Origin of the sequence: Variovorax sp. GrIS 2.14, assembly GCF_046115955.1 — a bacterium.
GTDB lineage: Bacteria > Pseudomonadota > Gammaproteobacteria > Burkholderiales > Burkholderiaceae_C > Variovorax.
In genome coordinates, this window is record NZ_JBJXIA010000003.1 from 1 (window position 1) to 56,577 (window position 56,577).

The 56,577-nt window shown below is 65.2% G+C and carries 51 protein-coding genes, 1 other RNA gene and 2 pseudogenes (1 of these 54 only partly in view); 37 read left to right on the top strand and 17 right to left on the bottom strand.

What is annotated here, in order from left to right:
- Positions 1-124: 124 nt before the first annotated feature.
- The 21 genes and pseudogenes from RCH10_RS06130 (at position 125) to RCH10_RS06230 (ending at position 23,501) form a co-directional block, all read left to right on the top strand.
- Positions 125-1,339: an ABC transporter substrate-binding protein gene (locus RCH10_RS06130; protein ID WP_323500088.1), complete on the top strand. Its 1,215-nt coding sequence runs from the start codon at positions 125-127 to the stop codon at positions 1,337-1,339.
- Positions 1,340-1,361: 22 nt separating this feature from the next.
- Positions 1,362-2,234, top strand: coding sequence for a branched-chain amino acid ABC transporter permease (locus RCH10_RS06135; protein ID WP_323494935.1), 873 nt, complete (start codon positions 1,362-1,364; stop codon positions 2,232-2,234).
- Positions 2,231-3,277: a branched-chain amino acid ABC transporter permease gene (locus RCH10_RS06140; protein ID WP_409051709.1), complete on the top strand. Its 1,047-nt coding sequence runs from the start codon at positions 2,231-2,233 to the stop codon at positions 3,275-3,277. The genes RCH10_RS06135 and RCH10_RS06140 overlap by 4 nt, the downstream gene beginning before the upstream one ends.
- Entirely contained in the window at positions 3,270-4,070 is an 801-nt protein-coding gene (locus RCH10_RS06145; RefSeq protein WP_409051710.1) for an ABC transporter ATP-binding protein, read from the top strand. Before RCH10_RS06140 ends, RCH10_RS06145 begins: the two co-directional genes overlap by 8 nt.
- A pseudogene (locus tag RCH10_RS06150) lies at positions 4,067-4,779 on the top strand (ABC transporter ATP-binding protein). Before RCH10_RS06145 ends, RCH10_RS06150 begins: the two are co-directional and overlap by 4 nt.
- Before the next feature lie 15 nt (positions 4,780-4,794).
- Positions 4,795-5,748, top strand: coding sequence for a tripartite tricarboxylate transporter substrate binding protein (locus RCH10_RS06155; RefSeq protein WP_409051711.1), 954 nt, complete (start codon positions 4,795-4,797; stop codon positions 5,746-5,748).
- Positions 5,745-7,052 carry a 3-isopropylmalate dehydratase large subunit gene (locus RCH10_RS06160; protein WP_409051712.1) on the top strand — a complete coding sequence of 436 codons (1,308 nt, stop codon included), beginning with the start codon at positions 5,745-5,747 and terminating at the stop codon, positions 7,050-7,052. Before RCH10_RS06155 ends, RCH10_RS06160 begins: the two co-directional genes overlap by 4 nt.
- Positions 7,049-7,582 (top strand): 3-isopropylmalate dehydratase, encoded by a 534-nt coding sequence (locus RCH10_RS06165; protein ID WP_409051713.1) that lies wholly within the window; start codon positions 7,049-7,051, stop codon positions 7,580-7,582. Before RCH10_RS06160 ends, RCH10_RS06165 begins: the two co-directional genes overlap by 4 nt.
- Entirely contained in the window at positions 7,575-9,254 is a 1,680-nt protein-coding gene (locus RCH10_RS06170; protein ID WP_409051714.1) for a hydantoinase B/oxoprolinase family protein, read from the top strand. The genes RCH10_RS06165 and RCH10_RS06170 overlap by 8 nt, the downstream gene beginning before the upstream one ends.
- A pseudogene (locus tag RCH10_RS06175) lies at positions 9,251-11,341 on the top strand (hydantoinase/oxoprolinase family protein). Before RCH10_RS06170 ends, RCH10_RS06175 begins: the two are co-directional and overlap by 4 nt.
- Positions 11,338-11,964, top strand: a complete 627-nt coding sequence (locus RCH10_RS06180; protein WP_409051715.1) for a cysteine hydrolase family protein — start codon at positions 11,338-11,340, stop codon at positions 11,962-11,964. The pseudogene RCH10_RS06175 and the gene RCH10_RS06180 overlap by 4 nt, the downstream one beginning before the upstream one ends.
- The gene (locus RCH10_RS06185) at positions 11,961-13,451 is read left to right on the top strand and encodes an FAD-dependent oxidoreductase (protein WP_409051716.1); all 1,491 of its coding nucleotides are present in this window, start codon (positions 11,961-11,963) and stop codon (positions 13,449-13,451) included. The genes RCH10_RS06180 and RCH10_RS06185 overlap by 4 nt, the downstream gene beginning before the upstream one ends.
- The gene (locus tag RCH10_RS06190; protein ID WP_187054289.1) at positions 13,441-14,304 is read left to right on the top strand and encodes an oxaloacetate decarboxylase; all 864 of its coding nucleotides are present in this window, start codon (positions 13,441-13,443) and stop codon (positions 14,302-14,304) included. Before RCH10_RS06185 ends, RCH10_RS06190 begins: the two co-directional genes overlap by 11 nt.
- A 120-nt stretch (positions 14,305-14,424) precedes the next feature.
- Positions 14,425-15,102 (top strand): TetR/AcrR family transcriptional regulator, encoded by a 678-nt coding sequence (locus RCH10_RS06195; RefSeq protein ID WP_323494924.1) that lies wholly within the window; start codon positions 14,425-14,427, stop codon positions 15,100-15,102.
- Between the two features lie 61 nt (positions 15,103-15,163).
- Entirely contained in the window at positions 15,164-16,960 is a 1,797-nt protein-coding gene (locus RCH10_RS06200) for an acyl-CoA dehydrogenase C-terminal domain-containing protein (RefSeq protein ID WP_409051717.1), read from the top strand.
- The gene (locus tag RCH10_RS06205; protein ID WP_323494922.1) at positions 16,957-17,391 is read left to right on the top strand and encodes a DUF2147 domain-containing protein; all 435 of its coding nucleotides are present in this window, start codon (positions 16,957-16,959) and stop codon (positions 17,389-17,391) included. Before RCH10_RS06200 ends, RCH10_RS06205 begins: the two co-directional genes overlap by 4 nt.
- A 17-nt stretch (positions 17,392-17,408) precedes the next feature.
- Positions 17,409-19,820 (top strand): 3-hydroxyacyl-CoA dehydrogenase/enoyl-CoA hydratase family protein, encoded by a 2,412-nt coding sequence (locus RCH10_RS06210; protein ID WP_409051718.1) that lies wholly within the window; start codon positions 17,409-17,411, stop codon positions 19,818-19,820.
- A gap of 122 nt (positions 19,821-19,942) precedes the next feature.
- Entirely contained in the window at positions 19,943-21,139 is a 1,197-nt protein-coding gene (locus RCH10_RS06215) for an acetyl-CoA C-acyltransferase (RefSeq protein WP_409051719.1), read from the top strand.
- A 73-nt stretch (positions 21,140-21,212) separates the two neighbouring features.
- On the top strand, positions 21,213-22,046 hold the full coding sequence (locus RCH10_RS06220) for an acyl-CoA thioesterase (RefSeq protein WP_409051720.1): 834 nt from the start codon (positions 21,213-21,215) through the stop codon (positions 22,044-22,046).
- A gap of 51 nt (positions 22,047-22,097) precedes the next feature.
- Positions 22,098-22,691, top strand: a complete 594-nt coding sequence (locus tag RCH10_RS06225) for a 2-hydroxychromene-2-carboxylate isomerase (protein ID WP_409051721.1) — start codon at positions 22,098-22,100, stop codon at positions 22,689-22,691.
- Positions 22,692-22,721: 30 nt separating this feature from the next.
- Positions 22,722-23,501 carry an enoyl-CoA hydratase gene (locus RCH10_RS06230; RefSeq protein WP_187054299.1) on the top strand — a complete coding sequence of 260 codons (780 nt, stop codon included), beginning with the start codon at positions 22,722-22,724 and terminating at the stop codon, positions 23,499-23,501.
- Between the two features lie 34 nt (positions 23,502-23,535).
- Here the strand turns inward: RCH10_RS06230 and RCH10_RS06235 are convergent, their stop codons facing one another.
- Genes RCH10_RS06235 through RCH10_RS06245 form a run of 3 tightly spaced genes read right to left on the bottom strand, consistent with a single transcriptional unit; the run spans position 23,536 to position 26,117 of the window.
- Positions 23,536-24,603, bottom strand: a complete 1,068-nt coding sequence (locus RCH10_RS06235) for a dihydrodipicolinate synthase family protein (RefSeq protein ID WP_409051722.1) — start codon at positions 24,601-24,603, stop codon at positions 23,536-23,538.
- Between the two features lie 24 nt (positions 24,604-24,627).
- A complete protein-coding gene (locus tag RCH10_RS06240; protein ID WP_409051723.1) occupies positions 24,628-25,692 on the bottom strand; it encodes an NAD-dependent epimerase/dehydratase family protein in 1,065 nt (354 codons plus the stop codon).
- Positions 25,689-26,117, bottom strand: a complete 429-nt coding sequence (locus tag RCH10_RS06245) for an acyl-CoA thioesterase (protein WP_323494914.1) — start codon at positions 26,115-26,117, stop codon at positions 25,689-25,691. The genes RCH10_RS06240 and RCH10_RS06245 overlap by 4 nt, the downstream gene beginning before the upstream one ends.
- Before the next feature lie 43 nt (positions 26,118-26,160).
- On the opposite strand from RCH10_RS06245, the gene RCH10_RS06250 reads away from it, so the two are divergent.
- The 9 genes from RCH10_RS06250 (at position 26,161) to RCH10_RS06290 (ending at position 35,495) form a co-directional block, all read left to right on the top strand.
- Positions 26,161-28,017, top strand: a complete 1,857-nt coding sequence (locus RCH10_RS06250; protein WP_409051724.1) for an ABCB family ABC transporter ATP-binding protein/permease — start codon at positions 26,161-26,163, stop codon at positions 28,015-28,017.
- Between the two features lie 36 nt (positions 28,018-28,053).
- Positions 28,054-28,992, top strand: a complete 939-nt coding sequence (locus RCH10_RS06255; RefSeq protein ID WP_409051725.1) for a 2-hydroxyacid dehydrogenase — start codon at positions 28,054-28,056, stop codon at positions 28,990-28,992.
- 49 nt (positions 28,993-29,041) lie between these two features.
- Positions 29,042-30,019 (top strand): LysR substrate-binding domain-containing protein, encoded by a 978-nt coding sequence (locus tag RCH10_RS06260; RefSeq protein ID WP_409051726.1) that lies wholly within the window; start codon positions 29,042-29,044, stop codon positions 30,017-30,019.
- A 301-nt stretch (positions 30,020-30,320) separates the two neighbouring features.
- Positions 30,321-31,217 (top strand): amino acid ABC transporter substrate-binding protein, encoded by an 897-nt coding sequence (locus tag RCH10_RS06265; RefSeq protein WP_409051727.1) that lies wholly within the window; start codon positions 30,321-30,323, stop codon positions 31,215-31,217.
- A gap of 99 nt (positions 31,218-31,316) precedes the next feature.
- On the top strand, positions 31,317-32,045 hold the full coding sequence (locus RCH10_RS06270) for an amino acid ABC transporter permease (RefSeq protein WP_409051728.1): 729 nt from the start codon (positions 31,317-31,319) through the stop codon (positions 32,043-32,045).
- Positions 32,046-32,047: 2 nt separating this feature from the next.
- Entirely contained in the window at positions 32,048-32,737 is a 690-nt protein-coding gene (locus tag RCH10_RS06275) for an amino acid ABC transporter permease (protein WP_409051729.1), read from the top strand.
- Between the two features lie 26 nt (positions 32,738-32,763).
- Positions 32,764-33,501: an amino acid ABC transporter ATP-binding protein gene (locus tag RCH10_RS06280; protein WP_187054872.1), complete on the top strand. Its 738-nt coding sequence runs from the start codon at positions 32,764-32,766 to the stop codon at positions 33,499-33,501.
- A 192-nt stretch (positions 33,502-33,693) separates the two neighbouring features.
- Entirely contained in the window at positions 33,694-34,998 is a 1,305-nt protein-coding gene (locus tag RCH10_RS06285) for a Zn-dependent hydrolase (protein ID WP_409051730.1), read from the top strand.
- Entirely contained in the window at positions 34,995-35,495 is a 501-nt protein-coding gene (locus RCH10_RS06290) for an ureidoglycolate lyase (protein WP_409051731.1), read from the top strand. The genes RCH10_RS06285 and RCH10_RS06290 overlap by 4 nt, the downstream gene beginning before the upstream one ends.
- 46 nt (positions 35,496-35,541) lie before the next feature.
- Here RCH10_RS06290 and RCH10_RS06295 read toward each other — a convergent pair whose 3' ends face one another.
- The 7 genes from RCH10_RS06295 to RCH10_RS06325 form a co-directional block, all read right to left on the bottom strand.
- Complete coding sequence (locus RCH10_RS06295; RefSeq protein WP_409051732.1) at positions 35,542-36,720, bottom strand: amidase; 1,179 nt, start codon at positions 36,718-36,720, stop codon at positions 35,542-35,544.
- A gap of 20 nt (positions 36,721-36,740) precedes the next feature.
- On the bottom strand, positions 36,741-37,778 hold the full coding sequence (locus RCH10_RS06300; RefSeq protein WP_409051733.1) for an ABC transporter ATP-binding protein: 1,038 nt from the start codon (positions 37,776-37,778) through the stop codon (positions 36,741-36,743).
- Positions 37,771-38,829 (bottom strand): ABC transporter ATP-binding protein, encoded by a 1,059-nt coding sequence (locus RCH10_RS06305; RefSeq protein WP_409051982.1) that lies wholly within the window; start codon positions 38,827-38,829, stop codon positions 37,771-37,773. The genes RCH10_RS06300 and RCH10_RS06305 overlap by 8 nt, the downstream gene beginning before the upstream one ends.
- Positions 38,830-38,876: 47 nt before the next feature.
- The gene (locus RCH10_RS06310; protein ID WP_409051734.1) at positions 38,877-39,785 is read right to left on the bottom strand and encodes an ABC transporter permease; all 909 of its coding nucleotides are present in this window, start codon (positions 39,783-39,785) and stop codon (positions 38,877-38,879) included.
- A 4-nt stretch (positions 39,786-39,789) separates the two neighbouring features.
- Positions 39,790-40,743 (bottom strand): ABC transporter permease, encoded by a 954-nt coding sequence (locus tag RCH10_RS06315; RefSeq protein ID WP_409051735.1) that lies wholly within the window; start codon positions 40,741-40,743, stop codon positions 39,790-39,792.
- 25 nt (positions 40,744-40,768) lie between these two features.
- The gene (locus RCH10_RS06320) at positions 40,769-42,469 is read right to left on the bottom strand and encodes an ABC transporter substrate-binding protein (protein ID WP_409051736.1); all 1,701 of its coding nucleotides are present in this window, start codon (positions 42,467-42,469) and stop codon (positions 40,769-40,771) included.
- A 134-nt stretch (positions 42,470-42,603) separates the two neighbouring features.
- Positions 42,604-43,437, bottom strand: coding sequence for an IclR family transcriptional regulator (locus tag RCH10_RS06325; RefSeq protein ID WP_409051737.1), 834 nt, complete (start codon positions 43,435-43,437; stop codon positions 42,604-42,606).
- Positions 43,438-43,547: 110 nt separating this feature from the next.
- Here RCH10_RS06325 and pyrC point away from each other — a divergent pair, with 110 nt between their 5' ends.
- The 4 genes from pyrC to htpX all read left to right on the top strand — a co-directional run bounded on the left by pyrC (position 43,548) and on the right by htpX (position 47,284).
- Positions 43,548-44,585, top strand: coding sequence for a dihydroorotase (gene pyrC, locus RCH10_RS06330; RefSeq protein ID WP_409051738.1), 1,038 nt, complete (start codon positions 43,548-43,550; stop codon positions 44,583-44,585).
- Entirely contained in the window at positions 44,582-45,490 is a 909-nt protein-coding gene (locus RCH10_RS06335; RefSeq protein ID WP_409051739.1) for an NYN domain-containing protein, read from the top strand. The genes pyrC and RCH10_RS06335 overlap by 4 nt, the downstream gene beginning before the upstream one ends.
- Entirely contained in the window at positions 45,466-46,299 is an 834-nt protein-coding gene (locus RCH10_RS06340; protein ID WP_409051740.1) for a DUF3025 domain-containing protein, read from the top strand. Before RCH10_RS06335 ends, RCH10_RS06340 begins: the two co-directional genes overlap by 25 nt.
- Positions 46,300-46,408: 109 nt before the next feature.
- Positions 46,409-47,284 carry a protease HtpX gene (gene htpX / locus RCH10_RS06345; RefSeq protein WP_409051741.1) on the top strand — a complete coding sequence of 292 codons (876 nt, stop codon included), beginning with the start codon at positions 46,409-46,411 and terminating at the stop codon, positions 47,282-47,284.
- 132 nt (positions 47,285-47,416) lie between these two features.
- On the opposite strand, the gene RCH10_RS06350 is transcribed toward htpX, so the two are convergent.
- The 4 genes from RCH10_RS06350 to cysK all read right to left on the bottom strand — a co-directional run bounded on the left by RCH10_RS06350 (position 47,417) and on the right by cysK (position 51,809).
- The gene (locus tag RCH10_RS06350; RefSeq protein WP_409051742.1) at positions 47,417-48,427 is read right to left on the bottom strand and encodes a ProQ/FINO family protein; all 1,011 of its coding nucleotides are present in this window, start codon (positions 48,425-48,427) and stop codon (positions 47,417-47,419) included.
- A gap of 34 nt (positions 48,428-48,461) precedes the next feature.
- Positions 48,462-49,085, bottom strand: a complete 624-nt coding sequence (locus RCH10_RS06355) for a flavin reductase family protein (protein WP_222620449.1) — start codon at positions 49,083-49,085, stop codon at positions 48,462-48,464.
- Positions 49,086-49,155: 70 nt separating this feature from the next.
- A complete protein-coding gene (locus RCH10_RS06360; protein ID WP_409051743.1) occupies positions 49,156-50,805 on the bottom strand; it encodes an NAD(P)/FAD-dependent oxidoreductase in 1,650 nt (549 codons plus the stop codon).
- Positions 50,806-50,870: 65 nt separating this feature from the next.
- Positions 50,871-51,809 carry a cysteine synthase A gene (cysK, locus tag RCH10_RS06365; RefSeq protein WP_187054325.1) on the bottom strand — a complete coding sequence of 313 codons (939 nt, stop codon included), beginning with the start codon at positions 51,807-51,809 and terminating at the stop codon, positions 50,871-50,873.
- A 64-nt stretch (positions 51,810-51,873) separates the two neighbouring features.
- On the opposite strand from cysK, the gene rnpB reads away from it, so the two are divergent.
- Positions 51,874-52,210: RNase P RNA component class A (rnpB, locus tag RCH10_RS06370), an RNA gene on the top strand.
- A 22-nt stretch (positions 52,211-52,232) separates the two neighbouring features.
- Here rnpB and RCH10_RS06375 read toward each other — a convergent pair.
- From RCH10_RS06375 to RCH10_RS06385, 3 genes are read right to left on the bottom strand one after another with little or no spacing between them, the layout of a single operon-like run.
- Entirely contained in the window at positions 52,233-52,982 is a 750-nt protein-coding gene (locus RCH10_RS06375) for an RNA pseudouridine synthase (RefSeq protein WP_409051744.1), read from the bottom strand.
- Positions 52,979-54,655, bottom strand: coding sequence for an MBL fold metallo-hydrolase (locus RCH10_RS06380; protein ID WP_409051745.1), 1,677 nt, complete (start codon positions 54,653-54,655; stop codon positions 52,979-52,981). Before RCH10_RS06380 ends, RCH10_RS06375 begins: the two co-directional genes overlap by 4 nt.
- Before the next feature lie 24 nt (positions 54,656-54,679).
- A complete protein-coding gene (locus RCH10_RS06385; RefSeq protein WP_409051746.1) occupies positions 54,680-54,997 on the bottom strand; it encodes a cell envelope biogenesis protein TolA in 318 nt (105 codons plus the stop codon).
- Positions 54,998-55,202: 205 nt separating this feature from the next.
- Between RCH10_RS06385 and dapF the strand changes: the two genes are divergently transcribed.
- Together dapF and RCH10_RS06395 are read left to right on the top strand one after the other, a co-directional pair.
- On the top strand, positions 55,203-56,078 hold the full coding sequence (gene dapF, locus RCH10_RS06390; RefSeq protein WP_409051747.1) for a diaminopimelate epimerase: 876 nt from the start codon (positions 55,203-55,205) through the stop codon (positions 56,076-56,078).
- 39 nt (positions 56,079-56,117) lie between these two features.
- Positions 56,118-56,577, top strand: partial view of a DUF484 family protein gene (locus RCH10_RS06395; protein WP_409051748.1) — the 5' portion only. It continues 236 nt past the right edge of the window; only the first 460 of its 696 coding nucleotides appear in the window; it begins with the start codon at positions 56,118-56,120; its stop codon lies off the right edge, out of view.

Sequence of the window (56,577 nt, forward strand, 5' to 3'; positions counted from 1 at the left end):
ATTGGCGCAAAACTCGGCACGCATGCGTCAATCGTTTCATATCGACATCAACTCGTGTCCGAACTTCGCCTCGCGACGGGTTGTGCAGACCATCCTTAGCCCGATTCACTAGACCGGAACCACCATGCAAAACCGTCGCCGCTTCATCTCGCATTCCGCCGCCGTAGCCTCTGCCGTGGCTTCCACCGTGGCCTTTCCGCTTGTCGCCGGCGCGCAGCCGAAGACGGTGAAGGTCGGCGTGCTGCACCCGGTGACAGGTGCGCTGGCCTATTCGGGCCAGCAATGCCGGCTCGGCGCGCAACTCGCGATCGAAGACATCAACAAGGCCGGCGGCATCAAATCGCTCGGCGGTGCGCAGCTCGAAGCCTTGCTCGGTGATGCGCAGTCGCAGCCGCAGGCCGGCGCGGCCGAGGTCGAGAAGATGAACGAGGCGGGTGTGTCGGCCATCGTCGGCGCCTTCGCGTCGGCCATCTGCCTGGCGACCACCCAGGCCGCGGCCAAGTACAACCTGCCGCACGTGGTGGACGTCGGCGTGGCCGACCAGATCGTCGAGCGAGGCTTGAAGAACACCTTCCGCTTCGGTCCCGGCTACAAGAAGTCGACCGAGGTCGCGATGGCCAACCTGCTGGTGCTCAACCGCGCCGCCGGCAACCCTGCCAAGACGGTGATGATCATTCACGAGGAGTCGCTGTTCGGCTCCGGCACCGCCGCCTTGCTGGCGCGCGAGCTGCCGGGCTACGGCTTCGACGTCAAGGAAGTGGTGAAGCACGCCAACCCCACGCGCGACTTCAACAACATCGTGCTGCGCATGAAGTCGATCAACCCCGACATCGTGATCCCGGCCAACTACTACAACGAATACGCGCTGCTGGTGCGCACGATGCAGCAGCAGAAGGTGCAGCCCAAGGCCATCTTCTCCGTGCTGGGCGGTGCGGCGTCGAGCTACAAGTTCGTGAAGGAATTTCCGGAAGCGGCCAACGGCATCATCGACTGCAATCATTGGTTCAACCCCAAGGACAAGCGCGCGCAAGAGCTGCGCAAACGGGTCGAGGCCAAGGGGCAGTTCTTCAGCTACGAGGTCTTCATGACCTACACCGCGATGGGCCTGCTGGCCGATGCGCTGGAGCGTGCCAAATCGACCGATCGTGCTGCGCTCATCGATGCGCTCGCATCGAGCACCTTCTCCAACCATGTGATGCCGTACGGCCCGACCAAATTCGTCAACGGCCAGAACGAAGGCGCGCAGCCGTTGATGACGCAGGTGGTCAAGAACGACATCAAGGTCATCATTCCGCGCGACTACCGTGAGGTCGAGCCGGTGTTTCCGATGAAGGCCTGATCGCGTTCTTCACTTCAGCCGCATGTTCGATCCCGGGATTCTCTTTTCGTCGACGCTGAACGGCCTGACGACCGGTGCGGTGTACGCACTCATCGCACTCGGCCTGACGCTGATCTACGGCGTCTTGCACATCATCAACTTCGCCCACGGTGCCTGCCTGATGGTGGCGCTGTACGCGGTGTACTTCATGAAAGAGCGGCTGGGCGTCGATCCGTACATGGCGCTGCCGATCGTGATGGCGGGCATGTTCGTCTTCGGCTACGGCCTGCAACGCATCGTGATCAACCGGGCAGGGCACGGCAAGGACGAGAACATCCTGCTGGCCACGCTCGGTATCTCGATCGTGCTGGAGAACCTCGCGTTGCTGTTCTTCAAGTCGGACACGCGCAGCATCGACACGGCCTATTCGTTGAGCACGGTCGCGATCGGGCCGGCGATGATCGCGGTGCCCAAGCTGGTGGCCTTCGCGGGGGCGCTGGTGGCGTCGGCGTTGTTGTTCTGGGTGATCGGCCGTACCGACCTCGGCCGTGCCATCCGCGCCGTCGCCAAGGAGCAGGAGGGCGCCAAGCTCATGGGCATCGATGTCGAGCATGTCTACGCGATGAGCTTCGGCATCGGCCTGGCTTGCCTCGGCGCAGCAGCCTGCTTCCTGCTGCCGGCCTATTACGTGAATCCACAGGTCGGCGGCGGCTTCGTGCTGGTGGCCTTCACCATCGTCGTGCTCGGCGGCATGGGGAGCTTCGTCGGCGCCCTGATCGGCGGCTTTCTGGTGGGCATCGTCGAGTCGCTCGGCGGTCTGTACCTGGGTGAATCGCTCGGGCAGATCGGCATTTTCGCGATCTTCATCGGCGTGGTGCTGTTCCGGCCGCAAGGCATGTTCGGGAGCAAGGCGTGAGTCGGTTCGCCTCGCAGGGGCAGGGCGTTCGGCAGCTGGCCGGCATCGCGCTGTTCGCGGTGGTGGTGGCTTGCCCGCCGCTGGTCACGAGCTCCGGTGCATCGCTCAACTTCGTGATGATGGCGCTCTATGCGACGCTGATCGCGCAGGCGTGGAACATCCTCGGCGGCTTCGGCGGACAGTTCTCCTTCGGTCATGCACTGTTCTTTGGAACCGGTGCCTACATCCAGGCCATCGCCCAGCTGCAGGGCGGCATCAACCCGTGGCTCGCGTTGCCGCTCGCGGTGGCGGGCAGCGCGGCGGTCGGGCTGTTCGTCGGGGGCCTGAGCTTTCGCTACGGGCTCAAGGGCTCTTACTTCGCTCTGGTCACGCTGGCCTTTGCGGAAGTGTTTCGCATCGTCGCGCTCTCGGTGCCTTTCACCGGTGGCGGCGTCGGGCTTATGGTGCCGCTGCGCGAGTCCGTCGCCAACATGCAGTTCGCGACGCGCGCAGGCTCGCTGTGGCTGGTGCTCGGCTTCGTCGTCATGGCGTTGCTGGTGACCTGGTGGCTGCGCAACGGCCGCTTCGGCGCCTACCTGCAAGCGGTGCGCGACAACGAAGACGCGGCGCGTGCGGTCGGCGTCAACCCGTTCCGCGTCAAGCTCGCGGCCATCGGCATCTCGGGCGCGTTCATGGGCGCGGCCGGTGCGTTCTATGTGCAGGTGTTCCAGTACATCGACCCGGCCATCGCCTATGGCTCGGTCACGTCGGTGGAAGCGCTGGTCGCGGCCATCGTCGGCGGCATGGGCACGCTGTGGGGGCCGGTGCTCGGCGCGGTGGTGCTGCATGTGCTGGCCGACCTCACGCGCAACCTGTTCGGCGAGCTGCCGGGCATCAACATGGTGATCTACGGCGTGGTGCTGGTGGCGATCGTGATCTTCCTGCCGCGCGGCATCGCGGGCATCGGGTTGTCGGTGCGGCAGCTGTGGGCGGGTAGCGCTGGCGGTAGATGGGGCGGTAAGTCGGACGACAAAGAGATCGGCGAAGGGAGACGAAATGACTGAGCCGTTGCTCGCCATCGCCGGCCTGTCGCGATCCTTCGGCGGCCTGAAGGCGGTGCAGAACGTCAGCCTGTCGGTGCGCGAAGGCAGTCTCACCGCGTTGATCGGGCCGAATGGTGCCGGCAAGACCACGCTGTTCGCCCTGATGTCCGGCTTTCTCAAGCCCGACAGCGGCACGGTGCATTTCGCCGGCCAGGACATCACCGGCCGCGAGCCGCACCGCAACGCGCTGCTCGGCATGACGCGGACCTTCCAGATCGTGAAGCCTTTCGCTGCGCAGACCGTGCGCGAGAACATCGCCGTGGGTGTGCATCTGCACGAGCGCAGCCGCAGCGCGGCGCTGAGTCGTGCGGAACAGGTGGCGCAGCAGGTCGGTCTGGCGCCGCAGCTCGACAAGCCGGCGTCCGATCTCACGGTGGCCGGGCGCAAGCGGCTTGAACTGGCGCGTGCGCTGGCCACCCGACCCCGGCTGTTGCTGCTCGACGAAGTGCTCGCCGGCCTCAACCCGCAGGAGATCGCCGAGATGATGCCGGTGGTGCGCGGCATCGCCGACAGCGGCGTGACGGTGCTGATGATCGAGCACGTGATGCAGGCCGTGATGCATCTGGCCGAACACGTGTGGGTGCTGGCCCAGGGACAGCTGATCGCGCAGGGCGATCCTGCGGCCGTGACTTCGGACGATCGGGTGGTCGAGGCCTACCTCGGCCATGGCACGGCGGCGCGTTTGCGCAAGGCGGCCGCAGCGGCAGCGGCAGCGGCATCAGCAGCACCGACAGCGACGGGAGCAGGGACATGACGGCGCTGCTGGAGATCTCCGCACTGCGCGGCGGCTACGGTCGCGTCGAGGTGCTGCGCGCGGCGTCGACCTGCAAGTGAACGCCGGTGAGATGGTCGCGCTGCTCGGCAGCAACGGTGCCGGCAAGTCGACCCTCAACAAGGTGGTGTGCGGCCTGGTGCCGGCATGGAGCGGCCAAGTGCGCTTCGACGGTCACGACCTGAGCGGCGCGCACTACCGCGACGTGGTGAAGGCCGGCTTGATCCAGGTGCCCGAAGGCCGCAAGGTGTTCCCCAACCTCAGCGTGCTGGAGAACCTCGAACTCGGCTCGTTCACCCGCGCCCGCGAGCGCCGCGCCGCCAACCTCGAGAAGGTGTTCGGCATCTTTCCGCGGTTGAAGGAACGCATCAAGCAACACGCCGGCACCATGAGCGGCGGCGAGCAGCAGATGCTGGCGATCGGCCGCGGCCTCATGGCCGAGCCGGTGCTGCTGATCCTCGACGAACCCTCGCTCGGCCTGTCGCCCTTGCTGGTCGAAGAGATGTTCGCGCTGATCCGCCGTCTGCGCGACGAAGGGCTGGCCGTGCTGCTGGTCGAGCAGAACGTGGGTCAGTCGCTGGAGATCGCCGACCGCGCCTATGTGCTGGAGAACGGCAGCGTGCGCTTCTCTGGGCTGCCGCAAGAGCTGCTCGGCAGCGACGAACTGCGTCGGGCCTATCTGGGCCTTTAAGAAAGAGACAGCCCCATGAAACGTCGTGACCTTCTCTTGGCTGCTGCCGTGGTGGCTGCCGGCACGGCCCGCGCCCAGATCAGTGGTGCGCCCATTCGCATTCTCGTCGGCGCCCCCGCAGGCGGCTCGACCGACACGCTCGCGCGCTCGCTGGCCGTCAGCATGGGACCGCTGCTGGGCCGCGTGGTGGTGGTCGAGAACAAGCCGGGGGCCGGCGGCAACATCGCGGCCGACGCGGTGGCCAAGTCGCCGCCCGATGGCAACACGCTGCTGATGAGCTTCACCAGCCACGCGATCAACGCGACGCTCTATCCGAGCCTGCCGTTCGACCCGGTCAAGGACTTCACGCCGCTCACCTGCGTCGCGACTTCGCCGTCGATCCTGGTCGCGCATCCGTCAGTGCCGGCCAAAGATGTGCGCGAGCTGATCGCGCTGGCCAAGGCCAAACCCGGCCAGCTCAACTTCGCGATCGGTGCGCTGGGCTCGTCGCTGCACATGGCGGGCGAGGCTTTCAAGATGCAGTCGGGTGTGTTCATCGTGAACATCCCTTACCGCGGCACCGCACCGGCCGTGCAGGACGTGCTGGCCGGCCAGGTGCAGCTGATGTTCGCTGCCATCGGCAACGTGCAGGCGCACATCAAGGCCGGCAAGCTGAAGGCGCTGGGTGTCACCAGCGCCAAGCGGTTGCCCGAGTTTCCCGAAGTTCCCGCGATTGCCGAGGTGCTGCCGGGTTACGAGTCGAGTGCCTGGTTCGGCCTGTTCGGCCCCGGCCGCATGCCGCCCGAGTTGGCCGGCCGTCTCAGCGACGCGGCGCGCAAGGCCATCGTCCAGCCCGAGATGCGCAAGCGCCTCGACGCCGAAGGTGCGACGGCCGTCGGCAATTCGCCCGCGCAGTTCTCGGCCTTCGTCGACAGCGAGATCGCGCGCTGGGCCAAGGTTGTGAAGTTCTCCGGAGCCAAGCCCGAATGACGAGCATTGCACCCACTGCCGCCGCCACCGCCACCAGTACGGCGGCCGGCCAGACGCTGGCCCAGAAACTGATCGCACACGCCTGCGGTCGCGAGCGCGTGGCGGTCGGTGAGATCGTCACCTGCAAGGTCGACATGGCGATGTTCCACGACTCCTCAGGTCCGCGCAGGTTGCAGCCGATGCTGGAAGAACTGGGCGCGCAGATCTGGGACAAGTCGCGCGTCGTATTGGTGATGGACCACTACGTGCCCGAGCGCGACGACGACGCGCGCCGCATCGTGCGCATCGCGCGCGACTGGGCGCGTGAGCAAGACCTGCCGCACGTCTACGACAGCATGGGCATCTGCCACGTCGTGGTGCCGCAGCACGGCCACATCCGCCCCGGCATGCTGTGCGTCGGCGGCGATTCGCACTCGCCGACGGGCGGCGCTTTCGGCGCCTACATGTTCGGTGTCGGCAGCACGGAGATGTTGGGCGTGGTGGTCATGGGCGAGATCTGGCTGCGCGTGCCCGAGACCATCCGCATGTGGTGGGACCACACGCTGCCGCGCGGCGTGACCGCCAAGGACATGATGCTGCACATGCTCGGCCGCTTCGGCATGAACGGCGGCCGCTACCAGGCGGTCGAGTTCGCCGGGCCGGCGGTCGCGGCGTTGTCGATGCAGGAACGGATGACGCTTTCCAACATGAGTGCCGAGCTCGGTGCGCAAGCCGGCCTGATCGCGCCCGACGCGACCACCACCGCGTTCCTTGCAGACGCCGGCGCGCCACCGGTCGACCCGACGCCGTGGTTCACCGACGCAGACGCGGAACTCACACAGCACCGCTTCGATGCCGCGACGCTCGAGCCGCATGTCGCCGCGCCGCACAGCCCGGCCAACTCGCTGGGCGTGAGCCACTACGCGGACACGCCGATCGACGTCGCCTACATCGGCGCCTGCACTGGCGCCAAGCTGGAAGACCTGCGTGCCGCAGCCGAGATATTGCGCGGCCACAAGGTGGCCACGGGCGTTCGGCTGATCGTGGCGCCCGCCAGTCTTCGCGACCAGGAACTGGCGCGCGACGAAGGCGTGCTGCAAGCCTTGATGGACGCTGGCGCCGAACTGTTCCCGACCGCGTGCGGCGCCTGCGCCGGCTACGGCGATCCGATGGGCGACGACATCACGGTGATGTCGACCACCGCCCGCAACTTCAAGGGGCGCATGGGCTCGCCGAGTGCACGGGTCTACCTGGGTTCGCCCTACACAGTGGCCGCTGCGGCCTTGCGTGGCCGAGTCACCGACCCGCGCGAGGTGCTGGCATGACGTTGCAAGCGCTGCAGACACCGCAGACACCGCCATCGCTGCACAAGGTCTGGCGCCTCGGCGCCGACATCGATACCGACCTGCTCGCACCGGGCCATGCGATGAAGCACGGCATCGACATCATCGCGACCTACTGCCTCGAAACCGTGCGCCCCGAGTTCGCACGCGAAGTGCGGCCCGGCGACGTGATCGTGGCCGGACCCAACTTCGGCATCGGCTCTTCGCGCGAACAAGCCGCCGCGGCGCTGGTGCATTTGGGCGTGGCCGCGGTGATCGCGCCTTCTTACAGCGGCTTGTACTTTCGCAATGCGTTCAACGTGGGACTGTTGCTGCTGACCTGCGCCGAAGCCGAGACGTTGAAGGATGACGATCGCATCTCCCTCGACCTGACCGCGCCCGCCGTGATCGACCCCGACGGCACACGCCTCGCCTGCGAAGCCATCCCCGGCTTTCTGGTCGACATGGTGAGAGCCGGCGGCTTGATGAATCAGTTACGCCAGCGTGCTGGCAAGGAACCTCTCGATGCCTGACAACACAACCCTTGCGGCGCCTGCCGTGCTCGACCCCGTCACGCTCGCCGTGCTGCGCGGCCGCCTTGAACAGGTGGCCGACGAGATGGACGCGACGCTCTATCGCAGCACCTTCAATCCGATCATCGCGGAGGCCCACGACGCCTGCCACGGCCTCTACGATGCGACCACCGGCGACACGCTGGTGCAGGGCAAGTCGGGCCTGCCGGTGTTCGTCGGCGCGATGGCTTTCGCGGTGCGCGCCACCGCCAGCGCCGCCGAGCCGCGTGGCGGCATGCAGGACGGCGACATCTGGATCAGCAACGATCCGTACGACGGCGGCACGCACGCCAACGACTTCAAGCTGGTGAAGCCGTTCTTCCGCAGCGGCAAGCTGTACTGCTACATGGCCTCGGCCGCGCACTGGCACGACGTCGGCGGCGCGGTGCCCGGCAACTACAACCCGGCCGCCACCGAATGCTGGCAGGAGGCGGTGCAGATCCCGCCGGTGCGCATCGTGCGTAACGGCGTGCTCGACCCCGACGTGCTCGCCATCCTGCGCGCGAACACGCGCCTGCCCGACAGCCTCTGGGGCGACCTGAACGGCCAGCTCGCCGCGCTGCAGCTCGGCACGCGTCGCCTCGACGGCCTGCTCGACGAATACGGCGACGCCACCGTGCTGCAAGCCATGGGCGAGCTGCGCAGCCGGGCGCTCAAGCTGATGCGCTCGCACATCGCTTCGTTGCCCGACGGCCGCTACAGCTTCGAGGACCTGCTCGACAACGACGGCATCGTGAACGAGCCGCTGACCATCGCGCTCGACATGACGGTGGCGGGCGACCGGCTCACGCTCGACTTCTCGCGCACCTCGCCACAGTGCGCGGGGCCGGTCAACATTTCGCGCGCTACGTCGGTGGCGGCCTGCTACGTCGCGCTCAAGCACCTGTTCCCGGACGTGCCGGCCAACGCCGGCGTGCTCGACGCGGTCGACTTCGTCATGCCCGACAAGCTGGTGATCACCTGCGAGCGGCCGCGTCCGGTCGGCGGCTACACCGAGACCATCCTGCGCATGATCGACGTGATCTTCAGCGCCGCCGCACAGGCCGATCCGCAGCGTGCGGTGGCGCATGCCTACGGCACCATCAACGCGCTGTCGATCGCCGGGCATCGCACCGATGCAGCGCGCAAGGGTCAGCGCTGGGTGCTGTTCAGCTTCTTCGGCGGCGGCCATGGTGGCCACTCGGCAGGCGATGGGCTATCGCACGCCAACGCGCCGATCTCCACCGCCACCATCCCGCCGCTCGAAATCCTCGAGGCGGCGTACCCGGTGCGTTTCACCGAATGGTCGCTGCGACCCGATTCGGGCGGCGAGGGCCAATACCGCGGCGGGCTCGGCGCGGTCTACGAGATCGAACTGCTCGAAAAAGATGCCGAGGTCTATCTGTTCGGCGAGCGCGGCAGCTCGCCGCCCAAGGGCATCGCAGGCGGCGGCAGCGGCGCGCTCAACGTGTTCCGCTACGAGAACGATGGCCAATGGCAAACGCCGCCGATGGTGTCGAAGATGCATGGCATCCGGCTGGCGCAGGGCGAGCGCGTGCGGCTCGAGACACCGGGCGGCGGTGGCTGGGGTTCATTCGCCGAACGCAGTGAAGAAGCGCAGAAGAACGACCACGCAATGGGCTACGTGAAATGACGGAAATCATTAAAGAGAGCACGTCCGGCTCAGCGCACGGTCTGGCGTCCGGACTCGTGGTAGGCGTCGATGTCGGCGGCACCTTCACCGACCTCTTCGTGCTCGACGAAGCGAAGGGCACGGCGCGCATCGTCAAGGTGCCGTCGACCCGCGGCGAAGAAGCGCGCGGCTTCATGAACGGCGTGGCGCGCGTGGCCGATTCGGCCGCGGCCATCGCCACCATCGTGCACGGCACGACCGTCGGCACCAACGCGTTGCTGGAGCGCAAGGTGGCGCGCACCGGCATCATCACGACGCGCGGTTTCCGCGACGTGCTGGAGATGCGCCGCCGCGACCGGCCGCAAACCTGGGGACTGCGCGGCGCCTTCCTGCCGGTGGTCCCGCGCGACCTGCGGCTGGAGGTCGACGAGCGCGTGCTGGCCGACGGCACGCTGCACACGCCGGTCGATCTGGCGCAGGTGCGCCAGCAGACCCGTGCGCTGCTCGAAGCCGGTTGCGAAGCGGTCTGTGTCTTCTTCATCAACACCTACGCCAACCCGGTGAACGAGCAATAGGCGGTGGCCGCCGTGCGCGAACTATGGCCCAACGCGCACGTCACATCGGCGCACGAAGTGTTGCCCGAGATCCGTGAGTTCGAGCGCTGCTCGACCGCCACGCTCAATGCCGCGCTGCAGCCCGTTGTCGGTAGCTACCTCGCGCGACTGGAGTCGGACCTGCGCGCACAAGGCTTCGACGGCGAACTGCTGGTGGTGCAAAGCAACGGCGGCGTCATGTCGCGCCAGACCGCGAGCGACCTGCCGGTGCGCACCGCGCTCTCCGGCCCGGCCGCGGGCGTCATCGCATGCGCCGCCATCGCGCGCGCAGCCGGCTTCCCCGACGCCATCACCGGCGACATGGGCGGCACCTCGTTCGACGTTTCGCTGGTCGCCAACGGCGAAGCGGCGCTGGCCGCGCAGACCGCCATCGAGTTCGGCATGGTGATCCGCTCGCCGATGATCCAGATCGAAACCATCGGTGCGGGTGGTGGTTCGATCGCCTCGGTCGATGCCAGCGGCATGCTGCAGGTCGGTCCCGAATCTGCGGGCAGCGTGCCCGGCCCGGCGTGCTATGGCCGCGGCAACATGCGCCCGACCGTCACCGATGCCAACGTGCTGCTCGGTCGCATCGCTGCCGATCGTCCACTCGGTGGTGGCTTGCTGGCAGCGCTCGATGCAGAGAAGTCGCGCGAAGCGATCGAGCTGCATGTGGCACAGCCGCTCGGGCTCGATGTGTACGCGGCGGCGGAAGCCATCCTCACGGTGGCCAATGCACGCATGGCCGGCGCGATCCGGCTGGTGTCTATCGAGCGCGGCCACGATCCGCGCAAGTTCGCCTACATGCCGTTCGGCGGCGGCGGCGCGCTGCATGTGTGCGCCATGATGCGCGAGGTCGGTGTCTCGACCGGCATCGTGCCGCGCTATCCCGGCGTCACCTCGGCATTGGGTTGCGTGATCGCCGACATGCGGCACGACGCGGTGCAGACCATCAACCGGCCGCTCGCCGATGTCGATGTCGCCGATCTGCGGCAGCGTGTCGCGACGCTCGCGGCATCGTGCCAGGCCCGGCTCGACTCATCGGGCGTCCGCTTCGATGCAGTGCGCGAGGTGGTGGCGCTCGACATGCTCTATGCGGGACAGACCCACACCTTGCCCGTGACCTTGCCCGAGGGCAGCGGGGCGACGTTGACGCGCGAGTCGATTCGCAGCGCCTTCGAGGCTGCGTACGCCGTCGCCTTCGGTCGCGTGCTCAATGGCATCCCGATCCGCGTCATGAACCTGCGCTACGCGCGCATCGGCGTGCGGCCCAAGTTCGACCTGGCGGTGCTGGCGCCGGAAGGCACGGGCAGCACCGCGCCGCTCGGAACGCAGCGCGTGTTTCATCAGAGCCGATGGCACGACGCGACGCGCTACGCACGGCTGGACTTGCCGGTCGGCGCGCGCATCGACGGGCCGGCGATCCTGGAGCAGGCCGACACCACCGTGTGGCTCGAGCCCGGTTTTCACGCCGAGGTCGATGCCTTCGGCAACCTGCTGGTGCGGCTGTCATGAGCGGGGACGCTAAAGGCATTGAGGCGGTCGTCCCATCGCAGACCGCGCTGGTCATCATCGACCTGCAGAACGACTTCCTCGATGCAAAGGGCGCCTACGCACGCGGCGGCGACACCAACCCGCCGGCGTTGCTTTTGCCCGAGCGGGTCGCTGCAGTCGCACGCGCGCTGAAGGCTGCGGGAGGGCTCGTCGTCGCCAGCCAGTTCACGCTGTGGCCCGATGCTTCGGGTGCGCCGATGATCTCGCCGCACCTGATGGCGCTGCGCCCGTACCTGAAGCAGGGCGACTTCGCGCCCGGCAGCTGGGGCCAGGCCAACGTCGATGCGTTGGGCGGGCTGATCGATGTGACCGTGAGCAAGGTCGCCTACTCGGCCTTCTTCAACACGCAGCTCGACTGGGTGCTGCGGCGCGCCGGCATCGACACGGTGGCGGTCTGCGGCATCGTCACCAACGGCGGCGTGGCCAGCACGGTGCGCGACGCTCACATGCGCGACTACCGCACCCTGGTGCTGGGCGATGGCTGCGCCGCTTTCGGCGACGAGCGACATCAAATATCGCTGGCCGACATGCGCAACGTGGCGGAGGTCACTGACTGCGCGGGCTTCGTGGGCGCGTTGGCATGACCGCGACGGAATCGACCTTTGCCTTGAAGCGCGAGATACGCCGCGCCAACCGAATCGATGCAGAGGTGCAAACCTCGGTCGCCATCGTCGGCGCCGGCGCTTGCGGCCTCACCGCGGCGCTGATGCTGCACGACGCCGGCATCGACTGCGTGGTACTCGAACGCGACGCAGTGCCGAGCGGCTCGACCGCGCTGTCGTCGGGCTTCATCCCCGCGCCGGACACGCGCGCGCAACGGGCGCAAAGCATCGTCGACGACAGCGCCGATCGCTTTGCCGCCGACATCCAGGCCAAGGCGCATGGCGATGCGGCCCCTGCGCTGGTGCAGGCGTACGCGCAAGCGATCGGCCCCGCGCTCGACGCGCTGCAAGAGCGGCACGGATTCGACTGGATCGTGCTCGATGGCTTTCTCTATCCGGGCCACAGCCGGCACCGCATGCACGCGCTGCCGCAGAAGACCGGCGCGGCGTTGATGGCGCGGTTGCAGGCCGCGGTGGAAGCGGCGGGCATTCCGGTGCTGACGCAGGCGCTGGTCGACACGCTGTGGCTCGATGAGGAAGACCGCGTCATCGGCGTCGGCTACCGGCGCCCCGATGGCCGTGAAGAACGACTGGCGTGCGATGTGCTGCTGCTGGCCTGCAACGGCTTTGGCGGCAATGCGGAGATGGTGCGCATGCTGCTGCCCGAGATGGCGGATGCGACCTTCGGTGGTCATGCCGGCAACGACGGCAGCGCCGTTCTTTGGGGCGAAGCGTTGGGTGCCCGGTCGCGTGACCTCGGCGGCTACCAGGGTCACGGCTCCTGGGTGACGCCGCAAGGCGCGCTGATGACCTGGGCCGTGATGATGGAAGGCGGCATCCAGGTGAACCGCGAAGGCCGGCGCTTTCACGACGAAACGCGGGGCTACTCCGAGGCCGCGGTGCAGGTGCTGGCGCAGCCGGATGGCATCGCCTGGAACGTGTTCGACGCGCCGCTGCTCGCGCTGGCGCGGGGCTTTCCGGACTTCTGCGAAGCGGAGGCAGCGGGTGCGTTGCGCCGCTGCGAATCCGTGGCGCAACTGGCCGCGTGCATCGGTTGCGACGAGGTCGTTTTGCAAGCCACGCTTGATGTCATGGGCATGGGCATGGGCATGGGCATGGGCATGGACAGGGGGCACGCGTCAGCGCAGCCCGATGGCCGCAGCTTTTCGCGCGCGCTCGTGGCGCCGTACTTCGCGGTGAAGGTCACGGGTGCGCTGTTCCATACGCAGGGCGGGCTCGATGTCGCACCCGACATGCGCGTGCTGCGGCAAGACGGCAGCGTGCTGCCCAACCTGCTGGCCGCCGGGGGGGCAGCGGGCGGTGTGTCGGGCAATGCGGTGTGGGGCTATCTCTCCGGCAACGGCTTGCTGAGCGCGGTGGCGGGTGGCTACCTTGCCGCAGCGACTGCAGCGACTGCAACCACGGCGGCCAAGCTCATCGGCAACCCGAAGGAATCGAATGGCGAATGAAACATTGAAGACCCGGCTGGCGCGCAACGACATCGTGCTCGCGCCCGGCGTCTACGACGCCCTCAGCGCGCTGGTGGCGGAGCAGGCAGGCTTCGAGGCGCTGTATCTTTCGGGCGCCTCGATCGCCTACACGCGGCTCGGGCGCTCCGACATCGGCCTCACCACTTTCACTGAAGTCGAGGACACGCTCTCGCGCATCACCGAGCGGGTGCGTTTGCCGGTCATCGTCGATGCCGACACCGGCTTCGGCAACGCGCTCAACACCCAGCGCACGGTGCGCGGCTTCGAGCGCGCGGGCGCCGCGATGGTCCAGATCGAAGACCAGACCTTTCCCAAGCGCTGCGGCCACCTCGACGGCAAGACCGTGGTGCCGGTGCGCGAGATGGTCGGCAAGCTGCAGGCGGCACTCGACGCGCGCACTTCCGCAGACACGCTGATCCTCGCGCGCACCGATGCTGCGGCCGTCGAAGGATTAGACGCGGCGCTCGACCGCGCCGAGGCCTATCTGGCGACCGGCGTGGACGCGCTGTTCATCGAGGCGCTGCGCTCGCCCGAGCAGATGGACGCGGCCTGCAGCCGCTTCGCGCATCGCGTGCCGCTGCTGGCGAACATGGTCGAAGGCGGCAAGACGCCGATTCACGACGCCGATGCATTGCAGGCGCACGGCTTTCGTATCGCGATCTTTCCGGGCGGCACCGCGCGCGCCGTCGTGCATACGCTGCAGGGCTACTACGGCAGCCTGCAGGCCCATCGCACCACGCAGCCGTGGCGCGATCGCATGCTGGATTTCGACGGGCTGAACGAAGTTATCGGCACGCCGGAGCTGATTCGGAACGGACAGAAGTACGAATGACGCTCGACTGAGCGTCCCCGCACAGGCTTCTGATTAACCTTTCGTGACCGTCGGACTTTGGTCGGCGTGGAGTCAATGCGTGCAAAATAGAACGACCGTTCGTTTTATTTTGCACCACCCATGTCCCTCGATGCCGTTCCCGCCAAAAACGCCCGCGCGGCCCAGAAGGGGCAGCAGACCAAGGCCGTGATCGTCGACGCCGCGCTCAACCTGGCGCAGCAGATCGGCCTGGAAGGCCTGTCGATCGGCGCCGTGGCCGAGATCACGAAGATGAGCAAGTCGGGCGTGTTCGCCCATTTCGGCTCGCGTGAGGAACTGCAGATTTCGGTGGTGCGCGAGTACCACGCGCGTTTCGAGCAGGAAGTGTTCTACGCCGCGCTTTCCGTTGCCCGCGGGCTGCCGCGGCTGCGTGCCATGTTCGACAACTGGATGAAGCGCACGTCGGAAGAAATCGACTCCGGCTGCATCTACATCAGCGGCGCGACCGAGTTCGACGACCGCCCCGGCCCCGTGCGCGATGCGCTGGTCGAGTCGGTCAGCATCTGGCAGGCCGCGGTGCTGCGCGCCATCGTGCAGTCACAGGACGAAGCGCACCTGGCAGCCGACGCCGATGCGCGGCAGATCGCTTTCGAAATCCACGGCCTGATCCTCGCCCTCCACTACGAAGCGCGCTTTCTGCGCGTGCCCGGCTCGATCGAGCGGGCCCGTCGCGGCTTCGACAACCTGCTCGAGCGCTGTGCGACGCCGGCAGCACCGCGCCCGGCTGCCGCCAAACCGCCGCTCAAGCGCGTGCGCTGAGTCGCCCCGTCTTTTCGCTTTCTTTTTTCTTCTCTTCGAACTGCCCAGGAGCATTTTCCCCATGCCGATCTACAACCCGCCGCTGCGTGACATGCAATTCGTGCTGCATGAAGTCTTTCACGTTGCCGACGAGCTCAAGGCCTTGCCGGCCCATGCCGACACCGACGCCGACACCATCAACGCCGTGATCGAAGAGGCCGGCAAGTTCGCGTCCGAAGTCATCTTCCCGCTCAATATCACCGGCGACCAGGAGGGTTGCGTGCTCGACCGGACGACGCATGAAGTGACCACGCCCAAGGGCTTCAAGGAGGCGTACGCCAAGTACGTCGAAGGCGGCTGGCCGGCGCTGTCGTGCGACCCGGCATTCGGCGGTCAGGGTCTGCCTTTCGTGGTGAGCCAGTGCACTTTCGAAATGATGAACAGCGCCAACCAGGCGTGGACGATGTACCCGGGCCTCTCGCACGGCGCGTACGAGGCATTGGTCGCGCACGGCACCGAAGAGCAAAAGAAGACCTACCTGCCCAAGCTCACCAGCGGCGAGTGGACCGGCACCATGTGCCTGACCGAACCGCAGTGCGGCACCGACCTCGGCATGCTGCGCACCAGGGCCGAGCCGCAGGTGGATGGCACCTACAAGCTCACCGGCAACAAGATCTTCATCTCCGCCGGCGAGCACGACATGGCGCCCAACATCATTCACCTGGTGCTCGCGCGACTGCCGGATGCGCCGAAGGGCAGCAAGGGCATCAGCCTGTTCGCGGTGCCCAAGTACCACGTCAACGCCGACGGTTCTCTCGGCGAGCGCAACCCGATCTATTGCGGCGGGCTCGAACACAAGATGGGAATTCATGGCAACGCGACCGCGCAGATCGTGATCGACGGCGCCATCGGCTCGCTGGTGGGGCAGCCGCACAAGGGGCTCGCTGCCATGTTCGTGATGATGAACGCGGCGCGGCTCGGCGTCGGCAATCAGTCGCTCGGCCTGACCGAAGTGGCATATCAGAACGCTTTGGCCTATGCCAAGGACCGCGTCCAGATGCGCTCGCTGACCGGCCCGAAGGCAAAGGACAAGGAAGCCGACCCGATCATCGTGCACCCCGACGTGCGCAAGATGCTTCTGACCGCCAAGGCCTACGCAGAAGGCGGTCGCGCGCTGCAGATCTTCTGCACCCTGCTGCTCGACAAGGAACACGACCATCCGGATGAGAAGGTGCGCAAGGACTCGGGCGAACTGGTCGCGTTGCTCACGCCCATCGTCAAGGCCTTCATCACCGACAACGGCCACATCGCGACCCACGCGTGCATGCAGGTGTTTGGTGGCCATGGCTTCATCACGGAGTGGGGCATGGAGCAGTTCACGCGCGACAACCGCATCAACATGATCTATGAAGGCACCAACACGATCCAGTCGCTGGATCTGCTGGGCCGCAAGATCCTTGGCAACAACGGCGCATCGCTCAAGAAGTTCGGCAAGCTGGTCGGTGCGCTGGTAGCCGAAGAAGGCGTGAACGAGAAGATGAGCGAGTTCATCACCCCGGTTGCGGTGCTGGGAGATCAACTCACCAAGTTCACGACGGAGATCGGCTTCAAGGGATTCCAGAACCCCGACGAAGTGGGTGCGGCTGCGGTCGACTACTTGCGCGTGGCCGGTCACTTCGTGTTTGGTTATCTGTTCGCGCGCATGGCGCAGGTCGCGTTGCGCGAGATCGCCGCTGGCAACACCGACCCGTTCTATGTCGCCAAGCTGCAGACGGCGCGCTTCTACTTCGCGAAGCTGTTCCCCGAGACCGCGACGCTGATGCGCACCGCGCGGGCCGGCAGCAAGGTGCTGATGGACACGGACGCGGCGCTGGCATGAAGACCGCGCTCGTCACCCTTGCGCTGCTCGCTGGCGCCAGCGCCGCGCTGGCACAAAGCTCACCTGTCGGCCTCTGGCGCAACGTCGACGACAAGACCGGCGAAGTCCACGCCGAGATCCGCATCGTCGAGACGCGAGGCGCACTCGACGGCCGCATCGAGAAGACGCTCAAGAAGGACGCGGCCGCCGATTCGGTGTGCGACGAATGCACCGATGAGCGCAAGGGCAAGCCCATCGTCGGGCTCGACATCATCCGCGGCGGCAAGAAGGTCGAAGGCAAGGACGTCTGGGAAGGCGGCAAGATCCTCGACCCTGAAAACGGCAAGGAATACCGCGCTGCCTTCACGCCGATCGATGGCGGCAGGAAGCTGGAAGTGCGCGGCTACCTCGGCCCCTTCTGGCGCACGCAAACATGGGTGAGAGCCCAGTGACCCACGCCGAACAAATCATGTCCACATTCAATGTAAAAAAAGTCGCCGTGCTCGGTGCCGGCGTCATGGGCGCGCAGATCGCGGCGCACCTCGTCAACGTGCGCGTGCCGGTCGTGCTGTTCGACCTCGCCGCGAAAGAAGGGTCTAAGAACGGCATCGTCACGCGCGCCATCGACAACCTGAAGAAGCTCAAGCCGGCCCCGCTTGGCGACGTGGCCGATGCGGCGTTGATCGAAATCGCCAACTACGAAGACGACCTGGCCAAGCTTGGCGAATGCGACCTGGTGATCGAAGCGATCGCCGAGCGCATGGACTGGAAGCTCGACCTGTACAAGAAGATCGCGCCGCACGTCGCCAAGCACGCGATCCTGGCGTCGAACACCTCGGGCCTCTCGATCACCAAGTTGAGCGAGGCGTTGCCCGAACAATTGAAGCCACGCTTCTGCGGGATTCACTTCTTCAACCCGCCGCGCTACATGTTCCTGGTCGAGCTGATCAACACGCCGACCACGCAGCCCGTGGTGCTCGATCAGCTTGAAACTTTCGTCACCAGTACGCTCGGCAAGGGCGTGGTGCGGGCGCACGACACGCCCAACTTCATCGCGAATCGCGTTGGCATCGCCGGGATGCTGGCGACGTTGAAGGAAGTCGAGAAGTTCGGCCTCACGCCGGACATCGTCGACGACCTGACGGGCAAGAAGTTGGGCCGCGCGAGCTCAGGTACCTTCCGCACGGCCGACGTGGTGGGCCTCGACACGTTGGCGCACGTGGTCAAGACCTTGCAGGACAACCTGAACGCCGAGAGCGATCCGTTCTATGCCAACTTCACGACGCCGCCGGTGCTCGCCAAGTTGCTGGATTTGGGCAACCTGGGGCAAAAGACCAAAGCGGGTTTCTTCAAGAAAGTCGGTCGCGACATCCTGCGCTTCGACCTGAAGGCCAATGAAGGCCAGGGTGGTTACGTGCCTTCCGGCGAGAAGGCGGACGAGGTCTACGGCCGCATGTTGAAACGCCCGCCAGCAGAGCGGCTGAAGCTGCTGCGCGAAAGCGAGGGCCCGCAAGGCCAGTTCCTGTGGGCGATCCTGCGCGACAGCTTTCACTACGCCGCGGTGCATCTGGCGACCATCGCCGAGAGCGCGCGCGATGTCGACTTCGCGATGCGATGGGGCTTCGGCATGAAGCAGGGTCCGTTCGAGCTGTGGCAAGAGGCGGGATGGCTGCAAGTCGCCAAGTGGATTCAGGAAGACATCGATGCCGGCAAGGCGCTGAGCACGGTGGCGCTGCCGAAGTGGGTGTTCGAAGGTGCCGTTGCCAAGGCCGGCGGCGTGCACACACCCGAAGGTTCGTGGAGCGCGTCGCAAGGTCAGTTCGTGCCGCAACGCAAGCTGCCGGTGCATGCGCGCCAGCTGTTCCCCGAGAGTGTGCTGGGTTCGAACGCGGTGGACGCCAACCAGGCCGGCACCACGATCAGCGACGAAGGCGATGTCCGCGTGTGGACGCTCGATGGCGACGTGCTCATCGCCAGCATTCATTCGAAGATGCATGCGATCAGCCCCGACGTGGCCGAGGCGCTGGGCGCTGCGGTCGAGCTGGCCGAAGCCGAATACAAGGGCCTGGTGATCTGGTCGCCCGACGAGATGTTCTCGGTCGGCGCCGATCTGCAGGCGATGCTGCCGGCCTTCGTGGTCGCCGGCATCGGCGCGGTCGAAGGGGCAGAGGCCGAGTTGCAAAACGTCATGCTGAAGATCCGCTATGCGAGCGTGCCGGTGGTCTCGGCCGTTCGCGGCCTGGCTCTGGGCGGCGGTTGCGAGCTGGCGGTGTATTCGGCAAAGCGTGTCGTCGCGATGGAAAGCTACATCGGCCTGGTCGAGGTCGGCGTAGGCCTCATCCCCGGTGCCGGTGGCCTGACGTACATCGCGCGCCGTGCGGCCGAGAACGCCGAAGCATCGACTGGCAGCGACCTGCTGCCGTTCCTGACCGAAGGCTTCACGGCCGCCGCGATGGCCAAGGTCGGCACCGGCGCGCTCGATTCGAAGAAGCTCGGCTACCTGCTCGACAGCGACGTGATCGTGCCGAACAAGGACGAGCTTCTCTACGTCGCGCTGCAGCAGACGAAGGCGATGGCCGATGCCGGCTACCGCGCGCCGTTGCGCCGCACATTCCGCGTGGCCGGCCGAAGCGGCGCTGCGACGATCAAGGGGCAGCTGGTCAACATGCGCGACGGCGGGTTCATCAGCGCGCACGACTTCCATATCGCCAGCCTGATCGCCGGCGTGGTCACGGGCGGCGACATCGATGCCGGCTCACTGGTGACCGAGGCGTATCTGATGACGCTGGAACGCAAGGCCTTCTGCTCGCTGATCGTCCATCCGAAGACGCAGGAACGGATCATGGGGATGCTGAGCACCGGGAAGCCGGTGCGGAACTGAGCAAGAGAGCATGACCGCGCGCACGTCCTTGTCGAATCCCCTCTCCCGCAAGCGGGAGAGGGAACAAATCTGATGCCTCTCCCGCTTGCGGGAGAGGGGACCCATACAAAGGAATCAACGCCATGAAACAACTCCAGGACGCCTACATCGTCTCCGCCACGCGCACGCCCATCGGCAAATCGCACCGTGGTTTCTTCCGCAACTACCGCCCCGACGACCTGCTCGCGACCACCTTGCGCGCCGCACTCGCGCAGGTGCCGCGGCTCGACCCTAAGGCCATCGAAGACATCATCTGCGGTTGTGCCATTCCGGAGTCGCAGCAAGGCTTGAACATCGCGCGCATCGGCGCGGTATTGGCAGGGTTGCCGAACAGCATCGGCGGCATCACGGTGAATCGTTTTTGCGCGTCGGGCCTCTCTGCGGTGCAGATGGCGGCCGACCGCATTCGCGTGGGCGAGGCCGACGTGATGATCGCGGCCGGCGTCGAGAGCATGAGCATGGTGCCGATGATGGGCAACGCACCGTCGCTGTCGCCATCGATCTTCGAACGCGAGGGCGACGTCGGCATCGCCTACGGCATGGGCCTGACGGCAGAGAAGGTCGCGCAGCAATGGAAGGTGAGCCGCGACGCGCAGGATGCGTTCGCGCTCGCATCGCACCAGAAGGCACTGGCCGCGCAGAAGGCCGAGGAGTTCGCCGACGAGATCACGCCGATCGAAGTGACCGACCGTGCGCCCGATCTGGAAACCGGCAAGTCGATCGCGAAGAGCCGCATCGTCAGCCTCGACGAAGGCGCGCGCCCTGACACGTCGATCGAAGGCCTGGCCAAGCTGCGCACCGTGTTCGCCGCCCGCGGCACGGTCACGGCCGGCAACAGCTCACAGACCTCCGACGGCGCCGGCGCGCTCATCCTCGCCAGCGAAAAAGCCTGCAAGCAATATGACCTGACGCCGCTCGCGCGCTTCGTCAGCTTCGCCAGCAAGGGCGTGCCACCGCACATCATGGGCATCGGACCGATCGAGGCGATCCCAGCTGCATTGCGATATGCCGGACTGAAGCACGAAGACATCGACTGGTTCGAGCTGAACGAAGCCTTCGCGGCGCAATCGCTGGCGGTCATCAACACGCTCGGACTCGACCCGAGCAAGGTGAATCCGATGGGCGGCGCGATCGCGCTCGGTCATCCGCTGGGCGCGACGGGCGCTATCCGTTCGGCGACAGTCGTTCATGCGCTACGGCGCAAGAATCTGAAATACGGCATGGTCACGATGTGCGTGGGCATGGGGCAGGGCGCTGCAGGAATTTTCGAAAGAGTCTGAGCCTCGAGGCCATCGGCCACATCGGAAAACGACGGCGCTGCAAACAACGAAAACAACGAAGAGACGGACACCGATGACAGAGCACCCCTTCGACAAGGCATTGGCGCTGAAGCACAGCGATCTGCGCGTTGGCCAGTTCGCTGGCGCCACCAGCCCGGATCACTGGATCATGGTCGGCCCGTTCGGCGGCATGACCGCGGCGCTCGTGCTGCAGTCCGTGCTCCAGCATCCGGACCTGTTGGGCTCGCCGATCGCGTTGACGGTCAACTTCGCAGCGGCCATCTCGGCTGGGCCGTTCGAAGTGCAAGCCATCGCGGTGCGCACCAATCGGTCGACGCAGCACTGGACGGTGCAAATCAGCCAGCCCGACGCCGACGGTACACCGCAAGTGAACACCACCGCGACGGTTGTCACCGCCGTGCGGCGCGAAACATGGAGCCAGAACGACCTGCCCATGCCCGACGTGCCGCGGCCTGAAAAGGTGTCGCGCATGAGCATCGGCCCGGCAGGCGTCGCGTGGATTCAGCTGTACGACATGCGCCCGGTCAGCGGTGCGGTGCCGACGATGTGGGACGGCAGCGGCGAGCACAGCGAAACTGTTTTGTGGCTGCGCGACGCCCAACCGCGCGCGCTCGATTTCGCATCGCTCACGGCCATGAGCGATATGTTCTATCCGCGCGTCTGGCTCCGTCGCGCCAAGGTCGTGCCGGCCGGCACGGTGTCGATCACGACCTACTTCCACACCAGCGCAGCGCAACTGGCCGAGGTCGGCTCCGGCTGTCTGCTGGGCCGCGCGAGCGCACAGCAGTTTCGCAACGGCTTTTTCGATCAGACGGCCGAACTCTGGAGCGAAGAAACCGGTGCGCTACTGGTGACTTCAAACCAGATCGTCTACTACAAAGAGTGATCGAAGAATGACGGCAAGAATGTCGGAACGAACGGCAAAAGAGGAAACACCATGACAGACAAGACCATCGATTTCTACTTCGACTTCGGCAGCCCGGCTGCTTACCTCGCGGCAACGCAGCTGCCGCACATCGCAGCCGACACCGGCGCCACGCTGGCATGGAAGCCGATGCTGCTGGGGGGCGTGTTCCAGGCCACCGGCAATCACTCGCCAGCCGACATCAAGTCCAAAGGGCCGTACATGAACGCCGACCTGAAGCGCTTTGCCAAGCGCTACGGCGTGCCGTTCGCGCACAACCCGCACTTCCCCATCAACACGCTGCTGCTGATGCGCGGTGCGACCGGCGTGCAGATGCAGCATCCCGAACGTTTCGCCAGCTATGCCGACGCGGTGTTCCAGGCGATATGGGTCGACGGCCTGAACATGAACGACCCCGCCACGGTAGGCGGCGTGTTGCAGGCCGCTGGTTTCGACGCGGCCGAACTGGTCGCGCTGGCCAGTGCACAAGCGACCAAAGACCAGCTCAAGGCCACGACGCAAGAAGCCGTGACGCGCGGCGTTTTCGGCGCCCCGACGATGTTCGTCGGCGACGACATGTTCTGGGGCCAGGACCGTCTGGATTTCGTGCGCGAAGCCTTGGCCTGACCCTACTCAATTCCACATCGAAACACTGACATGACAGACATCCTCAGCCACACCGAAGCCGGCGTCTTGACGCTCACCTTCAACCGCGTCGCGCGCAAGAACTCCATCACCGGGGCGATGTACGACACGCTCGCCACCGCGCTCGAAAAAGCGGCGGACGACAACGCCGTGCGCACCGTGCTGATCCAGGGCGACCCGACCATCTTCAGCGCCGGCAACGACATCGCCGACTTCATGGCGGCCGCCGCCGCGCCGGCGCAGCAGACCGAAGCCGACTCGCCTGCTATTCGTTTCCTGCGTGTGATCGCGGCGTTCCCCAAGCCGCTGGTCGCCAGCGTCTGCGGCCCCGCCGTCGGCATCGGCACAACATTGCTGTTCCATTGCGACCTGGTCTACGCGGGTGACAACGCGGCGTTTTCACTGCCCTTCGTCAACCTCGGCCTGGTGCCGGAAGCAGCGTCGAGCATGCTGGTGCCGCAGATGTTCGGCTACCACCGCGCGGCCGAAGCGCTGCTGCTGGGCGAGCCTTTCATGGCTGAAGCCGCGCTTGAAGTCGGGCTGGTCAACCGTGTCGTTCCGCCGATGGAATGCAACGGCATCGCGCAGTCGCAGGCACGCAAGCTGGCGGCCAAACCGCTGACAGCGCTTGTCGAGACCAAGCGCCTGCTCAAGCTGTCTCAGCAGGCTGCCGTCCAGGAGCGCATCGGTGTCGAGGGCAAGAGCTTCGCGACGGCGATGCGTTCGCCGGCGGCAAAGGAAGCGTTCACCGCCTTCATGGAAAAGCGCAAGCCGGACTTCTCGAACGTCTGAGGCGCCTGCGCCCCGTGGCGTGGCGCTGCGTTGTTCAGTCCAGCCAGTGCGCGAGGTTGGTGCGCACGAAGGCGTCGTCGGCCAGATCACCATGCAGGCGGTAGACCCGGTCGATTTCTTCGGCCTGGCCCGCACCGAGCCCTTCTGCGGGGTCGAGGCACCAGATGCCTTCGAGCAAGCCTTGACGCCGCAGCACTTCATGGCAGCCGGCGATGCAGCCCGCAAAGTTGTTGCGCACGTCGAAGAACGCCGCGTTGCTGTCGGTCACACGCGAGTCGAGCGCCAGCAGGTCGGAGCTGAGCATGCCGCCGTTCGCAGCCAGTTCCGCCTTGATGCGTGCGAGTTGCTTCACCGCGCTCGATGTCCATACCGACCAGTGGCCGAGCAACCCGCCGCGAAACCGCACCGTCACCGGCTCGCCGTCGCGCATTGCCGTGAATGGCAAGGCCAGGTCGAGCACGATGTGGTCGTCGTTGCCGGTGTAGAGAAACACGCGGTCCTCGGCACGCGCATCGACCACGCCGCGCACTACGTCGATCGTGCGATAGCGATTGAACGGCGCGACCTTGATCGCCAGCACATTGGGGATCGAAGCGAAGCGGCGCCAGAAGTCGCTGGACAAGATCGGCCCGCCGACCGCAGTCTGAAGATAGAAGCCGACCAGCGGAATCTCCTGGCTCACCGACTCGCAATGCGCGATCAATTCGTCTTCTGACGACGATGCCAGTGCGGCCAGGCTCAGCAAGCCGGCGTGGTAGCCGAGGCTGACGGCGGTTTGTGCTTCGGCGCGTGCTTGCGCCGTGCCACCGCACAGGCCTGCGACCATCGCCATCGGTCGCGAGGTCCAGGCGCGCTGGTCTTCGATCGCTGCGCGCAACACGGGTTCAAACAAGCCGCGCTCGCGAATGCTGAATTGCGTGGTGTGCACGCCCACCGCGAGACCACCGGCACCGGCATCGACGTAGTAGCGCGTGAGTGCGCGCTGGCGACGGCGGTCGAACTGGCGCTGCGCATCGAGTGCGAGGGGGTGGGCGGGAATGACGGTGCCTTGCGCCAGCAGCGCCATCACGTCGGCGGGCAGATCGGATCGGTTCAGCGGCATGGATCGACCTCCAGGAATCGGCGTTCAATACTTGCCATCACGCACCTCGAACTTCGTCTGCTTGCCATACAAGCGCTGGTCGCGTGCGATCCAGTCGGCCACCCAGCCGATGAGTCGCGACAACGGCACTTTGGGATAGCCGAAGAGCCGCTCGGCTTCGCTGGTGTTCATGAGCCAGGCGGTCGGCGCTTCCTCGCCCTTGATCTGCACCGGCTTGTCGAAGCGGCGTCCGAACTCGGCGGCAAGCCAGCGGATCGAGGTCGTCTCGGGTCCGCTCACGTTGATCGGCGAAGTCGGCACCGTGGCGACCGCGAGGCATCGCAACGCCTGCGCGTTGGCGTCGCCCTGCCAGATCACGTTGACGTGGCCCATCGTGACGTCCACCGGCTCGCCGAGCCACACCTTGAGCGCCACATCGGCCAGCACGCCGTAGCGCATGTCGATGGCGTAGCTGAGCCGGAGCAGTCGGCCGGGTGTGCCATGCGTTTGCGAAAAATACTCGAACATGCGCTCGCGCCCGACGCACGAGTTGGCGTATTCACCGGGCGGATTCGGCGGCAGATCTTCCGCTGCGCCCTGGCCGATGACCGGCACGAACGGGTACACGCAGGCGGTCGAGAACGCCACGATGCGCGAGTTGCGAAACGCATCGGCGACGAGCGCCGGGACGTGTGTGTTCATCGCCCACGTCAGTGGGTTGTTGGCGTCGGCGCCGAACTTGCGGCCGGCCATGAAGATCACGTTGGGGCACTCGGGCAGCGCGGCGATGGCCGCGGCGTCGAGCAGGTCGCAGGCTATGGTTTCGATGCCGTACGCTTCGAGCATCGTGCGCACATCGGTTTCGCTGAAGCGGGCGACAGCGATCACACGGCGCGAAACTGGCAGCGCGTTGCGCGCGAGCCGTGCCAGCGTCGGCCCCATTTTGCCGCCGACGCCGAGGATGATCAGGTCGCCCTCGACTTTGGCGAGGTCGTCGACGAGTTCACGCGATGGTGTGGCAAGAAAGTCTTCGAGCGCCTGTTCGGTTTCGAAGTGCGAAGGGAAGTTGCGCGCATCGAGCAGGGCAATGGGGAGTGTGGCGGTGGTCATGCGTTGTCCCGCTCGATCACCCGGGGTCGACCGTTATCGTCGATCGCCACATAAGTGAACGTGGCCTGCGTCACCTTGAGATAGTCGCCCTGCGCGGTGAACCGCTCGGCGAACACCTCGACAGTGACCGTGATCGAGGTGCGCCCGATTTTCACCAGCTTCGAATAGAACGACAGGATGTCGCCGAGCCGCACGGGCTGCTTGAAGACGAATTCGTTGACCGCCACGGTGGCCATGCGCCCCTTGGAATAGCGCGCGGGAATCACCGATCCGGCCAGGTCGCACTGGGCCATGACCCAGCCGCCGAAGATGTCGCCGTTGGCGTTGACGTCGGCCGGCATCGGGATGACCTTGAGCACCAGTTCCTGGTCGAGCGGCAGGCTCTTCAGGGTGGCGACCGCGTTGGCACTTGGAGATTCGGACATGGGCACAATCTGAGGCAATAACTACAAACACGATTGTCCACCCATGCGTCGAAGCGGCGAAACCATGCCCCCCCCTTCCATGCCGGTTGCCGATGCCTCCGGCGTGGTCGGGCACCCGCCCGCCCGCAGCGACCGATCCGACTGGGCCACGCTGCGCCGTCTCTTCCCGTACCTCTGGGAATACAAATGGCGGGTGATTGCCGCGCTGACATTCATGATCGGTGCCAAGGTCGCCAACGTCGGCGTACCGGTGCTGCTGAAGAATTTGGTCGACACCATGACGCCCAAGCCCGACATGGCGCAGGCGCTGCTGATCGTGCCGATCTCTCTTTTGCTGGCGTACGGACTGCTGCGCTTTTCGACATCGCTGTTCGGTGAGTTGCGCGAGCTGGTGTTCGCCAAGGCGACGGAAGGTGCAGCACGTCGCATCTCGCTGGAGGTCTTTCGGCATCTGCATGCGCTGAGCCTGCGCTTTCACCTCGAACGCCAGACCGGCGGCATGACGCGCGACATCGAGCGTGGCACGCGTGGCGTGCATTCGCTGATCTCGATGTCGCTCTACAGCATCGTGCCGACCATCATCGAGCTGGTGCTGGTGCTGAGCATCCTGGGCGTCAAGTTCGATTCGCTCTTCGTCTGGATCACCGGCGTCGCGCTGGTCATCTACATCAGCTTCACCGTGACGGTGACCGAGTGGCGCACGCAGTTTCGCAAGCAGATGAACGAGCTCGATTCGGTCGCGCAGAGCCGTGCGGTCGATTCGTTGCTCAACTACGAGACGGTCAAGTACTTCAACAACGAGGAGTTCGAGGCCAGGCGTTACGACGCCAGTCTTGACCGCTACCGCAAGGCCGCGATCAAGAGCCAGCGCACGCTGTCGATGCTCAACACCGGCCAGCAACTGTTGATCGCGGTGAGCCTGGTGCTGATGCTGTGGCGTGCGACGTCGGGCGTGGTCGAAGGGCGGATGACGCTGGGCGACCTGGTGATGGTCAACGCCTTCATGATCCAGCTCTACATTCCGCTCAACTTTCTGGGCGTGATCTACCGCGAGATCAAGCAGAGCCTGACCGACCTCGACAAGATGTTCGTGCTGATGGAGAAAGACCGCGAGATCCAGGATTCTCCGGGTTCGCGCCCGTTGGCAGGGCGCGACGCGACCATCCGTTTCGAAGACGTCAGCTTTGCCTACGAGCCGGAGCGGCCCATCTTGAAACACGTCACCTTCGAGATCCCTGCCGGCAAGACGGTCGCCGTCGTCGGCCCTTCGGGCTCGGGCAAGTCGACCTTGGCGCGGCTGCTCTATCGCTTCTATGACGTGCAGCAAGGGCGCATCAGCATCGGCGGCGAAGACATCCGCGAGGTCACGCAATCGAGCGTGCGGCAGGCCATCGGTATCGTGCCGCAAGACACGGTGCTCTTCAATGACAGCGTCGAATACAACATTGCCTACGGTCGACCGGGCTCGACGCGCGAGGAGGTCGAGGCCGCAGCCAAGGCCGCGCGCATTCACGACTTCATCGCGGCCACGCCGAAGGGCTACGACACGCCGGTGGGCGAGCGCGGGCTCAAGTTGTCGGGCGGTGAAAAGCAGCGCGTGGCCATCGCGCGCACGCTGCTCAAGAACCCGCCGATCGTGATCTTCGACGAGGCCACCTCGGCGCTCGACTCGGCCAACGAGCGCGCCATCCAGTCGGAGCTGAAGAGCGCAGCGCAGAACAAGACCACGCTGGTCATCGCGCACAGACTGTCGACGGTGGTCGATGCGCACGAGATCCTCGTGCTCGAAAGCGGAGTCATCGTCGAACGCGGCACGCACGCCGACCTGCTGGAGCGCAAAGGCAAGTACGCCCAGATGTGGACCTTGCAAAAGATCGAAGCGGCACCGGTGGTGCTTTGAGTATTTTTCGCCATCCTTCCAGGAGCTGAATCAACAATGTCCGAGAAGATTTCCGTGCTTTCGCTCAACACGCTGTCGAGCGAGCACCAGGGTCGCATTGCCGAGCTTTACGACCTGACCTACGCGCCGACGAACGAAGAGCGCGCAGCCGCCATCGCCGCACACGGGCCGAAGTTTCGCGCCGTGCTCACCATCGGCGTGCTCGGGCTGACGGCCGCCGAGATGGACGCCATGCCGGCGCTCGAAGTGGTGTGCTGCATGGGCGCGGGCTACGAGCTGGTCGACGTCGACGCGGCGCGTGCGCGGGGCATCGCGCTGGCCAACGGCCAGGGCACCAACGACGATTGCGTGGCCGACCACGCCTTCGGGCTTCTGATCGGCGCGGTGCGTGGCTTTCACATGCTCGACCGGTTGTGCCGCGAAGGTGTCTGGCGTCTGGCGATCCCGCAGCCGCCCAACGTGTCGGGCAAGCGGCTCGGCATCCTCGGCATGGGCACCATCGGCGAGAAGATCGCCAAACGCGCCGCCGGCTTCGACATGACCATCGGCTATCACAACCGCAAGCCGAAAGAGGGCTCTCCGCACCGCTACTTCGACAACCTGAAAGCACTGGCCGAATGGTCCGACATGTTGGTATGCGCGGCACCGGGCGGCGCGGCGACGAAGCACATCGTCGATGCAGAAGTGCTCGACGCGCTGGGTCCGAAGGGCTTCCTGGTCAACATCGGCCGCGGCAGCATCGTCGACACCGAGGCGCTGGCGACGGCGCTGCGCGATGGCCGCCTCGGAGGCGCCGGCATCGATGTGTACGAAAGCGAACCGAAGCGTCCTGAAGCATTGATCGGGCTCGACAACCTGATCCTGACGCCGCATCTGGCGGGCTGGTCGCCGGAGGCCACCGAAGCGTCGTTCAAGCGCTTCCTGGAAAACGTCGAAGGGCATTTCGCCGGACGCGGCGTGGTCACGCCCATTTGAGGGGCGCGCCGCTTTGGGCGCTCATGCCCAAAGAACATAATCCGCTTCCATGGAAACCAAGTGGCTCGAAGACTTCGTCAGCCTGGCTGAAACCCGCAGCTTCAGCCGCTCCGCCCAACTGCGGCACGTGACGCAACCGGCGTTCTCCCGCCGCATCCAGGCGCTGGAGGGATGGGCCGGTACCGATCTCGTCGACCGCACCTCGTACCCCACGCGGCTGACACCTGCGGGGCAGACTTTGTATGGCCAGGCCATCGAAATGCTGCAGGGCCTGCAGAGCACCCGCGCCATGCTGCGCGGTCATTCGGCGGCGGCGCACGACGTGATCGAATTCGCCGTGCCGCACACGCTGGCGTTCACTTTTTTTCCGGCCTGGGTGACCAGCCTGCGCTCGGAGTTCGGGCCGCTCAAGAGCCGGCTGATCGCGCTCAACGTGCACGACGCGGTGCTGCGGCTGGTCGAAGGCAGTTGCGACTTGCTCATCGCCTATCAACATCCGTCGCTGCCGCTGCAACTCGATGCCAATCGGTATGAGCAGGTGAGCCTGGGGGAAGAGGTCATGGCGCCGTGGGTCAAGCCCGACGCCGATGGCGCGCCGCGCTGGCGCCTGCCGGGCCGGCCTGGGCAGCCGTTGCCGTATCTGGGTTACGCGCCGGGGGCCTATCTGGGGAGCATGGTCGACCAGTTGCTGAAGAGTTCGGTGACGCCGATCCATCTCGACCGTGTGTATGAAACCGACATGGCCGAAGGTTTGAAGGCGATGGCGCTCGAAGGCCATGGCATCGCCTTCTTGCCTTACAGCGCAGTAAGAAAAGAAGTGCGCGCGCGCAAGCTGGTCAGCGCCTTGCCGCCCGAGATCGACACGCTCGAAGTCACGATGGAAATCCGGGCCTACCGCGAAACGCCGACCGCACCGGCAGCGACGAAGACCGGCCGGGGCAAAGCCGCTGCCGAGGCGAGCGTGCAACCCAAGACGGCGGCCGACGCGCTCTGGGCGTATCTGGTGTCGCGGCAGCCGGCGCCGTGATGTTCAGGGCGCGCAGAAATCATGAGGGATGCGCATAACGAGGCCCGCAAATGGCATTGGCTCCTGGTGGCGTCTCGTCCTACAGTGGTGCCAATTACCTTCAGCGTGTGTGCAGGCACAAAGACTGCTTAGTTGTTTGTGATCAACTGAGTACCGCCTGACCGCACCAAGGCGATGCGAACGGCGGTGGGCAAGGCTGGCAGTGGTGCACTGTGCACCGGGTTGGCCCGGGTGTTCCCGAAAACGTGAATGCCTAAAATTTAGTTTGTTTTCTTTCGGTTTTCTTTCAGGAGTGGATTAAATGAAAAAGCAAATAGTGGTGACGGCAATCTCGATGCTGATCGCAGGTGGGGCATTTGCACAGGCCAACGACACGCTGGCCAAGATCAAGGCAGCAGGCAGCATCACGGAAGGTGTTCGCGAATCGTCGGGCCTGTCGTACACGCTGGGCAACGGGCAGTACACGGGCTTCCATTACGACGTCTGCGCCAACATCATCAAGGACCTCGAAAAGGCGACTGGCAAGAAGCTCGAAACCAAGTACCAGCCCGTCACATCGCAAAACCGGGTGCCGCTGGTGCAAAACGGCACCGTCGACATCGAGTGCGGCTCGACCACCAACAACGCCACGCGCGCCAAGGATGTGTCTTTCGCCGTCACCACGTACGTTGAAGAAGTGCGCATCGCGGTCAAGGCAAATTCGGGCATCACGTCCATCAAGGACTTGAACGGCAAGACCGTCGCGACGACCACGGGCACGACCTCGGTTCAGACGCTGCGCAAGAACGAACGCGCTGGCGGCATCGACTTCAAGGAGCTCTACGGCAAGGACCATTCCGACAGCTTCCTGCTGCTCGAATCGGGCCGCGCAGATGCTTTCGTGATGGACGGGTCCATCCTCGCGTCGAACATCGCCAAGGCAAAAACGCCTGCCGATTACAAGATCGTCGGCGAAGTGTTGAGCGTCGAACCCATCGCGATCATGATCCGCAAGGACGACCCTGCATTCAAGAAGGCAGTGGACGACAGCATCAAGGGCCAGATCAAGAATGGCGACCTCGCCAAGCTGTGGGACAAGTGGTTCATCCAGGCCATTCCGCCTGCCAACGTGAAGATCGGCCTGCCGCTCTCCGATGCGACCAAGGCAGCCTGGGCCAACCCGAACGACAAGCCGATGGAAGACTACGCGAAGAAGTAATTCGCCTCCCAAACAAGCATTGCGCCTCGCCCACCCTTTTCGGTGGGCGTTTTTCAATATGGCGCATCAGAACAATGAACGAGGAACAGGAGCGCTTCGATGGGATCGAACTGGGATTGGCAGGTCTTCTTGACGGACCCGGGTGGCAAGTACCCTACTTACTTGCAATGGATGTTGTCGGCCTGGGGTTGGACCGTGTCCGTCTCCATATTGGCGTTGATCGTCGCGCTCGTCATGGGCTCGCTGATCGGCATCATCCGCACCTTGCCTGACAGCCCCTGGCTGGTTCGACTGGGCAACGCGTGGGTCGAGCTCTTTCGCAACATTCCGCTGCTGGTGCAGATCTTTCTCTGGTATCACGTCATCCCGGCTTTGATTCCTGTCATGAAGGGCGTGCCACCCTTCGTGCTGGTGGTGCTGGCACTGGGCTTCTTCACCTCGGCCCGCATCGCCGAGCAGGTTCGCTCCGGTGTTCAGGCGTTGCCCAAGGGACAGCGTTACGCGGGCATGGCGGTCGGCTTCACGACGCCGCAGTACTACCGCTACGTCCTGCTGCCAATGGCCTACCGGATCATCCTGCCGCCGCTCACCAGCGAAGCTATGAACATCTTCAAGAATTCGTCGGTTGCGTTTGCGATCTCGATTTCTGAACTGACGATGTTTTTCATCCAAACAACCGAGGAAACCTCGCGTCCTTACGAGATGTTCATTGCAGTGTCCGGGCTCTACATCGTTTCAGCATTTGCGATAAACCGAATCATGGCGTTCATAGAGAAGCGAGTTCGTATTCCGGGCTATGTCATTTCCACCAGTGGTGGGGGCCATTGATCATGGGTAATCTCGATCTTTCTTTCTACAACTGGGACGTCATCAGTTCTTTCGTCCTGCACGGGCTGTATTTCAGTGTGATCCTGACGGTGGTATCGACCATCGGTGGAGTCATCTTGGGCACCTTGCTAGCACTGATGCGTTTGTCCGGCAAGGCGTGGCTCGACGTGCCTGCTGCGGTCTACGTCAACGGCATGCGCAGCATTCCGCTTGTGATGGTGATCTTGGGATTTTTCCTTTTGGTTCCCGCTACTTTCTATTCGACGTTTGGGCGTTGGGGCCTGGAGCATCGAACTGAGCTATCGGCGCTGATTACCTTTGTGGCATTCGAAGCCGCTTACTTCAGTGAAATCATGCGCGCCGGCATCCAATCAATTCCGCGCGGTCAGGTACACGCGGGAATGGCTGTCGGCATGACCTATGGCCAGAACATGAAGCTGGTCGTGCTGCCGCAAGCGTTCCGCAATATGCTGCCGGTGCTGCTGACGCAGACCATCATCCTGTTTCAGGACACCTCGCTGGTGTACGCCATCGGTGCCTACGACTTGCTCAAGGGAATCGAAACGGCGGGCAAAAATTTTGGTCGACCGGTCGAGGCCTACCTGCTCGCTGCCGTCGTTTACTTTGTGCTGTGCTACGCGCTCTCGTTCTGCGTCAAGCAGTTGCACAAGAAGATCGCCATCATTCGCTGACCTGGAGATAAAAGATGTCTGAAAACATGATCGAAATCAAGAACGTATCCAAGTGGTACGGCCCGGTTCAGGTGCTGAACGAATGCTCCGTCAACATCGCCAAGGGCGACGTGGTGGTGGTGTGCGGCCCTTCGGGTTCCGGCAAGTCGACGCTTATCAAGACGGTGAACGCACTCGAGCCTTTTCAAAAGGGCGAGATCACCGTCAACGGTATTGCCCTTCACGACCCCAAGACGAACCTTCCCAAGCTTCGCTCCAAGGTCGGCATGGTGTTCCAGCACTTCGAACTGTTCCCCCATCTGTCGGTGACCGAGAACCTGACGATCGCACAGATCAAGGTGCTGGGCCGCAGCCCTGCCGAAGCCAAGACGCGCGGCATGAAGATGCTGGACCGCGTGGGCCTGATGGTGCACAAGGACAAATTTCCAGGTCAGCTTTCAGGCGGCCAGCAGCAACGCGTGGCGATCGCCCGCGCGCTGAGCATGGATCCGATCGTGATGCTGTTCGACGAGCCGACGTCTGCCCTCGACCCCGAGATGGTCGGTGAGGTGCTCGACGTGATGGTGACGCTCGCCAAGGAAGGCATGACCATGATGGTCGTGACGCACGAAATGGCGTTCGCCCGCAAGGTTGCGAGCCGCGTGATCTTTATCGACGTGGGCGGCCGCATCCTGGAAGACTGCGCCAAGGACGAGTTCTTCAGCCATCCTGAGAACCGTCAGCCGCGCACCAAGGATTTCCTGAACAAGATCCTGCAGCACTGATCTCGCCCCCAGGTCGCTGCGCACTTCGTGTCGCTGCTCCCACCCCCTGCCGGGGGCGACACCAGCGGCCCGGCGGAGCCGGTTCCGCGGTGTCCACGAACATAAAGCCCTGCTACGCGGGGCTTTCGCATTTGCGCGGCTGCGCTTGTTGTGAGACTGTGTGGTCGGCACGGTTTCTGCTGCTGAACCTCTATGACCGAAACACTTATTCCGACGCTCGCTGCCTTCGCCACTTCTGCTACCCCCGCCGCCTCCATCGCCATCGATTCGGCGCGGCTTTGGCAATCGCTGATGACGCTCGCGCGAATCGGTGCGACGGACAAGGGCGGCGTGTGCCGTCTCGCGTTGACCGATCTTGACCGGCAGGGGCGCGAGCTGTTCGTACAGTGGGCGACCGAAGCCGGCTGTACGGTGCGGGTCGATGCCATCGGCAACATCTTCGCGCGCCGTGCGGGGCAAGACCCGACGCTGCCGGCGGTGGCCACCGGCAGCCACATCGACACGCAGCCGACCGGCGGCAAGTTCGATGGCAACTACGGCGTGCTCGCGGGGCTGGAGGTGCTGCGCACGTTGAACGACGCCGGCATTCGCACCGTGGCACCACTCGAGATCTGCGTCTGGACCAACGAAGAGGGCTCGCGCTTCGTGCCGGTGATGATGGGCTCGGGTGTCTATGCCAGCGCCTTCACGCTCCATCACGCCTTGACCGCCGCCGATCGCGAGGGCGTCACCGTGGCCGACGCGTTGAAAAGCATCGGTTTCGACGGCAAGGATGCGGCATCGGTGGAGGCGGGCGCACCGCGCTTCGGCGCGTACTTCGAGGCCCACATCGAACAAGGGCCGGTGCTCGAGGACGCCGACATTCCGCTCGGCGTGGTGACGGGCGCGCTCGGCCAGCGCTGGTACGACGTGGTCGTGACCGGCCAGGAAGCGCATGCGGGCCCGACGCCGATGGGCTTGCGCCGCGATGCGCTGCAGGGCGCCACCGGATTGATGCAGACCGTCAACGGCATCGCGATGGACGAGCAACCCAACGGCCGCGGCACCGTCGGCTACGTTCAGGTACACCCCAACTCGCGCAACGTGATTCCGGGGCGTGTGACTTTCACTGTCGATTTTCGTCATCCGGACGACGAAGGGTTGAGCCGAATGGACGCCGCCTTGCGCAAAGCCTGCGCTGCCCTCGGAGTCGATGGCCGACTCGAGGTGACCGTGGCGCAGACGGTGTACTTTCCGCCCGTCAAGTTCGCCGAGCAGCTGGTGCGCGCGGTACGCGACGGCGCCGCGCGCGCAGGGCTCGCGCACCAGGACATCGTGAGCGGCGCCGGCCACGACGCTGTGTACGTCGCCCGCGTCGCGCCGGCGGCGATGATCTTCGTGCCGTGCAAGGACGGCATCTCGCACAACGAGATCGAAGATGCCAAGCCCGAGCATCTGGCCGCGGGTTGCAACGTGCTGCTGCACGCGATGCTCGACCAGGCCGGCATCGCTGCATGAAACTCATCGCGCAGCCGCTCACCGCCGAGGGCTTCGCGCCTTACGGCACGGTGATCGCAGTGCCTGACGACTTCGAGGGTGGCCGGCTCATCAACGGGGGTACGACGCGCCGCTTCGATCTGATCGACGATCTGCACTTGAGTGCCGACGGCGGGCGGCCCGTGCTCGCATTGTTCCGCGCACAGGCCCGCAGCTTTCCACATGCGGTGACGGAGATGGAACGGCACGCACTCGGCAGCCAGACCTTCGTGCCGATGGGCAGGAAGCGGCGCTTCGTGATCGTGGTCGCTCTGGCGGGTGCGGCGCCGAGTGCCAATGCGTTGACCGCCTTCGTCACCGATGGTTGTCAAGGCGTCATGCTCGCGCCGGGCACATGGCATCACGCGCTGTTGGCCGTGGACGCGGGGGATTTCGTCGTGGTGGAGCGCGTCGCTGCCACGGTCGATTGCGATGTATCCGAGGTGAACCCGACCGTTAGCGTGACGTGGGCTGTTTAAGTGCGTAAGGCGTCCTGGCGCTGACGACCTTCCCGTCAAGTGCTCGCTATGTCGCGATGCGCTCAGCCAGTGCAATCAACGACCGGTCCGACCCCGCCGGTCCCAGCAACGAAATACCCAGCGGTGCGCCATCGCGTTTTGCCAGCGGCATCGACAACTGTGGAAAGCCGCTGAGCCCTGCAACGCACAGCATGCGGATCGCCTTGTTGCGATAGTCCTCAAAGCTGGCGTCAGTGGCCGCGCGCAGCGGAGCGATGTCGGGCATCGTCGGCATCAGCAGCACGCCGTCGTTGCCCAGCAGCGCGGCGAGCTGCGCCTTGAAGCGGATCCGAAATTCGCGCGCGGTGTTCACTTGGTCGTCGGTCACATCGCGTGACCAGGCGAAGCGCTCGGCGACGCCGGGACCGAGTGGCGGCGCGTAGCGCTCGATCAGCGGGCCGTCGGTGAGCCATGCTTCGCGCGCTTGCACATACCGAAAGTTCCAGTACATCGCGTCCCATGATTCGAGTGCGATCTCCACGGGCTCGGCTTGCCCGAGCACCGACTGAACCTGCTTCGTCAACTCGTCGAGCGCCTCGACCACCGGCGCGTCGAGCATCGCCCAGATGTCTTCCGGCCACAGCATGCGAACGGTGTCGGGCAGCGGGTGTGCATCGTCACCCAACAGCACCTCGCCCACTCGCGCAAAGGTGCCGATATCGCGCGCGAACCAGCCCACCGTGTCGAGGCTCGGCGAAAGATCGAGCACCGCTTCGAGGCTGATGCGGCCGTGCGTCGGTCGGATGCCGTACAGGTTGCAATGATTCGCCGGCGCGCGCACCGAGCCGCCGGTGTCGCTGCCGAGGGCGAAGTCGCACAGACTCGACGACACCGCCGAGGCCGAGCCGGACGACGAGCCGCCGGTGATGCGGTCCTTCGCGGCACCGTTGATCGGCGCACCGAAGTGCGCGTTATTGCCGTTCATCGAAAACGCGAGTTCATCTGTCACGGTCTTGCCGACGAAGCGTGCACCGGCATCGAGCAGTTTCTGCACCGACGGCGCAGTGCGCGTCTTGATGCCGGACATCGCCAGCACGATCGGACTGCCGCCGCCGGTCGGGTAGCCGGCCACGTCGTACAGGTCTTTGACCGCGAAGCTGAGATCGGCGAGCGGGCCGGTGGCTGCGCGCGGCACGGCGATATCGGGATAGGGAACGAACGCGTGGGCAGGGTCGTGCAGTGGCATGGTCTAGGCTCCTTTGGAAATCACACGGCAACAGGCGCAACAGGCGCAACAGGCGCAATCGCCGCCGCCCGATCCGTGTGGATGCACCGCGCATGATGCCCCGGTGCGACTTCGATCGACGGCGGCTGCGCGGCGCGGCAGGCATCGGTCGCCAGCGCACAGCGCGCGGCGAACGCGCAGCCGGGCGGCAAATCGGACAAGTTGGGCGGCGCACCGCCGATCGTCTCCAGCCTCACGCCCCGCGCCATCGCACCTTCGGCGCGGCTCTTCAGCAACGCGATCGTGTACGGATGCCGGGGCGTCAGGATGAGGTCGCGTGCAGTGCCTTCTTCGACGATGCGGCCGGCATACATCACCGCGATGCGGTCGGCCACTTCGACCGCCGCGCCGATGTCGTGCGTGACGAAGATGACCGACAGGCCCAGGTCGCGCTGCAGGTCGCGCAACAGCAAAAGAATCTGGATCTGCACCGTGGCATCGAGCGCGGTGGTGGGCTCGTCGGCCAGCAGCACCTTCGGGTTGCAGGCGAGCGCCAGCGCGATCATCGCGCGCTGGCGCATACCGCCGGACATCTCGTGCGGGTAGGCCGAGAGGCGCCGTTGCGGACTCGGGATGCGCACCTTCTCGAACAGCGCCAGCGCACGTGCCGCCGCTTCGGGCCGGCTCGCACCGTCGTGTCGGCGAATCGTTTCGATGATCTGTGCACCGACCGTGTAGACCGGGTCGAGTGCGAGCAACGGCTCCTGGAAGATCATCGCGACTTCTTTGCCGCGCATGTCCGACAGCGCGCGTGGGCTCATGCCGAGCACGTCTTGCCCGTTGACTTCGAGCTTGCCGGTGATGCGTGTGCTGCGCTCGTTGTGCAGCCGCATCACGGTGCGCAGCGTGACGCTTTTGCCGGAGCCCGACTCGCCGATGAGCGCGACGACTTCGCCTTGCTGCAGCTGCAGGTCGACGCCGTTGACGGCCTCGATCTTTTTTCCGGGTGCGATGAAATTGACGTGCAGGTCTTTGAGCTCGACGGCGAGGCCGGCGACCTTGGTCGATGCGTCAGACATGCGCCGGCTCCGCTGTTGCGGCTGTCGCAGCATGCAGCGCCGCGGGTTCCGGCATGTCCGGAAAGTCCGCCGTCGGCACATAACCCGAGCCCGACTGCCAGCGCAAACATGCCACGCCGTGGCCCGGCGCCGTCTCTGCAAAGGCCGGCATCTTCTGGCTGCACACCGCCTGCGCGAACGCACATCGCGTGTGAAAGCGGCAACCCGATGGTGGATCGATCGGGTTCGGCGGATCGCCCGACAAAGGCGCCTCCGTCGTGCGCTGCATCGGATCGCCGCTCGGCATCGAGCGCAGCAGCGCGCGCGTGTACGGATGGCGCGGCGCATCGAACACCTGCGCCGAGGTGCCGATCTCGACCACCTGGCCGAGGTACATCACCAGCACGCGGTCCGACATGTAGCGCACCACGTGCAGGTCGTGGCTGATGAAGAGATAGGTCAAGCCGAAGTCGCGCTTCAGGTCTTCGAGCAGGTTGAGCACCTGCGCCTCGACGGACTTGTCGAGCGCAGACACGGCTTCGTCGAGGATCACCAGCCGCGGCTCCAGCGCCAGCGCACGCGCGATGTTCACTCGCTGTCGCTGGCCGCCCGACAGCTCGTGCGGATAGCGCCCTGCGAAACGCGCCGGGTCGAGCCCGACGCGCGCCAGCAGGTCGTGCGCGCGGTTGAGCGCATCGCGGCCCGACACGCCGTGCACTGTCGGCCCGAAGGCGACCGAGTCCTCGATCGTCATGCGCGGGTTCAGCGACGAGTAGCTGTCCTGGAACACCATCTGCGTCTGGCGGCGGAAGTCGCGCAAAGGCAGGTCGCGTGCGCCGACGGTGGCGCCATCGAACACCAGCTCGCCGCTGTCCTGCACGATGAGCTGCATGAGGATGCGTGCGGTGGTCGACTTGCCGCAGCCGGATTCGCCGACCACGCCCAGCGTTTCGCCTTTGAGAATTTCGAAGCTCACGCCATCGACTGCGCGCACCGCGGGGCGGGGTCCGCGTGCGAATCCGAAGCCGCCGCGCTTCAGTGGAAAGTGCTTTTTCAGGTCCTGCACGCGCATGAGCGGCTGGCGCGGCCCGCCGATGTCGGCATTGCTGCCGGGCTTAGTCACTGCTTCACCTCCATCGCCGCACGCAGCCCATCGGCCAGCATGTTGAACGACACCGAGGTGATGAAGATGAGCACGCCGGGCAAGGCCGCGATCAGCGGCTGGCTGTAGATGGCGGTGCGCAGGGTGTTGAGCATCAGGCCCCATTCCGGCTGTGGCGGCTTCACGCCGAGCCCGAGAAACGACAGGCCCGAGGCCAGGATCATCGAGACGGAAATGAGACTGGTCGCGTACACGAAGATCGGCCCGATGACGTTGCCGAAAACATGGCGCCGCACGATGGTGAAAGCCGTGGCGCCCGAGGCGCGGGCCGCGTCGACGTAGTCGCTGCGTCGCACTTGCGTGGTCACGCTCTCGGCGATTCGCGCGATCTGCGGCACGAACACGACGGTCAGCGAAATGAGCGCGTTGGTGATACCGGCGCCGAGCGCCCCCGACAGCGCGATGGCCAGCAGCACCGACGGAAACGCATACAGCACGTCGATGCACCGCATGATGATGGTGTTGACCTTGCCGCCCGCGTAGCCGGCCAGGATCCCGACGCCGCTGCCGATCACAAAAGCCATGATCACCGGCGCGATCCCCATGAAGAGCGAGAGTCGGCCACCGAGCACCAGGCGCGACAGCATGTCGCGGCCCAGCTCGTCGGTTCCCAGTGGAAAGCCGGCCGTGCCGACCGGCCGCAAGCGCTTGAACATCGAGGTCGCGAACGGGTCGCTCGGCATGATCCACGGCGCCAGCAGTGCGACGAGGATCAGCAGCGCGATGATGCCGGCGGCGGTCAGCGCGATCGGGTTGCGCACGAGGCGGCGCAATACGTTGGCGCCGTGGCTGGCGGAGCGCACGGCTGGTGTAAATTGAACCGGCGGTGTGCCGGCTGCGAGTGCAGTGACGGAAGTCGTCGACATGGCGTCAGGCCCTTTCGATGCGAGGATCGAAAAGCGTCTGCAAGACGTCGACCAGCAGATTGAGTGCAACGAAGAACAGTGCGAGCACGAGGATGGTTCCCTGCAGCAGCGGCAGGTCGCGCTGGAAGATCGCCTGGTTCAGCAGAAAGCCGGTGCCCGGCCAGGCGAACACGGTCTCGATCAATATCGATCCGCCGAGCAGGTAGCCGAGTTGCAGGCCCATGACCGCGAGGGCCGTTGGTGCGCAATTCTTGACGACGTGCCTGAACACGCCGAATTCGCTCAACCCGCGCGCACGCAGGCCGATCACGAACTCCTGCGAAAGAATGTCGGCCACCAGTGCGCGCACGGTGCGCGCGACGATGCCCATCGGAATGAACGACATGGTGACGGCGGGGAGGATGAGGAACTTGATGTGTTCGACGTCCCACTTCCACAGGGCAGAACCGTCAGGCCCGGCGCCGGTGGCCGGCAGCCACATGAGCTTGGCCGAGAAGACGATGACCAGCACCATGCCGAGCCAGTAGTGCGGCAGGCTGACGCCGATCACCGAGATAAAAGAGGCCGCGCGGTCCATCCACGAGTTGCGAAAGTAACCCGCTACAAAGCCGAACAGCGAACCGAAGGCAAAGCCGATGAGCGTCGCCAGCGCGGCAATCATGAAGGTGTTACCAACAGCCTTGAACACCTCCTGCGTGACCGGACGAGCCGTCGCGATGGAGGTGCCGAGGTCGCCGTGCAACGCCCGCCAGATCCACAGGCCGAACTGCACCGGCCACGGCTTGTCGAAGCCGTAGATCTTCATCATCTGCTGCTGCAGGTCGGCCGAGGCATCGGCCGGCAGGATCGACACCAGCGGATCGCCCGGCGCGATGTGCACCAGCATGAAGCAAAGGAACGACACGCCCAGCATGATGGGCAAGGCGTAGCCGATGCGGCGCAAGAGATAAGAAATCATGGGGCGCCGCGACCTGGGGGCGAGCTCAATCCATGCTCATCGTTGCCAGGTCGATGAACCAGCTCTGCGGCTGCACCACGCCCTTGATTTTCGGCGACAGCGCGCGCGGTCCGACGTCGTGAGCGACGAACAGGAACGGGGCCTCATCGACGATCTTCGCGTGCAGGTTGGCCAGTGCCATGTCGCGCTGCTTCTCGTCGAAGGTGGTGCGGGCCTTGTCGACCAGTGCATCGACTTCCGGGTTGCTGAAGTAGCCCCAGTTGTTCGACACCGGCGGGAAGGCTTTGGTGCTGACGAAGCGGACCATCGCGAAGAACGGGTCCATGGTCGCTGCGCTCACGTTGGTGGCGTGCGCACCGTGGGCGCCCGGGTCCTTGGCGCCGAGGCGCCAACTGGAGAACAACGTGTTCCATTCGACGACGTCGAACTGCACGTCGAAATAGCACTCCTTCAGGCTTTGCTGGATGAATTCGTTCATCGGCAGCGGCTGCATCTGGCCCGAGCCCGAGGCCGAGGTCTGCACCTTGACCTTGACCGGCTTGCTCGCAGAGTAGCCCGCTTCGGTCATCAGCTTCTTGGCGGCGGCCGGGTCGTACTTGATCTGGAAGGTCGGGTTGCCGCGCCACGGATTGCCGGGCTCGGCCACACCGGTGGCCTCGACCATCAGGCCACCGAGCAGCTCTTTCATGGCGGTGCGGTTCAGGCACAGGTTGGCAGCGTAGCGCACCTTCTTGTCGGCGAAGGGCGAGTCGGGGAGCATCGAGAACTGCCATGGCCAGAGGTGCGGCTGCAGGTTGGAGTACAGCTTGAAGCCGCGGCCCTTGATGGCTTCGAGCGCATCCGGTGCGGGAGCTTCGATCCAGTCGACCTGGCCCGACAACAACGCTGCGGTGCGCGAGCTCGCCTCAGGCAACGGGAGCATCACGACGCGGTCGATCTTGGGGCGACGGGCGGCGTCCCAGTAGTCCGGGTTCTTCACGATTTCAAGGCGTTCGCGCGGCACGAACTTCGATGCCTTGAACGGGCCGGTGCCGGAAAAATCGGCGGCAAAAGCGGTCCAAGCGGCCTTGCTGCGCTCGGCCTTGTCGGTCACGGTGGCGGGCAGGGCGGCCAGCTTCTTTTCCCACTGCACGGGCGAGGCCATGAAGAGGTTGGTGAGGTTGATCGGCAGAAACGAATCGGGCTCCGACGTGGTGAGTTCGACCGTCAGGTCGTCGATCTTGCGGGCAGTGCGCAGCGTCGGCATGCGCGATGCGGTCACACCGATCTGCGCGGGGTCGAACTGGGGTGCGTCCTTGCGCAGTACCTTGTCGACGTTCCACACCACGGCGTCGGCGTTGAAGGGGGAGCCGTCGTGGAACTTGACGCCGGGGCGCAGCTTGAACACCCACTTGGTGCGGTCGGAGGCATCGACGGCCCACGACAGGGCCAGGTCGGGAATCACGACGCTGGCCTTGGTGGCCGACGTCAGGTCCCATTGCGTGAGGCTGTCGTACATCGGAACGCCGGTGAAGCGATTGCCTTCGTAACCTTGATCGGGCTGGCCCGAGGTGCGCGGAATATCGCCCGCCGTCATGGCGATGCGCATGACTTTTTCCTGGCCGAGCACTGCAGTGCTGACGAGCGACAGCGCCGCGACCAGCAGCGCGCCTGAGCGTATGCCGAAGCCATGACCGAGGCCACGGCGTGGTGCGGCAATGCGGGTCGGCGAAGTGGGGGTGTTCATGAAGAGCGACCTTTGAGTTTCGGAATGCCTTTGTTCAAGCAAGCGACATGCCAATCGAATCGTCTTCATGAAATCGATAGTCGATATTGAAGAATCAAGTTGGTGCGCGGTGCGAACGGGTTCGGTGCGGCGACTCAGTGAGCGATAGCGCTCGCGATGGCACGGGCGCATTCGATGACCATCGGCGCGAGCTTCTTGCGTGCGTCTTCCATGGTCCAGCGGCTGGTCGGGGGCGACAGGTGCACCGCGCCCAGCGCGTCGCCCTGCCGGTTGAGGATCGGTGCGCCGATGCCCATGTCGCCGAGGAAGAGTTCTTCGGCGTTGGTCGCGTAGCCGACACGCCGGCATTCGGCGATGCGCGCCATGATGGGCTTGATGTCGGTCAACGTGGACGGGGTGCGAGCCGGGCGCGGCGCCATTTGCAACAGCACCAGCACCTGGTCGTCGGGCAAGCTGCTGAGCCACGCCCGGCCCGAGCTGGTGCAGTACATCGGAATGCGCATGCCGACGGGCGTCAGCACCGGAATGAACTTCGATGTCATGAGCTGCGCGACGTAGACCATCTCCGCGCCGACAGGCTCGGTCACGCTTGCGGTCTCTCCGCTCGCGTTCGCCAGCTGCGACAGGTATGGGTGCGCGATCTTGATGAGCGCATTGCCTGCCAGGTAATTGAAGCCGAGCTCGATGGTGCGCGGCAGCAGCTGAAAGCGCCGTGTCTGCGGATGCTTGCCGATGTAGCCCAGCACCTGCAGGGTGTGCACCGTGCGCTGCGCCGAGCCCTTGCTCATGTCGGTGCGCTCGGCGATTTCGGCCAGCGTCATGGTGCGATGCGCATCGTCGAAAGCGCGCAGCACCGCGAGACCTTTTTCTAGCGACTGGTTGAAGAGCGGGTCGGAGTCCGGCGCGGGAGCCGCAGCAGGCTGCGGCGATGCGTGTGGTGCTGCCCGACGTGTTGACTTGGTTGTCATTGAATCTGGATACCGCTGAATCGGTAATCGATTTGAAGGTGCATCGCTCGAGCAGGTTCCGTGCCGGGTGTACCTCGCTCCGGGACAAGGCCAGACGACAATGCCGGACCATGACCAGCATCTCCTCCCTCACGATCACGCGCCCCGACGACTGGCACCTGCATGTGCGCGACGGCGCCGCGCTCGAAGCCGTGGTGCCGCACTCGGCACGCCAGTTCGGCCGCGCGCTCATCATGCCCAACCTGCGTCCCCCCGTGACCACTGCAGAGCAAGCGCTCGCGTACCGCGACCGCATCCGCGCGGCCGTGCCGACCGGCGTCGACTTCGAGCCGGTGGTGTCGCTCTACCTCACCGACAAACTGCCGCCCGACGAAATCGTACGGGCGGCCGAGGCCGGCGTGCGCGCGCTCAAGCTCTATCCGGCCGGCGCCACCACCAACAGCGATGCGGGCGTGACCGACATCCGCCACACCTACAAGACGCTCGAAGCCATGCAGAAGCACGGCCTGCTCTTGCTGATCCATGGCGAAGTGACCGACCCCGCCATCGACCTGTTCGACCGCGAGGCGGTCTTCATCGATCGCGTGATGATCCCGTTGCGGCGCGACATGCCCGAGCTCAAGGTCGTGTTCGAACACCTCACCACGAAAGAGGGCGCGCATTACGTTCGCGATGCCGATCGATTCACCGCCGCCACCATCACCGCCCATCACCTGCTCTACAACCGCAACGCCATCTTCACCGGCGGCATTCGCCCGCACTACTACTGCCTTCCGGTGCTCAAGCGCGAAACGCATCGCGTGGCACTGGTCGAAGCGGCGACCAGCGGCAGCGACCGCTTCTTTCTCGGCACCGACAGCGCACCGCACGCTGCGGCCCTGAAAGAAAACGCCTTCGGCTGCGCTGGCTGCTACACCGCGCTCACTGCGATCGAGCTGTATGCCGAAGCCTTCGACGCCGTCGGCGCCATCGACAAGCTCGAAGGCTTCGCCAGCTTTCACGGCGCGGATTTCTATGGCCTGCCGCGCAACGCCGGCACCATCACGCTGAAGCGCGAGCGCTGGACCGTGCCGGAAGAAGTACCGTACGGCGAGGCAACGCTCAAGCCACTGCGCGGCGGCGAAACTCTCGACTGGAAGCTCGCATGACCCCCACTCCCCGCATCATGCTGCTGATCGACGCCGACAACGTTTCGTCCGATGTAATCGAGCAGGCCGCGCAACGCACGATGGCCGTGTACGGCGCCATTCATGTGCGTCGCGCCTATTGCAACGCCGAGACCGCGCTGAAGCAGCAGGCGTTGTTCAAGCGCTTGTCGGTGCGGCCCATGGTCAACATCTCGGCCGGCAAGAACAGCACCGACATCGCGCTCGCGGTCGACGCCATCGACCTGGTCATCGCCGAACGCCCGCACGTCGTCGTGCTGGTGTCGTCCGACTCCGACTTCGCGCCGCTGGTGATCCGCCTGCGCGAAAAAGGCTGCCGCGTGTGCGGCATCGGACAGCAGGGCAAGACGGGCGAAGAAACGGTTGGCGTGTACGACGAGTTCATCGACCTGGCGCACAAGAGTGCGTCGTCGGCGACAACGCGTGTGGCGTCGGCCGCGGCTCCACGCGCGGCTGCAGCTCCGCGTCAACCAGCGCGAAAGGCAGCGTCGAACCGTTCGGCTGCCAAGTTTTCCGACGAGGCATCGCAGGCCGACGAACTCCCGGTTGCCCGAGCTACGTCGCCTGCACCGAACGCACAGAGCACACCAGTCGCTCCACGTGCGCCCGCAGCGCCCCGCAAAACCGCGAGCCGCTCCGCCGCCCGCAAGAACGCGCCCGTGAAAGTGTCCGCACCTTCCGAGGCGGCGGAGTTCATCCTGAACGCCGCGCCTGCGCTGGGCAGTGGCACCGACGTGCCGCTCAACGATGTCGCGAAGGCGCTGCGCACGGCAGGACTGCTCGGCAAGCACGGCAGCTCGCTCAAGCTCTTCGACAAGCTCACCGACGAGTTCGCCGTACTTCAGCACCCGGACCGGATTCGATGGACCGGCGGCCCGACCCGCTGAACCTGTCCGGGGTCGACTGGGCCCGTCCCTGGCTGGCGCACTGTCGCGACATCGGTCAGGCAGTGGCCCAGTCATCGGAGAAATCCTCCGTGGCGCAGGCGTTGCAAGCGGCCTCGTTCGGCGTGACGATCGATGCTGGCAGTGCAAGTGGGCCCTGCGTTCCGGCCTTTGTGCCGCAAAGCCATCTGCCACTCGATCGTGCCTACGAAGCGCACATCTTCGAGACCGGTACCGTGCCGACGCGCAACAACCTGCACGATTTCTTCAATGGGCTCACCTGGCTCGCATTCCCGCTGACCAAGAAACGTCTCAACGCATTGCAGGCGGCTGAAATCGAACGCGCCGGCGTCGGCGCGGCGCGCGGTCCATTGCGCGATGCACTCACGCTGTTCGACGAAAACGGCGCGGTACTCGATGCGCCGCCTTCGATGTGGGAAGCGCTGCGCGCGCGCGACTGGCAACGACTTTTTGTCACCGAACGTGCGGTGTGGCAGGAGGCGCGGTTGCTCGTGTTTGGTCATGCGCTGCTAGACAAACTGTGCCGACCGCGCAAGGGAATGACAGCCCACGTGCTGCTCGCGCCCGGCGCTTTCGACTCGACTCGATCGATCGCAGCCGACGATGCCGCGATAGCGCGTGCGCTCGATCCGGCGCACCTGGCCACCAAGCCTTTCGTGCCTTTGCCGGTGCTCGGGATACCGGGCTGGTGGCTCGATAACGAGAACTTTTCCTTCTATGATGACCCGGACGTCTTTCGTCCCTTCCGGCCCCGAGAAGAAGCAACATACAAACAGGGCCGGCGCCTTTAAATCCATTGCGCTCGCAGGGCGTGAAGCTTGAAGCGGGACGTTTCGGCTCCCATCTTCCGGTCTGTTGTCGCGGTCTGTTGTCGCCTTCTTTCCCCACGGAGAAATCAACTTGAAACGCATTCTTCTGTTCGTGCTCACCAACGTGCTGGTCGTCGCGGTGCTGGGCGTCGTGTCGAGCCTGCTCGGCTTCAACCGCTACCTGACATCCAGCGGGCTCAACCTGCCCGCACTGCTCGGCTTCGCGCTGGTGATGGGCTTTGGCGGGGCGATCATTTCGCTGCTCATCAGCAAGCCGATGGCCAAGTGGACGGCTGGCATCCGCATCATCAACAACGCACAGTCGGCCGATGAAGCATGGATCGTCGAGACGGTGCGCAAGTTCGCCGACACCGCCAAGATCGGCATGCCCGAGGTCGGCATCTTCGAAGGCGAGCCCAACGCCTTCGCCACCGGCGCGTTCAAGAATTCGTCGCTGGTCGCGGTGTCGACCGGCCTGCTGACGAACATGACGCGCGAAGAGGTCGAGGCCGTCATCGGCCATGAGATCGCACACGTGGCCAATGGCGACATGGTCACGATGGCGTTGATCCAGGGCGTGATGAATACCTTCGTCGTGTTCCTGTCGCGGGTCATCGGCTACGCCGTCGACAGCTTTCTGCGACGCGGCGATGACCGCAATTCCGGGCCCGGTATCGGCTACATGATCACGACGCTGGTGCTCGACATCGTGCTGGGCTTCGCCGCGCAGATCGTCGTCGCGTGGTTCTCGCGCCACCGAGAATTTCGCGCGGATGCAGGATCAGCCAGCTTGATGGGCAGGAAGCAACCCATGATGAATGCGCTGGCACGGCTGGGTGGGTTGCCTCCGGGCCAGTTGCCCAAGTCGGTCGAGGCAATGGGCATCACCGGCAGCATCGGCAAGCTGTTTGCCACGCATCCGCCGATCGAAGAGCGCATCGCTGCGCTGCAGAACGCCAGGGCTTGAGACTTTGAGTGCGGGGATAGCGTCTGGCGTGCACCTTCCGCTCATGTCTCCGGACACGCCCCGCTGTCTCCTCTGCAAAACGAAAAAAGCCGGCAACCTCTTGCCGGCTTTTCTAACTGGATCGCCCGATTTCTATGCGGCGTGGCCAGCATCCTTCGCATCGTCGGACGGCACCGCATTCGTCGTTGCTTCTGCTTCGGCTTCGGCTTCAGCAGCTGAAACAGCTTCGGCAGCCGCCGCAGCCGCAGCAGCAGCAGCAGCACGCTCCGCCTCCGCAGCCTTGTCGCTGCGAGCGCGCTGGAGGATTCGCTTTACTTCGACTGGGTCCATGCCGTACATGTCGGCGAACCCTGCTTCGTCCTTGCCGCTGGCTTCGAACGCGCGCAGCAGCGCTTCACGCTTGGCGGCCTGACGACCGAGCTCGGCCAGCGCTTCATCGAGCGCCGCATTGGCGCCCGCGTCACGTGCCCGCACTCGCTCGGCATAGATCTCGCGCGGCATGTCCGACGCTTCGATCGCCGCAATGATCCGTTCCTGCAGTTGCGGACGCAGATCGTCTTTCGAGCGGGCTTGACGGCGCTTGAACACTTCGAGGATCGCGTGGTGCACATGCTCTGGCGCGACTGGCTCGACCGCATTGCCGTCGAGGTCGTGGCGCGCATGACCGGCAGCGACGCTCTCCAGGTAGCGCGTCGAACGGGCATGCAGACCCATCGCGACCTTCAGCTCTTCGGTCTTGAAGGTGTCGGGATGGCGCGCTATCAGGTCCTCGTACGTGCCAAGCTTCAGCGGCAGGAAGCGGGCGCCGAACAGCTTGGGGTGCAGCTCGAACAGCTGCTCCAGAACCGGATGCACCTGGCGCGCCGGACGGGGCGCGCGCTGGTCGCGCTGGCCCTGGTGTGGCTGCTGCCCGCGTTGCCCTTGCGGTCCCTGTTGCCGCCCTGGCTGTTGCTGTTCCTGGCCGGCAGTCGGCCTTTGGCCTCCACCGCGACCAGAGCGCGGCGGCCGCGAGTTGCGGCGCGGCTCGTTCGGTTCCGTCGCTGCGTTCGATGGGGCGCCCTCGGATGCGGCGGTCGTGTCTTGGGCCGGCGCAACGGGCGTGTTCACCGCGGTAGGTTCGGTCTGGATGGCGTCTTCGGTCATGGGGTCGCTTGCAAGAAAAATCGGTTGTCTCGGATCAGCGCGGACGGCGCATCTGGAAGCGATTGTCGGCGGTCACGGCAAAGTAGTCCGCCGGACCGCCGCCACGCAGTATCGGCTCGGCCGCCGCGGTGTCGTAGATGCCGTCGTTCAACAGCCGCCGCGCGATGTGCACCGCGACCACTTCGCCCAGCACCAGCCAGCTCGAAATGGCGGTGCCATCGGCGGCCTGCAGCTGCACGATCTGTGTCAGTTTGCACTCGAAAGACACCGGACTTTCAGCCACGCGGGGCACGTCGATCTTTCGCGATGCCACGGGTGTCAGGCCGGCAAGCTGGAACTCGTCGACATCGGCAGGCACCGAAGCGCACGATAGGTTCATCTGCTCCGCCAGCGGTCGGGTTACCAGGTTCCACCCGAACTCTCCGGTTTCGCGGATGTTGTGCAGGCTGTCCTTCGCGGTGATGCTCGAGAAGCCGATGATCGGCGGCGTGTAGTTGAAGCCGTTGAAGAAGCTGTAGGGCGCGAGGTTCAACGCGCCCGCCGCGCTCTTCGACGAAATCCAGCCGATCGGCCGCGGGCCGACCATTGCGTTGAACGGATCGTGCGGCAGGCCGTGACCGTTGGCGGGTTCGTAGTAGTGAAAGTCGTCTTCGATCATCTTTTCGCTTTCGTGAGGTCTTTTGTTCGTTGGCCTTGAAGGCTTCGGCTGCAATTTCAGTGACGTGGGTTCAGTTCGAGGTCGCGAGCACGCCGCGCGCGACTGCCTCGGCAACCTTGATTCCGTCCACCCCCGCGGACAGAATCCCGCCCGCATAACTAGCCCCTTCGCCGGCCGGATACAGCCCGCGCACGTTGAGACTTTGATAGTCGTCGCCGCGCGTCATGCGGATGGGCGACGAGGTGCGTGTCTCGACGCCGGTCAACACCGCGTCGTGCAGGTCGAAGCCTTTGATCTTGCGGCCGAATGCCGGAAACGCCTCGCGCATCGCCTCGATGGCATAAGCGGGCAGGGCGCCGCGCAAATCGGTCGGCGTCACGCCTGGCTGGTACGAAGGCGTCACGCTGCCGAGCGCGCTCGATGGCTTGCCCGCGACGAAATCGCCGACCAGTTGACCGGGTGCGCGGTAGTCGCTGCCGCCGAGCACGAAGGCGTTGGATTCGAGCTCGCGTTGCAGCACCATGCCGGCCAGCGAGTCGCCCTTTTCAGTGGCAGTCCAACCCGGGAAATCGCGCGGCTCGATGCCGACCACGATGCCCGCGTTGGCATTGCGCTCGTTGCGCGAGTACTGACTCATGCCGTTGGTGACAACGCGTCCCGCCTCGCTCGTGGCTGCGACCACCGTGCCGCCCGGGCACATGCAAAAGCTGTAGACGGCACGTCCGTTGCTTGCGTGGTGCACCAGCTTGTAGTCCGCTGCACCGAGCAGCGGATGACCGGCGTGCCGCCCCCAGCGTGCACGATCGATCAGCCCTTGCGGATGCTCGACGCGAAAGCCGATCGAGAACGGCTTGGCATCGATGTGCACGCCGCGCGCATGCAGCATCTCGAAGGTGTCGCGCGCGCTGTGGCCGAGCGCCAGCACGACGTGGTCGGCACGCAGCTCACTGGTCGCACCGGTGGCCCGATCGAGCACCGACAGGCCTCGAATGTGGCCGTCTTCGATGCGCACGTCCGTCACGCGTTGCTCGAAGCGGATCTCGCCGCCCAACGCGACGATTTCTGCGCGCATCGTCTCGACCACCTTGACGAGCTTGAAGGTGCCGATGTGCGGATGCGCGACATAGAGGATCTCGGGCGGCGCACCTGCCTTGACGAATTCCTCCATCACCTTGCGGCCGAGAAAGCGCGGGTCCTTGATTTGGCTGTAGAGCTTGCCGTCCGAAAACGTACCGGCACCGCCTTCACCGAACTGCACGTTCGACTCCGGATCGAGCACGCCCTTGCGCCACAGTTTCCATGTGTCGATGGTGCGCTGTCGCACCGACTTGCCGCGTTCCAGCACGATGGGTTTGAAGCCCATCTGCGCCAGCACCAGCGCACAGAAGATGCCGCACGGCCCGAAGCCGACGACCACCGGGCGCAGCGGCATGTCGGCCGGCGCATGAGACGGCGCGCGCCACACCATGTTGGGCGCAGGCTGGATGTGCGGATGCGCCGCGTGCTGCGCGAGGAGAGCAGCTTCGCGTTCCGTGTCGACCAGCGCGACATCGACGATGTAGACCGTCAGCAGCTCGGCCTTGCGCGCATCGAAGCTGCGCTTGAAGACGGTGAAAGTCTGGAGGTCGAGCACATCGACATCGAGCGTGCGCGCGATGAGCTGCGGCAGCGCTTCGGGCGTGTGGTCGAGCGGGAGTTTGAGTTCGGAGAGGCGGATCATGGCGTGCGGCCCGTGTCGATCGGGCAGGTGCGGTGAAGGGCCGCGATGATACCGGCCGCCTGCGATCAGCCCGGCAACGCCGGCAAGAACCCCTCGACCGACAGATACCGCTCGCCCGTGTCGTAGTTGAACCCCAGCACCACGGCATCGGCTGCCAGCTCGGGCAGCTTTTGCGCGATGGCGGCGAGCGTGGCGCCGGACGAAATGCCCACCAGCGTGCCTTCTTCTGCGGCGCTGCGGCGCGCCATCTCGCGGGCCGGTTCGGCGTCGACCTGGATCACGCCATCCATCAACGCCATGTCCATGATTTTCGGCACGAAGCCGGCGCCGATGCCCTGGATCGGATGCGGAGCCGGACTGCCGCCGGAGAGCACTGGCGATGCAACGGGCTCGACTGCAAACACCTTCAGCTTCGGCCACTTCGCCTTCAGCACTTTGGCGACGCCGGTGATGTGGCCGCCAGTGCCGACGCCGGTGATCAACACGTCGATGCCACCGGGAAAGTCGGCGGCGATTTCTTCGGCCGTGGTGCGCACATGAACCTCGACGTTGGCCGGGTTGTTGAACTGCTGCGGCATCCACGAATTCGGGGTGCCGGCGACCAGCTCTTCGGCGCGGGCGATGGCGGCCTTCATGCCGCCGGCGCGTGGGGTCAGATCGAAAGTCGCACCATAGGCCAGCATGAGGCGACGCCGCTCGACGGACATCGAATCGGGCATCACCAGGATCAGCTTGTAGCCCTTGACCGCTGCGACCATGGCAAGGCCGATGCCGGTATTGCCGGAGGTCGGTTCGATGATGGTGCCGCCGGGCTTGAGCGCACCCGATTTCTCCGCGTCCTCGACCATCGCGAGGGCGATGCGGTCCTTGATGGAGCCACCGGGATTGGCGCGCTCCGATTTGATCCAGACCTGCTGCCCCGGCTTTGCGAGGTTGCCGAACAAGCGCTGGATGCGGATGTGCGGCGTGTTGCCGATGGTGGCGAGGATGGTGTCGGCTTTCATGGAGTCTCCTTCGTTGATCTGGGCGATCTGGGGTGGAAGATCATTGTGGCGATAATCGCGGCGTGAAGCACGCTGGACCGCCGCTGGTGCAATCTGGGAAACCAGGCACTGGAGGAACGTCCGGACTGCACAGGACAGCGCAGGAGCTAACGGCTCTCCACCGCGAGGTGAGGATCAGAGCAACAGAGACGAGTCGGTGAAGGGGCAACCCCGATCCGGGTGAAACGGGCAATCTCTGCGCGCAGCAACACCAAGTAGGCCAGTATCGAGGTGGTTCCGCTGAGCTGGCGGGTAGGTGGCATCGAGCTGTTTGGCGACAAACGGCCCAGAGTAATGGCGGTCATGCCGGGGTTCGCAAGAACGCCGGTACACAGAATCCGGCGTACAGGCGCGCTTCACACTAATTCAGCCGACGAGCCGTGTTCAGAACCGCTCGCTCGGCAGCAAGTAGCGCCATTGGCCTGGCAGCAGCCCGGCCAGCGGCACACGGCCGATGCGGATGCGCTTCATCGACAGGATGCGCAGGCCCACGCCATCGCAGATGTGAGCGATCTGCCCTGGTCGCGCACCCTTCAGCGCAAAGCGCAAACCGGTGTGGCCCTCACCCTGCTGACCGATGCTGACGCGTGCGGGGCTGCGCTCCAGACGATTCAATATTTCAGGACCGACCGGACCTTCGATGTCGACGATGACCTCGTGTTCCATCACGCCGGCGTCTTCCTGCAGCTTGCGCTCGATGCGGAACTCCTGCGTGAACACGATCAGCCCGCTGGCGCCGGCTTCGAGCGGCGTCATCACGCGCTGGGCTTTCACGTGATGCGGCAGAAAGCGCAGGCCCGCGCGCTCCGGCTCGTGGTGATTGGCCGCGAACAGCAGGCGATGCGCCGCATCGGTTTCGGTGCCGGCCGGCTTGTGCAGCAGCAAGGTCACCGCCATGACCGGCTGCGGTCGCGCACCGGGTTCGATGTCGACGCGTTGGCCTTCGCGTACGCGCGATTGCGGGACCAGCGCAGGCTCGCCGTCGACCCGCACTGCGCCGCTTTCGATCAGCAGTTCGGCTTCGCGACGCGAGCAGCCTGCGGCGGCGGCCACGCGCTTGGCCAGGCGGACGCCTTCGTCTACAGAGCCGCTGCGGCTCTCGCGGCTGTTGCGTTTGTCGTCCAGGGCGCTCATTGCGCCGCCAGTCGCTGCAGCCGTTCGACATGCGCTGCCAGCGAGCGAGCCGCCACCGGCCACATGCGCTCCGGCACATCGTCGTAGGCAATCGGCACCCAGTCTTCGACGTTGCCCTCCGGCAGGTGGCGCATGGCGGCGGCCACCTTGGCCTCGCGCCGCAGGCGGTGCGCCTTCAACATCGCGATGGCCTCGCGCGGACTGCCGATCACGTAGCCGTGCGCGGGCAGGATGAACCCGACGTTGTCGTTGGTGCAGGCGATGTCGAGCGTGTCGAGGGAGTTCAGATAAGCCGTCATGTCGCCGTCCGGCGGATCGACGACTGTCGTACTGCCGTTCAGGATGTGATCGCCCGAGAAGAGCAGGGCGTCTTCTTCGAGCAGCAAGCAAAGGTGGTTGGCGGCATGGCCGGGCGTGTGGATGACGCGCAGCGTGTGCCTATGAGCGGACGTGTCGGTTGGCGCTGGCGCCGCCAGCGTGAGGCGCTCGTTGTCGTGCAGCGCGCGATCCGGCGTGAAACGCGCGGTCGGACGTGAAGTTGTCGCAGAGGGCAGACCGAGGATCGGCGGCCGCGTATTGCACAGCGCCTGCAGCGGCGCAGCGCCCGGCGAGTGGTCGGCGTGCGAATGCGTGCACACGATCATGCGGATGTCGCCCTGCGTCGCGCGCCATAGCCGGCCGATGTGATCGAAGTCGTTCGGACCCGGATCGATCACGATGTAGCCGGTCGTCGCGTCGCCCACGATGTAGCTGTTGGTGCCCGGGCCGGTCATGGCGCTCGGATTGGGTGCGGTGAGCCGTTGCAGGTTTTTCAGCAGCGGCACGGGAACTTCGTTTTGCCAGTCGAGCGTATGCAGGATCTGGCCATCTGGGCACACCATCGCGAGCTCGCCGTACGGCGAATCGGTCTCCATGTAGCGCGCGTCGGCGCCGTCGAGCAGGCCGGCGCGCGGGCAACTGGTCCAGAGCGGGCCTTCCCCTTCCGAGCGATTGGCGCAGGTGCCGAGCACTGCATCGACGTTACCGTAGGCGGCGAGCCGCTCGAGCGTCCGTACCGTCGGGAAGATCATGAAGAAGCTGCCGGCCTTGTGGCGCTCCAGCGCATCGGCAGGTCGCACCCAGCAGGGCTCGAACTGCTCGGTTTCGTCCGCAACCGGCGTCTGGGCTTCGGGCATGCGCGCGACCAGAAACGGCACGTCGAATCGCTTCGGCAAATCGCGGTCGGTAATCCAGTGGGCGAAGGTGAAAACCTTGTCGGTGGACAGCAGCAAACCGCGTGCGGCGCATTGCTCGGCGAAGGCGACCGTCGTCGACGCGGTGCTGCGATCCATGTCGTCGATCTCGGCAGCCGTGACCGGGCTGCCATCGGCGTGGTGGGCAAGCAGCACGCCCAATTCTTCGAAGCTTTCGCGAATAGCCGCGATCGCCTGTGTCAACTGCAAACGGCTTTGGGTGCGGCGCCGTGTCGCGATGCGTCGTGCCGACGTGTCGGCCTCGTCGATTCGACCGCCCGGGAACACGTAGGCTCCGGGCGCGAAGCTGGCGCTCGACGACCGCCGAGTCATCAGGACTTCGAGGCCGTCGAGTGTGTCGCGCAGCAGGAGAACCGTCGCGGCTGCACGCAACGGCGCCGACTCACGCGGAGGATGGAGTTGTTGGGTTGAACGAACCATCGCCGCATTATCTGCGGCGCTTTATTACTTGGGCGTGCCGCCTTGCGTGCTAGGGCGCTTGCCGGGCCGGCGCTGGTCACGGGTTTCGGCCCGGGCCTCGCCGGCAACCGCCGCTTTGTCGGTACCGATGGCGCCGCCTTCAGGGGCCTTGGGCTCGTCACCGCCGGGCGCCTTCACCATGCCGGCCGGTCGGCCGTCTTTGCGCATCTCGCCCGCCTGCGTCGATTTGTCGGTGGCGTAGCCGGGCGTATTCGGTGGCACTGGCACGCCGGGCGGGGTGGGTTGTGCGTAAGCACCTGCAGCAAACAGACCCGCGAGAAGAATCGAAAGTGTTTTCGTCATAGAGAACCTCCAGAAATGATTTGAAAATGAAATGCGCAGCGCTAGGCCGTTGCCTTGGCTGCCTTTGTACGGATCCTGGCCCCAAAGAGATCCGCGCGATTGGCATGGGCGCCGACCGCAGCGGTAGGACGATGGCGCTTTCGGCTGTCGATAAGCTTTCACGCCACTCGCTTGGGGGTGCCGGCCCGCCGCCGATAATCCGCAGATGCGAATCCGTTTCACCAAGATGCAGGGCGCCGGCAACGACTTCGTCGTGATCGACGAGACGCGAGGCGCCTTGGCGTTGAACAGGGCCCAGTACCGCTTCCTCGCCGACCGTCATTTCGGCGTTGGCGCGGACCAGATCCTGACCGTACGGCCGTCGCCCGGTGCGGGCATCGACTTTCAGTACGTGATCCACAACGCCGATGGCGGAGAGGTCGAGCAATGCGGCAACGGCGCCCGCTGCTTCATGCGCTACGTGCGCGAACATGGGCTGACGACCAAGGCTGCAGTGCGGGTGCAAACGCTCTCTGGCGTCATCGAGCCACGCATGAATGCCGACGGCCGCGTGACGGTCGACATGGGCGCCCCGATCTTCGAGCTGCCGCGCGTGCCTTTCGATACGGCCGGCCTCACACCGGTGGTCGAAGGCGGCTGGGAGCAATGGCGTCTGGCGCTCGGCACCCACGCCGACAGCGCGATCGTTTCCGTCGCAGTGCTGTCGATGGGCAATCCGCACGCGGTGCAGGTGGTGGACGATGTCGAAGCCACGCCGGTCGCAGTGCAAGGCCCGCTCATCGAGCACCATCCGCGCTTTCCGCAACGCGTCAACGCCGGCTTCATGCAGGTGGTGGATCGCGCCAACATTGCGCTGCGCGTGTTCGAGCGCGGTGCCGGCGAGACGCTGGCCTGCGGCACGGGCGCCTGTGCGGCCGTGGTTGCAGGCATCTGTCTCGGCCTGCTCGATGCGCGGGTCGATGTGCAGACTCACGGCGGCGTGCTCACGATCGAGTGGGCCGGCGAAGGTCGGCCCGTGCTGATGACCGGCCCCGCAACCACCGTCTTCGAAGGCGACATCGAAGTTCCCGACTTCGCCTGATGGCTCCTGAACTCTTCTGACCTGATCGACTGATCCGACATGCCCCACAACATCCACGACAACGCCGCCATGAACCCGATCACCGAGGACGACATCGCCAACTATCTGGTCAACACGCCCGACTTTTTCGAGCGGCATGCGCAGTTGCTGGGCCAGGTACAGCTCACCAGCCCGCATGGCAACCGGGCAGTGAGCCTGCAGGAACGGCAGGCTGAAATGCTGCGCGAAAAAATCAAGGCGCTGGAGCACCGCGTCATGGACATGATCCGGCACGGTACCGAAAACGTGGTCGCGTCCGACCGGCTTCAGCGCTGGACCGCGGGGCTCCTGACCACCCGCGACCCGCGTGGCGTGCCTTATCGCATCGTCGACGAGTTGCAGTCGCTCTTTCTGGTGCCACAGGCGGCCATCAAGGTGTGGGACTGCGAAACCAGCTACCTCAACGAGCCTTACGCGCAATGGGTGAGCGATGACGTGAAAGCGCTCGCCACGTCACTGA

Bases quoted from the DNA above. Each gene is read 5' to 3' on its own strand.
- RCH10_RS06360 (WP_409051743.1), bottom strand. From the start codon at position 50,805: ATGATCCGCCTCTCCGAACTCAAACTCCCGCTCGACCACACGCCCGAA.
- RCH10_RS06205 (WP_323494922.1), top strand. From the start codon at position 16,957: ATGAAGACCGCGCTCGTCACCCTTGCGCTGCTCGCTGGCGCCAGCGCC.
- RCH10_RS06270 (WP_409051728.1), top strand. From the start codon at position 31,317: ATGGGATCGAACTGGGATTGGCAGGTCTTCTTGACGGACCCGGGTGGC.
- RCH10_RS06255 (WP_409051725.1), top strand. From the start codon at position 28,054: ATGTCCGAGAAGATTTCCGTGCTTTCGCTCAACACGCTGTCGAGCGAG.
- RCH10_RS06225 (WP_409051721.1), top strand. From the start codon at position 22,098: ATGACAGACAAGACCATCGATTTCTACTTCGACTTCGGCAGCCCGGCT.
- RCH10_RS06240 (WP_409051723.1), bottom strand. From the start codon at position 25,692: ATGACCACCGCCACACTCCCCATTGCCCTGCTCGATGCGCGCAACTTC.
- RCH10_RS06320 (WP_409051736.1), bottom strand. From the start codon at position 42,469: ATGAACACCCCCACTTCGCCGACCCGCATTGCCGCACCACGCCGTGGC.
- RCH10_RS06340 (WP_409051740.1), top strand. From the start codon at position 45,466: ATGGACCGGCGGCCCGACCCGCTGAACCTGTCCGGGGTCGACTGGGCC.
- RCH10_RS06165 (WP_409051713.1), top strand. From the start codon at position 7,049: ATGACGTTGCAAGCGCTGCAGACACCGCAGACACCGCCATCGCTGCAC.
- RCH10_RS06265 (WP_409051727.1), top strand. From the start codon at position 30,321: ATGAAAAAGCAAATAGTGGTGACGGCAATCTCGATGCTGATCGCAGGT.
- RCH10_RS06190 (WP_187054289.1), top strand. From the start codon at position 13,441: ATGGCGAATGAAACATTGAAGACCCGGCTGGCGCGCAACGACATCGTG.
- RCH10_RS06215 (WP_409051719.1), top strand. From the start codon at position 19,943: ATGAAACAACTCCAGGACGCCTACATCGTCTCCGCCACGCGCACGCCC.
- RCH10_RS06195 (WP_323494924.1), top strand. From the start codon at position 14,425: ATGTCCCTCGATGCCGTTCCCGCCAAAAACGCCCGCGCGGCCCAGAAG.
- RCH10_RS06300 (WP_409051733.1), bottom strand. From the start codon at position 37,778: ATGTCTGACGCATCGACCAAGGTCGCCGGCCTCGCCGTCGAGCTCAAA.
- RCH10_RS06380 (WP_409051745.1), bottom strand. From the start codon at position 54,655: ATGGTTCGTTCAACCCAACAACTCCATCCTCCGCGTGAGTCGGCGCCG.
- RCH10_RS06280 (WP_187054872.1), top strand. From the start codon at position 32,764: ATGATCGAAATCAAGAACGTATCCAAGTGGTACGGCCCGGTTCAGGTG.
- RCH10_RS06285 (WP_409051730.1), top strand. From the start codon at position 33,694: ATGACCGAAACACTTATTCCGACGCTCGCTGCCTTCGCCACTTCTGCT.
- RCH10_RS06200 (WP_409051717.1), top strand. From the start codon at position 15,164: ATGCCGATCTACAACCCGCCGCTGCGTGACATGCAATTCGTGCTGCAT.
- RCH10_RS06155 (WP_409051711.1), top strand. From the start codon at position 4,795: ATGAAACGTCGTGACCTTCTCTTGGCTGCTGCCGTGGTGGCTGCCGGC.
- RCH10_RS06335 (WP_409051739.1), top strand. From the start codon at position 44,582: ATGACCCCCACTCCCCGCATCATGCTGCTGATCGACGCCGACAACGTT.
- RCH10_RS06145 (WP_409051710.1), top strand. From the start codon at position 3,270: ATGACTGAGCCGTTGCTCGCCATCGCCGGCCTGTCGCGATCCTTCGGC.
- dapF (WP_409051747.1), top strand. From the start codon at position 55,203: ATGCGAATCCGTTTCACCAAGATGCAGGGCGCCGGCAACGACTTCGTC.
- RCH10_RS06305 (WP_409051982.1), bottom strand. From the start codon at position 38,829: ATGCGCGTGCAGGACCTGAAAAAGCACTTTCCACTGAAGCGCGGCGGC.
- RCH10_RS06295 (WP_409051732.1), bottom strand. From the start codon at position 36,720: ATGCCACTGCACGACCCTGCCCACGCGTTCGTTCCCTATCCCGATATC.
- RCH10_RS06170 (WP_409051714.1), top strand. From the start codon at position 7,575: ATGCCTGACAACACAACCCTTGCGGCGCCTGCCGTGCTCGACCCCGTC.
- RCH10_RS06180 (WP_409051715.1), top strand. From the start codon at position 11,338: ATGAGCGGGGACGCTAAAGGCATTGAGGCGGTCGTCCCATCGCAGACC.
- pyrC (WP_409051738.1), top strand. From the start codon at position 43,548: ATGACCAGCATCTCCTCCCTCACGATCACGCGCCCCGACGACTGGCAC.
- RCH10_RS06210 (WP_409051718.1), top strand. From the start codon at position 17,409: ATGTCCACATTCAATGTAAAAAAAGTCGCCGTGCTCGGTGCCGGCGTC.
- RCH10_RS06310 (WP_409051734.1), bottom strand. From the start codon at position 39,785: ATGTCGACGACTTCCGTCACTGCACTCGCAGCCGGCACACCGCCGGTT.
- RCH10_RS06250 (WP_409051724.1), top strand. From the start codon at position 26,161: ATGCGTCGAAGCGGCGAAACCATGCCCCCCCCTTCCATGCCGGTTGCC.
- RCH10_RS06355 (WP_222620449.1), bottom strand. From the start codon at position 49,085: ATGATCGAAGACGACTTTCACTACTACGAACCCGCCAACGGTCACGGC.
- RCH10_RS06130 (WP_323500088.1), top strand. From the start codon at position 125: ATGCAAAACCGTCGCCGCTTCATCTCGCATTCCGCCGCCGTAGCCTCT.
- RCH10_RS06185 (WP_409051716.1), top strand. From the start codon at position 11,961: ATGACCGCGACGGAATCGACCTTTGCCTTGAAGCGCGAGATACGCCGC.
- RCH10_RS06230 (WP_187054299.1), top strand. From the start codon at position 22,722: ATGACAGACATCCTCAGCCACACCGAAGCCGGCGTCTTGACGCTCACC.
- RCH10_RS06275 (WP_409051729.1), top strand. From the start codon at position 32,048: ATGGGTAATCTCGATCTTTCTTTCTACAACTGGGACGTCATCAGTTCT.
- RCH10_RS06160 (WP_409051712.1), top strand. From the start codon at position 5,745: ATGACGAGCATTGCACCCACTGCCGCCGCCACCGCCACCAGTACGGCG.
- RCH10_RS06350 (WP_409051742.1), bottom strand. From the start codon at position 48,427: ATGACCGAAGACGCCATCCAGACCGAACCTACCGCGGTGAACACGCCC.
- RCH10_RS06245 (WP_323494914.1), bottom strand. From the start codon at position 26,117: ATGTCCGAATCTCCAAGTGCCAACGCGGTCGCCACCCTGAAGAGCCTG.
- RCH10_RS06260 (WP_409051726.1), top strand. From the start codon at position 29,042: ATGGAAACCAAGTGGCTCGAAGACTTCGTCAGCCTGGCTGAAACCCGC.
- RCH10_RS06375 (WP_409051744.1), bottom strand. From the start codon at position 52,982: ATGAGCGCCCTGGACGACAAACGCAACAGCCGCGAGAGCCGCAGCGGC.
- RCH10_RS06235 (WP_409051722.1), bottom strand. From the start codon at position 24,603: ATGCCGCTGAACCGATCCGATCTGCCCGCCGACGTGATGGCGCTGCTG.
- RCH10_RS06385 (WP_409051746.1), bottom strand. From the start codon at position 54,997: ATGACGAAAACACTTTCGATTCTTCTCGCGGGTCTGTTTGCTGCAGGT.
- RCH10_RS06325 (WP_409051737.1), bottom strand. From the start codon at position 43,437: ATGACAACCAAGTCAACACGTCGGGCAGCACCACACGCATCGCCGCAG.
- RCH10_RS06315 (WP_409051735.1), bottom strand. From the start codon at position 40,743: ATGATTTCTTATCTCTTGCGCCGCATCGGCTACGCCTTGCCCATCATG.
- RCH10_RS06220 (WP_409051720.1), top strand. From the start codon at position 21,213: ATGACAGAGCACCCCTTCGACAAGGCATTGGCGCTGAAGCACAGCGAT.
- RCH10_RS06135 (WP_323494935.1), top strand. From the start codon at position 1,362: ATGTTCGATCCCGGGATTCTCTTTTCGTCGACGCTGAACGGCCTGACG.
- cysK (WP_187054325.1), bottom strand. From the start codon at position 51,809: ATGAAAGCCGACACCATCCTCGCCACCATCGGCAACACGCCGCACATC.
- RCH10_RS06290 (WP_409051731.1), top strand. From the start codon at position 34,995: ATGAAACTCATCGCGCAGCCGCTCACCGCCGAGGGCTTCGCGCCTTAC.